The 57311-nt window shown below is 61.8% G+C and carries 52 protein-coding genes and 1 tRNA gene (2 of these 53 running past the window's edge); 32 read left to right on the plus strand and 21 right to left on the minus strand.

Translation table 11 applies throughout. The annotated features are described in order from the left end of the window. The 14 genes from leuS to GTP58_RS15540 all read left to right on the plus strand — a co-directional run. On the plus strand, positions 1 to 1937 hold the 3' portion of the coding sequence (gene leuS / locus GTP58_RS15475) for a leucine--tRNA ligase (protein WP_161078239.1). The gene continues 688 nt to the left of window position 1, outside the view; the window shows 1937 of its 2625 coding nt (coding positions 689-2625); the start codon falls outside the window, past its left edge; it ends in the stop codon at positions 1935 to 1937. A gap of 11 nt (positions 1938 to 1948) precedes the next feature. Beyond that, on the plus strand, positions 1949 to 2572 hold the full coding sequence (lptE, locus tag GTP58_RS15480) for an LPS assembly lipoprotein LptE (protein ID WP_161078240.1): 624 nt from the start codon (positions 1949 to 1951) through the stop codon (positions 2570 to 2572). A 9-nt stretch (positions 2573 to 2581) separates the two neighbouring features. Beyond that, positions 2582 to 3598, plus strand: coding sequence for a DNA polymerase III subunit delta (holA, locus tag GTP58_RS15485; protein ID WP_072785670.1), 1017 nt, complete (start codon positions 2582 to 2584; stop codon positions 3596 to 3598). Positions 3599 to 3618: 20 nt separating this feature from the next. Further along, the gene (locus tag GTP58_RS15490) at positions 3619 to 4890 is read left to right on the plus strand and encodes a glutamate-5-semialdehyde dehydrogenase (protein ID WP_161078241.1); all 1272 of its coding nucleotides are present in this window, start codon (positions 3619 to 3621) and stop codon (positions 4888 to 4890) included. An 8-nt stretch (positions 4891 to 4898) separates the two neighbouring features. Then, positions 4899 to 5321 carry a CopD family protein gene (locus GTP58_RS15495; RefSeq protein ID WP_161078242.1) on the plus strand — a complete coding sequence of 141 codons (423 nt, stop codon included), beginning with the start codon at positions 4899 to 4901 and terminating at the stop codon, positions 5319 to 5321. 10 nt (positions 5322 to 5331) lie between these two features. Beyond that, positions 5332 to 5946, plus strand: coding sequence for a 2-hydroxychromene-2-carboxylate isomerase (locus tag GTP58_RS15500; protein WP_161078243.1), 615 nt, complete (start codon positions 5332 to 5334; stop codon positions 5944 to 5946). 58 nt (positions 5947 to 6004) lie between these two features. After that, a complete protein-coding gene (locus GTP58_RS15505) occupies positions 6005 to 7207 on the plus strand; it encodes a class I SAM-dependent RNA methyltransferase (protein WP_373924752.1) in 1203 nt (400 codons plus the stop codon). 99 nt (positions 7208 to 7306) lie between these two features. Continuing rightward, positions 7307 to 8578 carry a multidrug effflux MFS transporter gene (locus GTP58_RS15510; protein WP_072785682.1) on the plus strand — a complete coding sequence of 424 codons (1272 nt, stop codon included), beginning with the start codon at positions 7307 to 7309 and terminating at the stop codon, positions 8576 to 8578. A gap of 219 nt (positions 8579 to 8797) precedes the next feature. Next, the gene (locus tag GTP58_RS15515) at positions 8798 to 10948 is read left to right on the plus strand and encodes an HDOD domain-containing protein (RefSeq protein WP_202413730.1); all 2151 of its coding nucleotides are present in this window, start codon (positions 8798 to 8800) and stop codon (positions 10946 to 10948) included. A 7-nt stretch (positions 10949 to 10955) separates the two neighbouring features. Further along, the gene (locus GTP58_RS15520; protein ID WP_072786175.1) at positions 10956 to 13208 is read left to right on the plus strand and encodes a bifunctional diguanylate cyclase/phosphodiesterase; all 2253 of its coding nucleotides are present in this window, start codon (positions 10956 to 10958) and stop codon (positions 13206 to 13208) included. Positions 13209 to 13217: 9 nt separating this feature from the next. Next, positions 13218 to 14813, plus strand: a complete 1596-nt coding sequence (locus GTP58_RS15525) for an SEL1-like repeat protein (RefSeq protein WP_161078244.1) — start codon at positions 13218 to 13220, stop codon at positions 14811 to 14813. A gap of 72 nt (positions 14814 to 14885) precedes the next feature. Continuing rightward, complete coding sequence (locus tag GTP58_RS15530) at positions 14886 to 16343, plus strand: flagellin (RefSeq protein ID WP_161078245.1); 1458 nt, start codon at positions 14886 to 14888, stop codon at positions 16341 to 16343. 248 nt (positions 16344 to 16591) lie between these two features. After that, positions 16592 to 17635 (plus strand): hypothetical protein, encoded by a 1044-nt coding sequence (locus tag GTP58_RS15535; RefSeq protein WP_161078246.1) that lies wholly within the window; start codon positions 16592 to 16594, stop codon positions 17633 to 17635. A gap of 38 nt (positions 17636 to 17673) precedes the next feature. Further along, positions 17674 to 18219: a hypothetical protein gene (locus tag GTP58_RS15540; protein ID WP_161078247.1), complete on the plus strand. Its 546-nt coding sequence runs from the start codon at positions 17674 to 17676 to the stop codon at positions 18217 to 18219. Positions 18220 to 18221: 2 nt separating this feature from the next. Here GTP58_RS15540 and GTP58_RS15545 read toward each other — a convergent pair whose 3' ends face one another. The 3 genes from GTP58_RS15545 to GTP58_RS15555 are packed head-to-tail and all read right to left on the minus strand — an operon-like array spanning position 18222 to position 19488. After that, a complete protein-coding gene (locus tag GTP58_RS15545; protein ID WP_161078248.1) occupies positions 18222 to 18791 on the minus strand; it encodes a DUF4865 family protein in 570 nt (189 codons plus the stop codon). Beyond that, positions 18788 to 19183 carry a tautomerase family protein gene (locus GTP58_RS15550; protein WP_308937367.1) on the minus strand — a complete coding sequence of 132 codons (396 nt, stop codon included), beginning with the start codon at positions 19181 to 19183 and terminating at the stop codon, positions 18788 to 18790. Before GTP58_RS15550 ends, GTP58_RS15545 begins: the two co-directional genes overlap by 4 nt. Next, complete coding sequence (locus GTP58_RS15555; protein ID WP_072785696.1) at positions 19180 to 19488, minus strand: carboxymuconolactone decarboxylase family protein; 309 nt, start codon at positions 19486 to 19488, stop codon at positions 19180 to 19182. The genes GTP58_RS15550 and GTP58_RS15555 overlap by 4 nt, the downstream gene beginning before the upstream one ends. A 99-nt stretch (positions 19489 to 19587) precedes the next feature. On the opposite strand from GTP58_RS15555, the gene GTP58_RS15560 reads away from it, so the two are divergent. From GTP58_RS15560 to GTP58_RS15575, 4 genes are all read left to right on the plus strand, one after another. After that, on the plus strand, positions 19588 to 20463 hold the full coding sequence (locus tag GTP58_RS15560; protein WP_161078250.1) for a LysR substrate-binding domain-containing protein: 876 nt from the start codon (positions 19588 to 19590) through the stop codon (positions 20461 to 20463). Positions 20464 to 20580: 117 nt separating this feature from the next. Further along, on the plus strand, positions 20581 to 21261 hold the full coding sequence (locus tag GTP58_RS15565; protein WP_072785698.1) for a CsgG/HfaB family protein: 681 nt from the start codon (positions 20581 to 20583) through the stop codon (positions 21259 to 21261). 23 nt (positions 21262 to 21284) lie between these two features. Further along, positions 21285 to 21638, plus strand: coding sequence for a DUF4810 domain-containing protein (locus tag GTP58_RS15570; protein ID WP_229215603.1), 354 nt, complete (start codon positions 21285 to 21287; stop codon positions 21636 to 21638). Continuing rightward, the gene (locus GTP58_RS15575; RefSeq protein WP_161078252.1) at positions 21635 to 22300 is read left to right on the plus strand and encodes a DUF799 domain-containing protein; all 666 of its coding nucleotides are present in this window, start codon (positions 21635 to 21637) and stop codon (positions 22298 to 22300) included. Before GTP58_RS15570 ends, GTP58_RS15575 begins: the two co-directional genes overlap by 4 nt. Before the next feature lie 3 nt (positions 22301 to 22303). Here GTP58_RS15575 and GTP58_RS15580 read toward each other — a convergent pair whose 3' ends face one another. Continuing rightward, positions 22304 to 23530 carry a M28 family peptidase gene (locus GTP58_RS15580; RefSeq protein WP_161078253.1) on the minus strand — a complete coding sequence of 409 codons (1227 nt, stop codon included), beginning with the start codon at positions 23528 to 23530 and terminating at the stop codon, positions 22304 to 22306. Between the two features lie 177 nt (positions 23531 to 23707). Here GTP58_RS15580 and GTP58_RS15585 point away from each other — a divergent pair, with 177 nt between their 5' ends. Next, positions 23708 to 24688: a choice-of-anchor A family protein gene (locus GTP58_RS15585; protein WP_161078254.1), complete on the plus strand. Its 981-nt coding sequence runs from the start codon at positions 23708 to 23710 to the stop codon at positions 24686 to 24688. Between the two features lie 136 nt (positions 24689 to 24824). Beyond that, the gene (locus GTP58_RS15590) at positions 24825 to 25973 is read left to right on the plus strand and encodes a diguanylate cyclase (RefSeq protein ID WP_229215604.1); all 1149 of its coding nucleotides are present in this window, start codon (positions 24825 to 24827) and stop codon (positions 25971 to 25973) included. A gap of 38 nt (positions 25974 to 26011) precedes the next feature. Here GTP58_RS15590 and infA read toward each other — a convergent pair whose 3' ends face one another. After that, positions 26012 to 26272, minus strand: a complete 261-nt coding sequence (infA, locus tag GTP58_RS15595; RefSeq protein WP_161078256.1) for a translation initiation factor IF-1 — start codon at positions 26270 to 26272, stop codon at positions 26012 to 26014. A 503-nt stretch (positions 26273 to 26775) separates the two neighbouring features. On the opposite strand from infA, the gene GTP58_RS15600 reads away from it, so the two are divergent. Both GTP58_RS15600 and GTP58_RS15605 read left to right on the plus strand, forming a co-directional pair. Then, complete coding sequence (locus GTP58_RS15600; protein WP_202413732.1) at positions 26776 to 27402, plus strand: hypothetical protein; 627 nt, start codon at positions 26776 to 26778, stop codon at positions 27400 to 27402. 405 nt (positions 27403 to 27807) lie between these two features. Beyond that, positions 27808 to 27881 (plus strand) — tRNA-Gly (locus GTP58_RS15605). 11 nt (positions 27882 to 27892) lie between these two features. On the opposite strand, the gene GTP58_RS15610 is transcribed toward GTP58_RS15605, so the two are convergent. Then, a complete protein-coding gene (locus GTP58_RS15610; protein WP_161078257.1) occupies positions 27893 to 29533 on the minus strand; it encodes a methyl-accepting chemotaxis protein in 1641 nt (546 codons plus the stop codon). 115 nt (positions 29534 to 29648) lie between these two features. Continuing rightward, positions 29649 to 30095 (minus strand): MarR family winged helix-turn-helix transcriptional regulator, encoded by a 447-nt coding sequence (locus tag GTP58_RS15615; protein WP_161078258.1) that lies wholly within the window; start codon positions 30093 to 30095, stop codon positions 29649 to 29651. A gap of 141 nt (positions 30096 to 30236) precedes the next feature. On the opposite strand from GTP58_RS15615, the gene GTP58_RS15620 reads away from it, so the two are divergent. Both GTP58_RS15620 and GTP58_RS15625 read left to right on the plus strand, forming a co-directional pair. Continuing rightward, positions 30237 to 30644 carry an organic hydroperoxide resistance protein gene (locus GTP58_RS15620; RefSeq protein ID WP_161078259.1) on the plus strand — a complete coding sequence of 136 codons (408 nt, stop codon included), beginning with the start codon at positions 30237 to 30239 and terminating at the stop codon, positions 30642 to 30644. A 16-nt stretch (positions 30645 to 30660) separates the two neighbouring features. Further along, positions 30661 to 31650, plus strand: coding sequence for an alpha/beta fold hydrolase (locus GTP58_RS15625; protein ID WP_161078260.1), 990 nt, complete (start codon positions 30661 to 30663; stop codon positions 31648 to 31650). An 86-nt stretch (positions 31651 to 31736) separates the two neighbouring features. Here the strand turns inward: GTP58_RS15625 and GTP58_RS15630 are convergent, their stop codons facing one another. Next, positions 31737 to 32636 carry a hypothetical protein gene (locus tag GTP58_RS15630; protein WP_161078261.1) on the minus strand — a complete coding sequence of 300 codons (900 nt, stop codon included), beginning with the start codon at positions 32634 to 32636 and terminating at the stop codon, positions 31737 to 31739. A gap of 171 nt (positions 32637 to 32807) precedes the next feature. After that, on the minus strand, positions 32808 to 34379 hold the full coding sequence (locus GTP58_RS15635; RefSeq protein ID WP_161078262.1) for a tryptophan halogenase family protein: 1572 nt from the start codon (positions 34377 to 34379) through the stop codon (positions 32808 to 32810). A 241-nt stretch (positions 34380 to 34620) separates the two neighbouring features. Between GTP58_RS15635 and GTP58_RS15640 the strand changes: the two genes are divergently transcribed. Then, positions 34621 to 37071 (plus strand): TonB-dependent receptor, encoded by a 2451-nt coding sequence (locus GTP58_RS15640; protein WP_161078263.1) that lies wholly within the window; start codon positions 34621 to 34623, stop codon positions 37069 to 37071. A 199-nt stretch (positions 37072 to 37270) separates the two neighbouring features. On the opposite strand, the gene GTP58_RS15645 is transcribed toward GTP58_RS15640, so the two are convergent. Next, positions 37271 to 37765, minus strand: coding sequence for a hypothetical protein (locus tag GTP58_RS15645; protein ID WP_161078264.1), 495 nt, complete (start codon positions 37763 to 37765; stop codon positions 37271 to 37273). Between the two features lie 279 nt (positions 37766 to 38044). Between GTP58_RS15645 and GTP58_RS15650 the strand changes: the two genes are divergently transcribed. From GTP58_RS15650 to GTP58_RS15665, 4 genes are all read left to right on the plus strand, one after another. Then, positions 38045 to 38962, plus strand: a complete 918-nt coding sequence (locus GTP58_RS15650; protein ID WP_229215605.1) for an alpha/beta hydrolase — start codon at positions 38045 to 38047, stop codon at positions 38960 to 38962. A 43-nt stretch (positions 38963 to 39005) separates the two neighbouring features. Continuing rightward, positions 39006 to 39791 (plus strand): transporter substrate-binding domain-containing protein, encoded by a 786-nt coding sequence (locus tag GTP58_RS15655; RefSeq protein WP_161078265.1) that lies wholly within the window; start codon positions 39006 to 39008, stop codon positions 39789 to 39791. Then, the gene (torT, locus tag GTP58_RS15660) at positions 39788 to 40927 is read left to right on the plus strand and encodes a TMAO reductase system periplasmic protein TorT (RefSeq protein WP_161078266.1); all 1140 of its coding nucleotides are present in this window, start codon (positions 39788 to 39790) and stop codon (positions 40925 to 40927) included. Before GTP58_RS15655 ends, torT begins: the two co-directional genes overlap by 4 nt. 68 nt (positions 40928 to 40995) lie before the next feature. After that, positions 40996 to 41232, plus strand: coding sequence for a hypothetical protein (locus tag GTP58_RS15665; protein ID WP_072785740.1), 237 nt, complete (start codon positions 40996 to 40998; stop codon positions 41230 to 41232). Here the strand turns inward: GTP58_RS15665 and GTP58_RS15670 are convergent. The 3 genes from GTP58_RS15670 to GTP58_RS15680 form a co-directional block, all read right to left on the minus strand. Beyond that, the gene (locus GTP58_RS15670; protein ID WP_161078267.1) at positions 41206 to 41988 is read right to left on the minus strand and encodes a LytTR family DNA-binding domain-containing protein; all 783 of its coding nucleotides are present in this window, start codon (positions 41986 to 41988) and stop codon (positions 41206 to 41208) included. The two genes, GTP58_RS15665 and GTP58_RS15670, sit on opposite strands and share 27 nt — an antisense overlap. A 73-nt stretch (positions 41989 to 42061) precedes the next feature. Continuing rightward, a complete protein-coding gene (locus GTP58_RS15675; protein WP_229215606.1) occupies positions 42062 to 43432 on the minus strand; it encodes an MFS transporter in 1371 nt (456 codons plus the stop codon). Between the two features lie 100 nt (positions 43433 to 43532). Beyond that, positions 43533 to 44879, minus strand: a complete 1347-nt coding sequence (locus GTP58_RS15680; RefSeq protein ID WP_161078268.1) for a GH1 family beta-glucosidase — start codon at positions 44877 to 44879, stop codon at positions 43533 to 43535. A gap of 216 nt (positions 44880 to 45095) precedes the next feature. On the opposite strand from GTP58_RS15680, the gene trmB reads away from it, so the two are divergent. Then, positions 45096 to 45776, plus strand: a complete 681-nt coding sequence (gene trmB / locus GTP58_RS15685) for a tRNA (guanosine(46)-N7)-methyltransferase TrmB (RefSeq protein ID WP_161078893.1) — start codon at positions 45096 to 45098, stop codon at positions 45774 to 45776. Between the two features lies 1 nt (position 45777). Here trmB and GTP58_RS15690 read toward each other — a convergent pair whose 3' ends face one another. The 4 genes from GTP58_RS15690 to GTP58_RS15705 are packed head-to-tail and all read right to left on the minus strand — an operon-like array spanning position 45778 to position 49482. After that, on the minus strand, positions 45778 to 46218 hold the full coding sequence (locus GTP58_RS15690) for a hypothetical protein (RefSeq protein ID WP_161078269.1): 441 nt from the start codon (positions 46216 to 46218) through the stop codon (positions 45778 to 45780). After that, a complete protein-coding gene (locus GTP58_RS15695; RefSeq protein ID WP_161078270.1) occupies positions 46215 to 46724 on the minus strand; it encodes a hypothetical protein in 510 nt (169 codons plus the stop codon). The genes GTP58_RS15690 and GTP58_RS15695 overlap by 4 nt, the downstream gene beginning before the upstream one ends. Positions 46725 to 46754: 30 nt before the next feature. After that, positions 46755 to 48536: an amidohydrolase gene (locus GTP58_RS15700; RefSeq protein WP_161078271.1), complete on the minus strand. Its 1782-nt coding sequence runs from the start codon at positions 48534 to 48536 to the stop codon at positions 46755 to 46757. 55 nt (positions 48537 to 48591) lie between these two features. Continuing rightward, positions 48592 to 49482: a DMT family transporter gene (locus GTP58_RS15705; RefSeq protein ID WP_161078272.1), complete on the minus strand. Its 891-nt coding sequence runs from the start codon at positions 49480 to 49482 to the stop codon at positions 48592 to 48594. A 103-nt stretch (positions 49483 to 49585) separates the two neighbouring features. Between GTP58_RS15705 and GTP58_RS15710 the strand changes: the two genes are divergently transcribed. Further along, entirely contained in the window at positions 49586 to 50512 is a 927-nt protein-coding gene (locus GTP58_RS15710; RefSeq protein ID WP_161078273.1) for a helix-turn-helix domain-containing protein, read from the plus strand. Between the two features lie 103 nt (positions 50513 to 50615). Further along, positions 50616 to 51062: an STY0301 family protein gene (locus GTP58_RS15715; RefSeq protein ID WP_161078274.1), complete on the plus strand. Its 447-nt coding sequence runs from the start codon at positions 50616 to 50618 to the stop codon at positions 51060 to 51062. On the opposite strand, the gene recQ is transcribed toward GTP58_RS15715, so the two are convergent. The 4 genes from recQ to GTP58_RS15735 form a co-directional block, all read right to left on the minus strand. After that, a complete protein-coding gene (gene recQ, locus GTP58_RS15720) occupies positions 51063 to 52886 on the minus strand; it encodes a DNA helicase RecQ (RefSeq protein ID WP_072785759.1) in 1824 nt (607 codons plus the stop codon). A 25-nt stretch (positions 52887 to 52911) separates the two neighbouring features. Then, the gene (locus GTP58_RS15725) at positions 52912 to 53748 is read right to left on the minus strand and encodes an undecaprenyl-diphosphate phosphatase (RefSeq protein WP_161078275.1); all 837 of its coding nucleotides are present in this window, start codon (positions 53746 to 53748) and stop codon (positions 52912 to 52914) included. A gap of 290 nt (positions 53749 to 54038) precedes the next feature. Next, positions 54039 to 56432 carry a TonB-dependent receptor gene (locus tag GTP58_RS15730; RefSeq protein ID WP_161078276.1) on the minus strand — a complete coding sequence of 798 codons (2394 nt, stop codon included), beginning with the start codon at positions 56430 to 56432 and terminating at the stop codon, positions 54039 to 54041. Between the two features lie 135 nt (positions 56433 to 56567). Next, positions 56568 to 57311 carry the 3' portion of a glycoside hydrolase family 88 protein gene (locus tag GTP58_RS15735; protein WP_161078277.1) on the minus strand. Its footprint extends 1452 nt past the window's final position, so only the last 744 of its 2196 coding nucleotides appear in the window; its start codon lies beyond the right edge, outside the window; it ends in the stop codon at positions 56568 to 56570.

Below are 57311 nucleotides of genomic sequence, written 5' to 3' on the forward strand. Positions count from 1 at the left end.
AATCGACCGGCGTGCGTTTCGCGTTCCCGCACGAGATCAAGGACGCCGACGGCGCGCTGATCGGCGACGGCAAGATGTACGTGTTCACCACCCGTCCGGACACCGTGATGGGCGTGACCTTCTGCGCCGTGGCGGCAGAACACCCGCTGGCCGTGCTGGCCGCGCAAACCAATCCGGCACTGGCCGCCTTCAACGCCGAGTGCAAACTGGGCTCGGTGATTGAAGCCGACATGGCGACCATGGAGAAAAAGGGCATGCCGACCGGCCTGTTCGTCACCCATCCGCTGACCGGCGCGCAAGTCGAAGTCTGGGTCGGCAACTACGTGCTGATGACCTACGGCGACGGCGCCGTGATGGGCGTGCCGGCGCACGACGAGCGCGATTTCGCCTTCGCCAAAAAATACAATCTGCCGATCAGGCAAGTCATCACCACGGCGGACGCGCCGGAATATTCGACCGACGCCTGGCAGGAATGGTACGGCGACAAGGAAGTCTCGATCGTCACCAATTCCGGCAAATACGACGGCCTGCGCTACGCCGAAGCGGTGGACGCTGTCGCCGCCGACATGGCTGCCAAGGGCCTGGGCGAGAAGAAGATCACCTTCCGTCTGCGCGACTGGGGCATCTCGCGCCAGCGCTACTGGGGCACGCCGATCCCGATGATCAACTGTGCCGATTGCGGCTCGGTGCCGGTGCCTGAAAAAGATCTGCCGGTGGTGCTGCCGGAAGACTGCGTACCGGACGGCAGCGGCAATCCGCTGAACAAGTACGAAGCGTTCCTGAAGTGCGATTGCCCGCAGTGCGGCAAGCCGGCCCGCCGCGAAACCGACACCATGGATACCTTCGTCGATTCGTCGTGGTACTACATGCGCTATACCTCGCCGAACTCGAACGATGCGATGGTCGACAGCCGCAACGACTACTGGATGCCGATGGACCAGTACATCGGCGGTATCGAACACGCCGTGCTGCACCTGCTGTACGCACGCTTCTGGACCAAGGTGATGCGCGACTTCGGCCTGGTCAAGTTTGACGAGCCATTCACCAACCTGCTGACCCAGGGCATGGTGCTGAACGAGACCTACTACCGCGAAGACGCCGCCGGCAAGAAGACCTGGTTCAATCCAGCCGACGTCGATCTGACGGTGGACGACAAGGGCCGTCCGCAAGGCGCGGTGCTGAAGGATGACGGCCAGGCCGTCAACATCGGCGGCACCGAGAAGATGTCGAAGTCGAAGAACAACGGGATCGACCCGCAAGCGCAGATCGAACAATACGGCGCCGACACCGCGCGCCTGTTCACCATGTTCGCCTCGCCGCCAGAGCAAACGCTGGAATGGTCGGGCAGCGGTGTGGAAGGCGCGAACCGCTTCCTGCGCCGCGTGTGGGCATTCGGCTACGCACAGCGTGAAGCGATTGCCGCCGCCGGCGCACCGCTGACGGCAGCTGCCACCACCGACGCGGGCAAGACCCTGCGCCGCGAAGTGCACAAGGTGCTGCAGCAGGCCGACTACGACGTCAAACGCATCCAGTACAACACCGTGGTGTCGGCCTGCATGAAGATGCTGAACACGCTGGAATCGGCCAAGGATGTGGAAGCGGCCGTGGTCTCGGAAGGCTACGCGATCTTCCTGCGCCTGCTGAACCCTGTCGCACCGCACATCACCCACGTGCTGTGGAAAGAGCTGGGCTATGCGGGCGACATCCTGGACGCCGCCTGGCCGCAGGTTGATCCGGCTGCGCTGGAGCAGTCCGAGATCGAGATGATGATTCAGGTGAACGGCAAGCTGCGTGGCAGCGTGGTGGTGCCGAAGAGCGCCGACAAGGCGGCCATCGAAGCAGCTGCACTGGCGAATGAAGCGGTGCAGAAGTTCATCGAGGGCACGCCGAAGAAGGTGATCGTCGTGCCGGGCAAGCTGGTCAACATCGTCGTTTAATCGGAATCCTCATGGCGACTACTTCGAAGTTCTTCCGTCGCGGCGCGCTGTACGCGGCAGTTCTGGCCGCGTCGCTGACGGTGTCGGCGTGCGGCTTCCATCTGCGCGGTGAGGGCGGCCACTACACGCTGCCATTCCCGACCATGTATGTGGGGCTGCCGGAGTCGTCGCCGCTGGCGATTGATTTGAAGCGCAACATCCGCGCCAACGGCGGCACCACCGTGGTCAGCTCCGCCAAGGATGCGGATGGCGTGATCGAGGTCTTGTCCAATCCGGAGAAGACCAAGAGCAAGACCATTCTGTCGCTGAACAGCAATGGCCGTGTGCGCCAGTATCTGCTGACGTACAACATTGTGTTCCGCGTGCTGGACAAGCAGGGCGCTGAGCTGCTGGGACCGACGCAGCTGATGCTGACGCGTCCTATCGACTTTAACGAAACCCAGCTGCTGGCAAAAGAGCAGGAAGAGGCGCTGCTCTACAAGGACATGCAGACCGACCTGGTACAGCAGATGATGCGCCGCATCGCTGCCGTCAAGACGGCAGGCGTGTCGCTGCCGCCGCCAGGCCCTGCGGCGGCCGGCCCGCAGCCATCGGGGCAGCCGTCGACACTGCCGCCGGCCGTGCCGATTCAGTAAAGGCGCGCGATGCAATTACGGTTGGAAGCGCTGGATGGCCATTTAACGAAATCGCTGTCGCAGCTGTACGTCATCACCAGCGACGAGCATTTGCTGGCGCTGGAAGCCGCGGACAAAATCCGCAAGACGGCGCGCGCGCAAGGCTATTCCGAGCGCGATGTGCTGACCGTGGAGCGCAGCTTCAAATGGGGCGAGCTGCTGGCGGCCAATCAGGCGCTGTCGCTGTTTGGTGACAAGAAGCTCATCGAGCTGCGCATCCCGACCGGCAAGCCGGGCAAGGATGGCGGCGCGGCGCTGCAAAATTATGTAAAGGATCTGAGTCCGGACAACCTGACTTTGATCACGCTGCCCAAGCTGGACTGGCAGACGCAGAAGGCGGCCTGGGTCGCCAGTCTGCAACAAGCGGCGGTGTATATCGACATCCCGCAGGTGGAACGGGCGCATTTGCCCAATTGGATAGGCCAGCGCCTTGCCGCACAAGGGCAGAGCGCGGACCGGCAGAGCATTGATTTCATCGCGGACCGCGTGGAAGGCAATCTGCTTGCGGCCCATCAGGAGATTCAAAAACTGGCTTTGCTGCACGAGCCGGGCAAGCTGACCTACGAGCAGGTGCACGACGCGGTGCTGAATGTGGCGCGCTACGATGTGTTCAAGCTCAGTGAAGCGATGCTGGCAGGTGATCCGGCGCGTCTGGTACGCATGCTGGAAGGCCTGAAAGGCGAGGGCGAAGCGCTGCCGCTGGTGCTGTGGGCGGTGTCGGACGAAATCCGCACGCTGCTCAAGCTCAAGTCGGGCATGGCGCAAGGCCGGCCTCTGGGTGCGCTGCTCAAGGAGCACCGCATCTGGGGACCCAAGGAACGCATGATGGACCCGGCGCTGCGCCGCATTTCGCTGCCAACGCTGGAAGCGGCAATGAAGGACGCCGCGCAAGTGGACAAGATGATCAAGGGTCTGCGCGCGAAAGCGCATGCAGGCGACGCATGGGACGCCATGCTGCAATTGGCGTTGAAAGTCGCCCGCGGCTGACCCGCTCGAACGGGACAACGATGGACATCAATCAGTATATGGAACAACTGGGCCGGCAGGCGCGCAAGGCTTCGCGCGCCATGGCCCGTGCCGATAGCGCACAGCGCAACCGCGCGCTGACGCTGATCGCCGACGCAATTGAACGCGACGCCGATGCACTGCGCACCGCGAACAAGCTGGATATGGATGCCGCTGCCGCCAACGGCCTGGCGCCGGCCATGCTGGACCGGCTGGCGCTGTCGGACAAGGCCATCGCCACCATGGTGGAAGGCCTGCGCCAGATCGTCGCATTGCCGGATCCGATCGGAGAAATCTCCGGCCTGAAATTCCGCCCGACCGGCATCCAGGTTGGCCAGATGCGCGTGCCGCTGGGCGTGATCGGTATTATTTACGAGTCGCGCCCCAACGTGACGGTGGACGCGGCGGGGCTGTGCATCAAGAGCGGCAACGCCACCATCCTGCGCGGCGGCTCGGAAGCGATCCATTGCAATCGCGCGCTGGCCAGGCTGGTCAAGGAAGGCCTGGCTGGCGCTGGCCTGCCGGAAGAGGGCGTGCAGGTCGTCGAGACCACCGACCGCGCTGCCGTCGGCGCACTGATTACGATGCCGCAGTATGTGGACGTGATCGTGCCGCGTGGCGGCAAGGGCCTGATTGCACGCCTGATGGAAGAGGCGACAGTACCGATGATTAAGCATCTGGACGGCATCTGCCACGTCTACATCGACAGCAAGGCCGATATAAAAAAGGCGCTGGACATTGCGTTCAACGCCAAGTGCCACCGCTATGGCACCTGCAACACGATGGAGACGCTGCTGGTGGCGCGCGCGATTGCGCCGGCCGTGCTGCCGCAACTGGCCACGCTGTACGCAAGCAAGCAGGTCGAACTGCGCGCCGACGCGGAAGCAAAAGCCATTCTCGCCGCCGCCGGCTACCCGCATCTGGCCGATGCGACGGAAGAAGACTGGTCGACGGAATACCTGGCGGCGATCCTGTCGGTCAAGCTGGTCGCCGACATGGACGAGGCGATGGAGCACATCAACACCTACTCGTCCAAGCACACGGAGTCCATCATCACCGAGGACCACTCGGCCGCGATGCGCTTTTTGCGCGAGGTGGATTCGGCATCGGTGATGGTCAACGCCTCGACGCGTTTTGCGGACGGTTTTGAATATGGCCTGGGTGCGGAAATCGGCATCTCCAACGACAAGCTGCACGCACGCGGCCCGGTTGGACTGGAAGGCCTGACGTCGTTGAAATACGTGGTATTCGGCCACGGGGAAGTACGAAACTAAGGAGCGTTATGCTGTATCTCTGGATCAAAGCACTGCACATCTTCTTCGTCATCGCCTGGATGGCCGGCGTGTTCTACCTGCCGCGCATCTTCGTCAACCTGGCGATGGAGACCGATAAAAACACCACCGCGCGCCTGCTGCTCATGGCGCGCAAGCTGTACCGGTTTTCGATGTGGCTGTCGGTGTTTGCCGTGGTGTTTGGCGCGATCCTGGTGTATCTGGCATACGGCGCGCACATGCCGGGCTGGCTGCACGCCAAGCTGACATTGGTGGTGCTGGTGATCGGTTACCACCATGCCTGCGGCGGCATCCTGAAAAAATTTGAGCGTGGTGAAAACCAGCGTAGCCACAAATGGTTCCGCGTGTTTAACGAGCTGCCGGTGTTTGCGATGCTGGCGATTGTGCTGCTGGTGGTGGTGAAACCTTTCTGATCGGATTGGCATGAGCAAAGTTTGCCAGTATTTTTTCGCGGCCCATTCGCCCTGGGCTTACCTGGGGCATCAACGTTTGCTGGCCATGGCAGGCAAGCATGGCGTGCAGCTTGACATCAAGCCCTGCGATCTGGGCAAGGTGTTTGGCGTGTCGGGCGGCGTGCCGCTCGCCAAACGCGCGCCGCAGCGCCAGGCGTACCGGCTGGTGGAGCTGGCGCGCTGGTCCGAGTATCTGGGCATTCCGCTGAAACCGCAGCCGCAGTTTTTCCCGGTGTCGCCGGAACTGGCCAACAAGCTGATTGTGGCGGCGCGCTTTGCGCATGGCACGGACGTGGCCATGGCGCTGGCCGGCGCGATCATGCGCGGCTTGTGGGCCGAGGATAAGAATATCGCCGACGAGGCAACGCTGCTGCAGATCGCCGGCGGCTGCGACCTGGATGGCCGTGCGCTGCTGCAGGCGGCGGAAACCGCCGGCGTGCAGGCAGAGTACGACAGCAACACGGAGGATGCGAATGCGCTCAGCGTATTCGGTTCGCCGTGGTATGTGCTGGATGGAGAAAGCTTCTGGGGCCAGGATCGTCTGGACTTCCTGGAGCGGGCAATGAGCAATGCAATAAGCAGGTAAGCAGCGCCGCGCTCGCGGGGGCGGCGCGCTATTTTTTTAACGGACAAAAGGTACACCTATGGCATCCTTCTTTTGCCCATGCCCACGCGGCATGGAGTCGGCGCTGGCCGAAGAACTGCGCGAAATCGCACAACAAAGCACCACCATGAAGGTGCACAACGAGGTACCGGGCGGCGTGCACGCTTCCGGCGACCTCACGGATTCCTACCGCATCAACCTGCACTCGCGCATTGCGTCGCGCGTGTTGATGCGTATGGCCGCTGGCGGCTACAAGAACGAGAACGATATCTACGACCTGACCCTGGCGCAGCCATGGGAAGAGTGGTTCGGCTATGACCACACCATCCGCGTCGATCTGACGGCGGTGAAGTCGCCACTGAAAAGCCTGGAGTTCACCACGCTGAAGATCAAGGACGCAATCTGCGACCGCTTCCTCGATCAATATAAAAAGCGTCCTTCGGTGGATACCAAGGAACCGGACATGCGTATCTTCGGCTTCGTCGACGCGCACCAGTTCATCGTGTATCTGGATACCTCGGGCGAGGCGCTGTTCAAGCGCGGCTGGCGTACCGAGACCGGCGATGCGCCGCTGCGCGAGAATCTGGCTGCGGGCCTGCTGCGCGTTGCGGGCTGGAAGCCGGGCATGCCGCTGTTCGACCCGATGTGCGGCTCCGGCACCATCCTGTGCGAAGCCGCGCAGATGGTGCAGGGCGTGCCGCCGGGTGCGCGCCGCAGTTTCGCGTTCGAAAAGTTCCATGACTTTGACCCGCAGCCATGGCAGGACATGAAAGCGGCCATCAAGCCGAATCCGCTGCCGTCCGAGCCGACCATTTTCGGTTCCGATATTTCGGGCGACATGGTGGCGATGGCGCGCCACAATCTGCGCAGCGCCGGCATTCTGTTCGATGTGCCGTTGAAGCAGATCGAGGCGCAGCAGATCCAGGCGCCGACCGAGCAGCCGGGCATTCTGCTGACAAATCCACCGTACGGCGAGCGTATCGGCGTGCGTGGCGACAGCACCATGCCGCAGGATGAACTGGCCAACAGCTTCTATGCCGAGTTGAGCTCGACGCTGAAGCAGCGCTTTGCCGGCTGGACGGTGTATCTGTTCACGGCGGACCTGGGCGTGCCCAAGCTGCTGCGTTTGAAAGAGTCGCGCAAGACCCCGTTCTTCAACGGTGCGCTGGAATGCCGTTTGTTCCGCTTCGACATGGTGGCCGGCTTCAACCGCCGTGAAGCCGCCAAACCAAAAGACGCTTAACCCCGCAGGGCCACAAAAGGGTCTGACCCCGTACGGGGTCAGACCCGGTGCTTGCATCGCGGTGTGGGGTGAAAGCATGCGCCGAAAGGAAAACGATTTATGCTGCCGACACCTCCCGCCAATCTGCCCGACCAGGACACCATCGAAGACGTTCCGCCTCCGGAACCGCCACACCGCAAACCCCTGACCGCCGCCGCGCTGGCCGTCATGCTGGCCGGCCTGTCGATGATCGGTCCATTCTCGATCGACGCCTATCTGCCGGCCTTCCCGAATATCCAGGCGACGCTCCACGCCACGCCGCTGGAAGTGCAGCAAAGCCTGACCTTTTACATGCTGGCCTTTGCCGGCATGGTGCTGTGGCACGGTGCGATATCGGACGCCTTCGGCCGCCGCAATGTGATCCTGGTCTCGCTGGCCATGTTCGCCATCGGCACGCTGGGCTGCGCTGCCGCGCACACGGTCCACTATCTGTGGGTGTTCCGCATCATGCAGGGCGTGTCGGCCGGCGCCGGCGTGGTGGTGGGCCGCGCCATCATCCGCGACCTGTATGCCGACGCCGAGGCCGCGCGCCTGCTGTCGCTGGTGACCATGATCTTCTCCATCGCGCCCGCCGTGGCGCCGATACTGGGCGGCTGGATCGTCACGCTGTTCGACTGGCGCGCGATTTTCCTGTCGCTGCTGGCCTACAGCACGCTGCTGTTCATCTTCTGCTACCGGCGCCTGCCGGAGACGCTGCCGCCGGAAAAACGCCATCCGTTCAACCCGCGCTTCCTGGCGCGTAACTACGGCGAGATCCTGCGCTCGCCGCTGTTCCACTTCAAGACGGGCGTGGTGGCGCTGAACTTCGCCGGCCTGTTCATCTACATCTCGGCGGCACCCGTGTTCCTGCCGCAGGAGCTGCATCTGGGGGCGTCGCAATTCGGCTGGCTGTTCATTCCATCGGTGGGCGGAATCTTCCTCGGCGCGCTGGCGGCCAACCGCATTGCCGGAAAAATGACATTTTCGCGACAGATTGGCATTGGCTTCTGCTTCCTGCTGACGGCGTCCGCCATCAACGTGATTTACCACCTGTTCCTGCCGCCTGCGCTGCCCTGGACGGTGGCGCCGATGTTGATTTACACCTTCGGCATGTCGGTGGTCGCACCCGGGGCGACCTTGCTGGCACTGGATTTGTTCCCGCACATCCGTGGCACGGTGGCGTCCTGCCAGTCGTTCGCGGTGACGCTGCTGGGGGCGATTGTGGCCGGGGTGATTGCACCGGTTCTATCACATTCGGCGCTGTGGTTAGCCGCAGCACAGATGGCCTTTAGTGCCTCTGCTCTCGCTTTATGGTTGACGTCGCGCCATTACCGGCGCATATTATCGCGCTAATTAGGTCGATAAACATTAACGGCAGGAAATGCACTTAGTTTAGAAAGAAATTTTTCCCGCTGTTAAGTTTGTATCAGACTTTATGATAATATAATTTTTTAAGGCAATGTTTCCTGGCCTCGAATCGGTCTGGAGACCGCATAAAACCTAACGTTGGTGGAATCTTGTCGTTGAATTCCGCCCCCTGATCGATGTCTACTGGCGGCAATGCTTGATACGATGCATCAACAATCTGACCATGATATTCGTAATCGGCTGCTGATTGCCCGTCTGCCGGCCATGCCGCAGATACTCATCAAGCTGATCGAGCACTTGCAAGCCGACGACGCCGGCATGCCGGAGCTGGCCGCCCTCATCGCCAAGGATGCGGCGATGACCAGCAAGATCCTCACCGTTGCCAATAGCTCGGCCTATCACCGCAACCAGCGGACGGTGGGCCTGGAGCAGTCGCTGGTGTCGCTGGGCACCGACATGATCAAGACGCTGGTCATCAGCGAATCGGTTTTTCAAACGTTTAACAGCTTCCCCCATTCCGGCAGCACCGACCTGCGCGGCTTCTGGAAAGGCTCGCTGACCACGGCCGTCATCGCGCGCGACATCGCCAAGCAGATGGAGTATCCGCACGTCGAGGAGGCCTACCTGGCCGGCCTGCTGCACAACGTCGGCCGGCTGGCCCTGCTGGCGACGGCGCCCAAGGAATATGCCTTCAACTTCACCGCGCGCGATGATGAAGACCTGTGCGCGGTCGAGCAGCGCACGCTGCAAATCACCCACTCGGAAGCGGGCGCCTGGCTCATCGAACGCTGGAACCTGGATTCCTTCCTGGCCGACAGCGTGCTGTATCACCATGAGCCGATCACCCGTCTGGAAGCGGCGCATCCGCTGATCCGCATGGTGCGCCTGGCGCATCTGCTGTGCTGCCACGAAGACCAGGAGCAGGCCATCGCCGAATCGGCGCGCCTGTGCAACCTGGATAGCGACAAGCTGGAACTGATCATTAAGAACGCCGCGCGCCAAGTGGAGAAGTCGGCCAATTACCTGGGCATCGACCTGGCTGGCGCCGACGACATCGTGCCGCCTGCGGCGTATGCGCCGCCGGTGGTCGATCCGGTGCAGCAGCGCCTGTCGGAAGAAGTGCGCAACATCATGCTGGTGTCCGAGATGGGCCAGACCTTCGCGCGTCAGCATGGCGAAGCAGGACTGCTGGAAGCCATCACGCGTTCGGCGCGCATCCTGTTTGATTTTGAAAACGCCGTGCTGCTGCTGGAGAATCCCACCGGCCACGCGCTGCACGGCATGGCCACGGGCGACAATCAGCAGCGCCTCTCGGAGTTCGTCATTCCGCTCAATAAGGGCGGCCCGGTGGCGCAGTCGGCGCTGGAACGCAAGCTGGCCTATGTGAGCCGCGAAGGCAACGCGCACAACGTCTCGGAAGAGCAGCTGTTCCGCATCCTCGGCAGCGACAGCATGGTGTGTCTGCCGCTGGTGGCCAACCAGCGCTGCCTCGGTGTGCTGATCGGCGGTGCGCCGGCCTGGCAGATGCCGCATCTGCAAAAGCGCGAACGCTTCCTGCTGTCGTTTGGCACCCAGGCCGCAGCGTCGCTGGAAACCGCGATCAGTGAACGCGGCCACGCCAAGCGCCAGATCGCGCATGTGGCGGAGGAATACCGCGAAGCCTCGCGCCGCGTGGTGCATGAGGTGAACAACCCGCTGTCCATCATCAAGAATTACCTGTCGGTCCTCGACAGCAAGCTGGCGCGGCGTGAGCCGGTGGTCGGTGAAATGTCGATCCTGAACGAAGAGATCGACCGCGTCGGCCAGTTGATTAACGGCCTGGCCGACCTGCAACCGACCGAAAGCGCGCGCACCACCGATGTCGGCAAGGTGGTCGATGATGTGCTGCGCCTGTTCCGCGCCACCGACTTTGTGCCGGCCTCGGTGCAGATCGTGGTCCGCATGCAGGAGGAACCGGCCGAAATCGACGGCGATGCCGACATGCTCAAGCAAATCCTGGTCAACCTGATCAAGAACGCCATCGAGGCATTGACCGACGGCGGCAAGATCGAGATTTCGAATCGCGGCCACGTCAACCGCGAGCGCAAGCTGTATCTGGAACTGGTGGTCAGCGACACCGGTCCGGGTCTGTCGGCCGACGTACTGGCCAACCTGTTCTCTCCTGTCCGCAGCAGTAAGGAAGGCGCCAATCACGGGCTGGGACTGTCCATCGTCCACAGCCTGGTCAAGAAAATGCAAGGCCTGATTACCTGCCGTTCCGGCAAAACGGGTACTACGTTTGAAATCCTGCTGCCCGCCAAGGGCAGTAACAGCCAAATCACCGGCGTGCAAACCCGGGTGATGGATTCCGTTTAAGGCCATGATGAACCTGAACCCTGTCGACCTCGCCCCCGTCGAACCTTTAAGCTCTGATAACCGCCCCCGCCTGCTGCTGGTAGACGATGAACCGCGACTGCTGTCATCGTTGTACGAACTGCTGCGCGACCGCGACTACCATCTGGTGACCGCCACCTGCGGCAGCGAAGCGCTGGCCCAGCTGACCAAACTGAAATTCGATCTGATCCTGCTGGACCTGCGGCTGCCGGACATGAGCGGCCACGAGATCATGGATTACATCAACGCCCGCGAGATCGATGGCGATGTGATCGTGATGAGCGGCGACGTCGGTATCGAAGCGGCAATCGGTGCGCTCAAGCGCGGCGCCTACGATTACCTGCGCAAGCCGTACAGCCGCGAGGAGCTGCTCAAGACCGTCGAGAATGCGCTGCAAAAGCGCCGCCTGGCGATCGACAACGAGCGCATCGCGTCCAAGCTGGAAAACTCGGAAAAGATGTACCGCTATCTGGTGGATTCGTCGCCGGACATCATCTACACGCTGAACCACGAAGGCAAGTTCACGTTCGTGAACGACCGTGTGCAGCAACTGCTGGGCTTTACCCGTGAAGAGCTGATCGGCCGCCACTACTCGCTGCTGGTGCATGACGAAGACCAGGAGCGCGCGCGCTACGCCTTCAACGAACGCCGCGTCGATGAACGCGCCTCGCGCAACGTCGAACTGCGCCTCAAGTGCAATACCGGCGGCGGCATCGAGCGCACCTTCAACAACACGCTGATGACGATTTCGCTCAACGCGATCGGCATGCACATCCCGGATCACGAAGTGAAGACGCGCGAGTTCTTCGGCACCTATGGTGTGGCGCGCGACATCACCGACCGCAAGCGCGCGGAAGAGGTGATCTCCTACCAGGCTTACCACGACATCCTGACCGACCTGCCGAACCGCATGCTGTTCAAGGACCGCCTGGGCCTGGCCGTGATCCAGGCCAAGCGCAAGCTGACCGAATTGGCGGTGATGTTTGTGGACCTGGACCGCTTCAAGCTGGTCAACGACACGCTGGGCCATGTCAAGGGCGACGAACTGCTGCAGCAGGCCGCGCAGCGTCTTAAGGATTGCCTGCGTCGCGGCGATACGCTGGCGCGCCAGGGCGGCGATGAATTCACCATCGTGCTGCCGGAGCTGCGCGACCGCCAGGATGCGAAAGCCATCGCCGACAAATTTCTCGAAAGCCTGCAACGTCCGTTCGATCTGGATGGCCATGAGGTGCATATCTCGGCCTCGATCGGCATTGCGATTTATCCGGGCGACGGCGAGACCATCGACGAGCTGCTGCGCCATGCGGACATCGCCATGTACCAGGTGAAGGCGCTGGGCAAGAATGGCCACAGCTTCTATCACAACTCGATGCTCGACGTGTCGCACCAGAAGATCGCGCTGGAGCAGGCACTGCGCAAGGCGCTGGAACTCAACGAACTGGAAATGTACTACCAGCCGCAACTTGATGTGGCCACGGGCCGCATCATCGGCGCTGAAGGCCTGATGCGCTGGAACCATCCGCAGCGCGGCCTGCTGTCGGCCGGCGAGTTCCTGCCGTTCGCCGAAGAGAATGGCCTGATGCTGCCGATCTCCGACTGGATGCTGGGCGCGTTGTGCCGCGACCTGCTGCAGTGGAATGCGGCGGGCGGCGAAGCGATCCGTCTGTCGCTGAACCTGTCGCCGCAATATCTGGACCGCGGCGACTTCTTCGAGAAGATGCGCGGCGCGCTGACGCGCTACGGTATTTCGCCGGCGCAGATTGAAGTGGAGATCACCGAGAACATCTGCATCCGTAATCCGCAGTATGCAATCGAACAGCTCAACAAGTTGTGCCAGCTGGGCGTGTCGGTGGCGATAGACGATTTCGGTACCGGCTATTCCTCGCTGGCCTATCTGCACCGCTTCCCGATCCACACCATCAAGATCGACCAGTCCTTCGTCAAGGAGATCCACGACGAGAACGGCCACTATCCAGTGATTCTGGCGATCATCTCCATCGCGCGCGGCCTGGGCCTGCACCTGGTGGCGGAAGGCGTGGAGACGGAGATACAGGAGCGCTACCTGGAAGCCAACGGCTGCACCACGATGCAGGGCTATTTTTACCATCGCCCGATTTCGCTGGCCAGCTTCATCGATGTGCTTCAAGAGCAGAACCGCCGGTCGTCGCCATCGGTCGCAGTGCTGCATGCGGTGCCAAGTGCCGCTGAACACCCACCGGCGATGATTGCGATTCAAGCCTGATGAGAAAGCATGACGAAATACAGTCCCAACGAAGCCGACGCCAACAACGGCAGCACTTATACCGCTGAATTCCTGCGCGTCAAGGGACTGGCAGAACGTGGCGTGGCCAATGCCCAGCATAGTCTGGGCTTTATGTATTTCAACGGGCAGGGTGTCGCGCAGAGCTATGAGCTGGCCGTGGTGTGGTATCGCCAAGCCGCGCAGTCGGGCCTGGAGCACGCACAGTACAACCTGGGCGTGATGTACCAGAAGGGCCAGGGCGTCGAGCAGAATTTCGAAGAGGCGGCCGCCTGGTATCGCCTCGCTGCGGAACAGGGCTATGCGGCCGCGCAGTACAACCTGGGCTGGCTGTACGCCAAAGGCCAGGGCGTGGCCAACGACACGCAGCAAGCCATGCACTGGTTCAGCAAGGCCGCCGAACAGGGCGACGCTGGCGCGCAAAACAACCTCGGCATGATGTACGACACCGGCAAGGGTGTGCCGCAGGACTTCAAGCAAGCCATCTTCTGGTACCGCAAGGCGGCGGAGCAGGGTTATGCGCGCGCCCAGTTCAACCTCGGCCTGCGCTACGACAATGGCCAGGGCGTGCCGCAGGATGTCGGCCAGGCCATGTCGTGGTACCGCAAGGCGGCCGACCAGGGCTACGCGCCGGCGCAGTTCAACCTGGCGCTGCGCTTCGACAAGGGCGACGGCATTGCGCAGGATGCGCAGAAGGCCATCCTGTGGTATCGCCGCGCGGCGGAGCAGGATCACGCGAGCTCGCAGTTCAACCTGGGCCTGATCTACGATAACGGCCAGGGCGTGCCTCGCGATGAGCAGAAGGCGCTGGACTGGTACCGCAAGGCGGCCGAGCAGGGACACGCAGCAGCGCAGAACAATCTGGGCCTGCGCTATGACCATGGCCAGGGAGTCGAGCAGGATTACGAGCAGGCGCAGTTCTGGTACCGCAAGGCGGCGGAGCAGGGCTTCCCGGGGGCGCAATACCATCTGGGTCTGCTGTATGACGCCGGCCACGGCGTGGTGGTCGATCATCAGGAAGCGATTTTCTGGTACCGCAAGGCGGCCGACCAGGGCCATCTGCGTGCGCAGTTCGACCTGGGCCTGCGCTATGAAACGGGACGCGGTGTGCCGCAGGATTATCGCAAGGCCATGGGCTGGTATCGCCGCGCGGCCGAGCAGGATTATGTGGCGGCCCAGTATGCGCTTGGCCTGCTGTTCGATAATGATGACGGTCCTCAGCCGGACTGCAACCAGGCCAACCACTGGTACCGCAAGGCGGCCGACCAGGGCCACACGCAGGCGCAGTTCGCGCTGGGGCTGCGCTACGACAATGGCCTGGGCGTGCAGCGTGATTACGCGCAGGCGCACCAGTGGTATCTGCAGGCGGCCAGCCAGGGGCATGTGCGCGCGCAGTTCAACCTGGGCCTGATGTACCTGAGTGGCCAGGGCGTGCCGGCCGACGCCAGCCAGGCCTGGCTGTGGCTGGCGATGTCGGAGCGCGCGGGCTATGCGGCCGCCGCGCGCTATCTGAAAAATGCCGCCGGCCGCATGGACCCGGCCCAGCTGGCGCAGGTGCGCGAGCGCATGGAAATGCTGCCGGGCTAGTTCAAGTTTCCGTCTGGAATTGCCGATATAAGGTCGACAAGCGTAATTCCGCGCTTGGGATGACGGCCGCCCATGCAAATCACCACCAATATCCTGTCTTTGAATGCTCAGCGCAGTCTGACGCGCTCGAGCGAGGATTTGGCCGTCCATCTGCAGCGCATATCGAGCGGCACGCGCATCAATTCGGCGCGCGATGACGCGGCGGGGCAGGCGGTAAGTTCGCGCATGACGGCGGAGATCAATGGCCTGCGGCGCGCGAATCAAAATATCAATGATGGCATTTCGCTTATCCAGGTGGCGGATGGCGCGGCGGGAGAGCTCAACGCCAATTACCAGCGCATGCGCGAACTGGCGGTGCAGGCGGCCAATGACACCAACAGCAAGATCGACCGCAAGTCCATCCAGCAGGAGGTGGACGCGCTGGTGGCGGCCAACGCGGACATCGTCGATGGCGCGCGCTTCAACCGCCAGAAGCTGCTGGATGGCGGCTTCTCGCAGCAGTTGCAGGTGGGCGCGGATGCGGGGCAGGTGCTGCAGGTGACGATACCGCAGGCGGTGATTCAGGCCCATTATTCCGACAGCCTGGTGGACATGGCGCCGCAGCAGTCCACTGCAGTCGGCACGGCGGTGCTGGGGGCGCTGAATTATGGCGACCTCGCGGTCAACAACACGGCAGTGGGCGCCACCACGGCGGGCGCGCAGGCGGGCCAGAATGCCGCCAGTGCCTATGCGGTGGCAGCAGCGGTCAATGCCGCCAATATTGCCGGCATCTCCGCCACGGCCACCACCACCATCAGCGGCGATGTAGGGGCGACGGGCGCGCTGCCGAATGCGGCGTTCTCGGTCAACGGTGTGACTGTGGGGCCAATCGGCGGTGCCACGGCGGCGGCGCGCGCGGCCAGTGCGGCGGCGGCCATCAGCGCGACCACGGGCAGCAGTGGCGTCAGCGCCAGCGCCAGTGGCGGCACGTTGACGCTGACGGCGGCGGATGGGCGCGACATCATGTTGTCCGAGGCGGCCGGCGGCAGCCTTGGCTCGCTGGGACTGCCGGCCGGCAGCATCAAGGGCAGCGTGACGGTGAGCGAGGCGCCGCGGCCGCTGCCCCATAGCATGCGTATCGCCGGCGCGAATCCGGCGCAGGCGGGCCTGGTGGCCGGCGCCAGTTCTTCCGTGTCGATTGGTCCGCCCGATATGCAGATCAGGCCGACCTACACTGCGGGCGAGCCAGCCATGGACCTGTCCACGCACAGCGGCGCCAGCGACGCGCTGGACTACCTCGATGGCAAGCTGGATCTCGTGAACAGCATCCGCGCGCAACTGGGCGCGATCAACAACCGCCTGACGGCGGCGGCCGGCAACGCCACCAGCGAGGCCGATAACCTGACCGCCGCGCGCTCACGTATCCTGGACGCGGACTATGCAACGGAGACCGCCCAGCTCACGCGCGCCAACATCCTGCGCCAGGCCGGCGTCTCCATCGTCGCGCAGGCCAACGCGCTGCCGCAACAGGCGCTGATGCTACTGCGTTAGCCGCCAGCGCGACCGTCACTGCTTTCGCAACCGCCACCTCAGCGTAGTGACCAGCAGTGTATTTCCATCAATGCTTGCGTGTTAATCTTGTCGCTTATATATTCCCCTCACGATTAAATGGTCGCGCACCCACAAGGGATGGACTCATGAATGCCAGTTTTCGCACAGCTTGTGCCGTGCTGTTGATGTCAGGCTGGCTGTCCATGGGATATGCGCAGACTGTGCCCGAGTCGACAGGCCAGGAGTCCTTGAGCAGGGTAGAGGTGTCGGCCAAGGCGGATGCTGATGAACGCCCCTATCAGCGTTTTGTGAAGGCCATGGAGTTGTTTGATGCCGAGCGCCCGGCGTTGGCGCCGCAGTCCAACTTGCGCTTTCACCTGGATGCCAAGCGTCGTTCAGCGCGGGTTGATGCACTCAAGCTGACGCTGACCGGCACCACGGTGCGCATCCCGGTTGCGCTGACGCCGGAGCATTTCTTCACCGTCGAGCGCAACGAACTGGCGCTGCGCGAGGACGCCACCGTACGCAGCAACCGTAAGGAAGACAGCTTTAACTGGAGCGTCGATGTGCGCACGCCGGGGCTGCCGGCCAATACCCGGCGGCTGGGCGACTTGCGCCTGCAATGCCGGGTGGAGCTGCTGGCGGCCAATTTGGGGCGGCGTATTTTCAGTCCTTTGTATTACGCGCAGACGGCAGCGGGCGCGGATCCCTGCACTTTCCGCAATCTCACCATACTGGCGATGGGCGATGAGCCCATCTTTACCGTGACGCTGGTGGACGGGGCGCGGCGCCAGGTACTGCCTGTCAGCAGCCTGTATGGCGGTTCGCTGCCCGCCTGGGTGAAAGCCCTGGTCGGCGATTGGCCTGGCCGTGACCGGGTCTATGAACTCCCGTTGTGGGATGCCAGCTGGCCGCACGACACCTTGGTCGAGCTGGAGCCGATGCGCGCGGCGCCTACGTCGGCGCCGGTCACGGAAGCCGAGCCGCCGCCCGCAGCTGAAGCGTTGCAGTCAGTGACGCGCGCGGATCTGGCGCGCTGGCTGATTGAAGGCCAGACCCACGCCACCGTCTTGCAGGGCGTGTTTGGCAGTCCCGAGGTCGTCCAGTTTGCCAACGGCGATGCGTCCTGGGTGTTTCGCAGTGAGACCGGCAGCGGCAAGCTTTTATCTCTGATTCCGATTGTAGGTACGTTGCTCAAGCCCGAGCGCACACTCAAGGAGCTGCACGTCCTGGTGGGGGCGGATGGCACGGTCAGGCAATACCGTTTGGAGGAGATGGTGCTGCGGTTGTAGTGCGGCGTATTACGTCAGTCAGACCATAGGAAGAGAAGATGAAATTAGCCCTGTCCGAACAGCAGCAACAGGAGATGCGCCATGCGTACTATGACGGCGCCCCTGGCATCCTGGTCTCCGGCCTCGTTTGGAGTAGCGCAGCCTTGGTGTGCCATCTGCTTGGGATACGCCAGGCGGTATGGACGCTGCTGATCGGCGGTGTACTGATTTATCCATTGAGCGTTGTCGTGAGCAAGGTGTTGCGGCGCCCCGCCAAGACAGACCAAGGCAATGCGCTGAACCAGCTGGTGATGGCGTCGACGGTATGGCTCATCCTGTGCTGCGCCATGGCGTATGGATTGGTCGTCTTCATGCCGAAACTGTTTTTCCCCGCGATGCTGGCCGCGATTGGCGGCCGCTACCTGGTCTTTGCGAGCATTTACGGCAGACCGGTTTACTGGGTGATGGGGGCGACGCTGATTGTCGCCGCCAATGGCGTGCTATTCCTGGCGATTCCGCCCGTGGTTGCCGCCGCACTCGGTGGACTGATTGAGATTGTATTTGCGGTCCTGGTGTTTTCAAACGCCGCCAGGCCCGCAAACTGAACTCACATTGCAGTAACGCCAGGGGCAGATACATGACCCACCTGATAGCGCCGCACTGTGACTGTCTGGCCGGCGTGCGCAGCTTCCGCTGCCGCTGCTGAGCGCCACAGGTTCAAGCGTGTAACTGTCCAGGTCACCGGCTCAAATGCCACCACCACCGCCAGTGCGCCATGCGCCAATGCCTGCTGCGCCGCCGCCTGTTCTTGTTCGCGCAGTTGTGCCAGCGCGCTGTAAGGCGCAATCGCTGCGCTGCTGATCGTGGCGTGCTGCGCCTGCCGTACATCGGCGGTGACGCTGGCGTGCCACGGCGTCCAGGTGTTGACGGACGGCCAGCCGAAGGCTTGCGACACGCCGGCAAACGCAGGGCCGTTGAGGAAGCCGTGCATGGCTTCCTCGTCGCGCCACAGGTAGAACGGGGCGTAGGCATGCTCGGGATCTTCTGCGTGCAGATAGGCCTTGAAGACCAGGCCGGGCAGGTTGTCCAGCAGCGGACCTTTGGTGGCGATGCGCTCGCGGATCGCCGCCATGTCGTAATCGGCCGGCAGTACAAAGCGGTACTGCATCGCGATCATGATGTCCTCATCAGCGAAGCCGCCGGATGGCCGCCGCCAAACGACCATTCATCGCCCTGCGAAGTGGAGATCACCACCATCACATCGCGCGGGTTCAGGCCGGGCGATTCGGCCAGGATCGCCACCAGGTGACGGTAGAAGGCCTGCTTCACCTCCGTCGTGCGCGGCTTGCCGGCGGTGATGGTGATGAGCACAAAGTCGTCCGAGCGCGGGCCGTCGGGGCTTTCGTAGTTGCGGTCGAAAATCAGCTCGTGCGGTTCGTGCTGGTGGATCAGCTGGAAGCGGTCGTTCTTCGGCACGTTGAACGCTTCTTCCATGGCGCGCTGCAGACCATCGGCCAGCGCACGCAGATATTCGGGCGACTTACCTTTCAATACAGAGATGCGGCTCATAGGCATGATGACTCCTCCAATTGTTTAAGTATGTTGATCGCGGAGGCCGCAGTCGGCCAGCCGGAATAAAACGCCAGATGCGTGATGAGCTCAACCAGCTCATCGCGCGTGACACCATTATCACGCGCCCGCTGCAAATGAAAGGGCAATTGCTCCAGCCGGTACAACGCCACCAGCGCCGACACGGTGGCCAGACTGCGCTCGCGCGGCGACAGGCCGGGCCGTTGCCAGATATCGCCAAACAACACCTCATCGGTGAGCTGCGCCAGCTTGGGGGCGACCCCGTCCATTCCATGTGCTGCCATTTCACGCTCCTGTTGGATTGACAGCGTCAGAATACCGGCCTATCTTATTCCTGAAAATCAGGAATATTTTGATAAACAGTTCGAAAAAACGGGATGGTCATGCGGCGCATTACTTTTGATCTGGATGTCCTGCGCACCTTTGTCACTGGCGTGGACATGGGCAGCTTTGCCAAGGCTTCGGACCGGCTGGGGCGCTCCACCTCGGCCGTCAGCGCACAGCTGAAAAAACTCGAGGACCAGCTGGGCATGCCGGTGCTGCGCAAAGAAGGGCGCGGCATGGTGACCACGCCAGCCGGTGAATCGCTGCTAGGCTACGCGCGCCGCCTGCTGGAGCTGAACGATGAAGCCGCCAACGCCGTGCGCGGCGCCGAGCTGGCGGGCAGCGTGCGGCTTGGGATCCAGCAGGATTTCGGCGAGCAGATGCTGACCGAGGTACTGGGCCGCTTTACGCGCGTGCATCCGCAGGTGCGCATTGAGGCGCGCGTGGCGCGCAATTCGGAATTGATGGATCAGCTGGGCGGCGGCCGCCTGGACCTGGCGCTGACCTGGGATAACGGCATGCCGGCCGCGCATGCGGTGGATGTCGGCCGCCAGGCGATGCGCTGGATCGGTCCGGTGGATGCGTCGCGGCTGGCGCTGGAGGGCGGCACGCACCAACCGTTGCCGCTGGTGATGATGGATGCGCCCTGCATCATGCGCAGCGCCGCCACGCGCGCGCTGGACCAGGCCGGCATCCCGTGGCGGATTGCATTCACCAGCCCCGGCTTGTCGGGCGTGTGGGCGGCGGCGGCGGCCGGACTTGGCGTCACGGTACGCACCGCCATCGGTCTGCCGCCGTCATTGTGCGTACTCGATATGCCGGGTCTGCCGCCGCTGCCGGACGTAGGCCTGCGCCTGCTGCGCGCCGAGGCGGAGCTGAACCCGCCGGCCCAGCGCCTGCATGACATCGTGCTGCAGGCCTTGAAGTCGCTCTAACCGCCGCTGGTTTGCTTGAGGGTGATTATTGGAGAGATTGTCGGCCGCACAAATCTATAGAATTCGCCCTTAGATTTTTGCCTTGAGGCAATTTTTGCATTTCACTAGGGGGAAAAAATGAAAATCATCCACACCACGCAGTTGCTGGCAGCAGCACTGGCCATTTCGGCATTGGCTGGTTGCGCGACCGAGAGCTCGCAGGCGGTCGCGGTGGCCACCACGGCAAGCGCAGCGAAACCGTATGTCGGTCCACGTTCGCTGATCGCCGTCGGCAAGTTCGACAACCGTTCCAGCTTCATGCGTGGCATTTTCTCCGATGGCGTCGACCGTCTGGGCAGCCAGGCCAAAACCATTCTGATCTCGCATCTGCAGCAGACCAACCGCTTCAACGTGCTGGACCGCGACAACCTGAGCGAGATGAAGCAGGAAGCCGGCTTCAAGCAGCAAAGCCAGCAGATCAAGGGCGCCGATTTCATCGTGACCGGCGACGTGACGGAATTCGGCCGCAAGGAAGTGGGCGACCATCAGCTGTTCGGCTTGGCCGGCCGCGGCAAGACGCAGGTAGCGTATGCCAAAGTCACGCTGAACGTGGTCAATATCGCCACCTCGGAAGTGGTGTATTCGGCTGCAGGCGCGGGTGAGTACAGCCTGTCCAACCGCGAAGTGCTGGGCTTTGGCGGCACCGCCAGCTATGACGCGACGCTCAATGGCAAAGTGCTGGACCTGGCCATGCGCGAAGCCGTGGACAAACTGGTGGCCGGCGTCGAAGCCGGTGCACTGAACGTCCGTGCACAGTGAGGGCGGCGATGCAGATCAATCTCATGAAACGCGTTTGCCTGCCGCTGGCGCTGGCTGGCGCAGCACTGCTGACCGGCTGTGCCGGACCGAAGACCATGTATGGCTGGGATGGCTACCAGCCGCAGGTGTACCAGCATTTCAAGGGCGAGAGCCCGGACCAGCAGATCGCTGAAATGGAAGTCTCGCTGCAAAAGATCAGCGCCAAGGGCGTTCCGGTGCCGCCTGGCTTCCATGCCCACCTGGGCATGCTGTATTCCATCGTTGGCAAACAGGACCAGATGGCCGCGCAGTTCGAGGACGAGAAAAAACTGTTCCCGGAATCGACCGCCTATATGGATTTCCTGCTGGCGAAAGTAAAGAACGGGGAAAAATTATGATCAAGCGTATGCTGAAACTGGCCGCCTGCGTGGCGCCGATGGTGTTGGTGGTTGGCTGTGCTTCCAACAAGGCTGCCCAATATGACTACACGGCGTTCAAGGCTGCCAAGCCACGTTCCATTCTGGTGCTGCCGCCGCTGAACAACTCGCCGGAAGTCAACGCCACCAATAGCGTGTATGCACAAGTGACCTATCCGCTGGCGGAAGCAGGCTACTACGTGCTGCCGGTGGCGCTGGTCAACGAAACCTTCAAGCAGAACGGCATGACCACCGCCGCGGATATCCACGCGCTGCCGCCAGCCAAGCTGCAGCAGATCTTCGGCGCCGATGCCGGGATGTACATCACCATCAACAAGTACGGCGCCACCTACACGGTGCTGAACAGCGTGATCGTGGTGGAAGCCGCAGCCAAGCTGGTGGACCTGAAAACCGGCACGGTGCTGTGGAGCGGCACGGCCAGCGCCAGCAACAACGAAGGCGGCAACAACGGCGGTGGCGGCCTGGTCGGCGCACTGGTGGCGGCGGCGGTCAAGCAGATCATCAACAGCACCACCGACCAGTCGCACCCGGTTGCTGGCGCGGCCAGCAACCGCCTGCTGTCGGCAGGCCTGAACAACGGCTTGCTGTATGGCCCACGTTCGGAAAACTACCAGAAGCAGTAAGCCTTACTTTTTGAGGCGGACCCCGGCTAGCTGCGCCACACCGGCCAGCGTGGTCTGGGCCGCGTTCAGACCGAGCAGGAAGTCCTTGTCGGAATAGTTGGCATAGACGTCGGTCGGCTGGTGCCAGTTGGGGTTCCAGCCGGCGCCGATTTGCTGGCCGCGCTCATTCTCGCGCAGGGAAATCGACGGCACCAGGTCCATGAACGGTGTCGAGTCGGTATTGGTCATGTGGAAGCCCACGGCGGCCGGGTAGTGGGTCGCGTACTTGTCGTTGGCGGCGCGGAAGGCCCAGGCCAGTCTGGCCGAACCGTCGGCCTGCTTCGATACCGACTGGTATTCGATATTGACGTCCGCTTCCAGCCGCTGTTCCGGCGGCGACACGTAGATGGTCTTGCCATCAGCATCGACCTTGGGGACCGGCATGCCATGGTCGTACATCATCATGTCGTGCTGGATCATGCCCAGCCACTTGGGTTCGGGATACTTGCCGGAGCCCTTGGGCGATTCGATGCCCTGTAAATCCTTGCGCTGCTCGACATACGCAGCGGCGCCATTGAGGCCGGTTTCCTCGTTATTCCACAGAACGAAGCGGATCGAACGGTCCGTCTCCACGCCCGGCATGCTGAAGATGCGCGCCAGCTCCATCACCAGCGCGGTGCCGGAACCGTCGTCGTTGGCAGCTTCGCCAAAGCCGATGCCATCCATGTGGGCGCTGACCAGATACATTTCTTCCGGATGGGTGCTGCCGACCTTGGTGCAGTAGACGTTTTCACGCAGCGACGTGCCAACCGGCGTCTGTTCGGCGTTGAGCGCGCGCAGGCGTTCATCGGGCTGGCGCAGCGGGTCGGTATTCACGCCGGTGGGGATGCGGTTGCCAAACAGCGTGCTGCCGCCCTGGCCTGGCGGGCCGCCGGCGCCGCCGCTGGCAATCCCTGGCGCACGCTTGGGCGCGGGCTCGCCAGGGGCCGGTTGCGTGAACTGGTATTGAAGTCGTTCTGTATTCGAACAGCCGTACGATTTTAACTGCGCTTCAATCCAGTCGAGCGCCTGACGGTTGCGCGCCGTGCCTTGGCGGCGGTCGCCAAACTGCGTCAATCCCTTGATCGTGGCCTTGTACTTGTCCAGCTCCAGCTGCTTGACCAGCGCCGCGATGGGGTCTGCTGGCGCCTGTGCGCAGGCGGTTTGCGCGGTCAATGCCAGGGCCAAGCTCAACCCTAAAACTGCTTTCATGGTGGAGGTCCTTTCGTCTGAAGTGGTCTGCTTATTCTGCAGCAGCCATGGCGTTTTGAATAGCAACTAGTGGAAACGTTTGCATTGTTAAATCGAAAAATAAATTGTAAGAATGAGCACAACTGTTGTCTTTCATATATAATCCTCCTGTCTTTACAACCAGACCACTTTAATACCATGAAAAAAGCTACTCTGATCGGCCGCCTGATCGCGGCAAGCCTGGCTGTTGGCGCAATGAGCGCTGCCCAGGCCGCTGTACCTAGTTTCGACCTGGGCCTGGCGTCCGGCTATAGCGCCTTCTTTTATGGCAATGTCAGCCAGGTGCGCGACGTTGAGGGCCGTCTGGCCGTCGGCGGCAACCTGACGACCTCGGGTTTCTCGTTCGCTTACCGCACCCAGGTGCCGACCAGCCTGCCATCGGTGGTGGTCGGTAAAAACGTCGCGCTGACGGGCGGCACCATCTACGCCAACCCGGGCGCCGGCATCGACACCAACGTCACCATCGGCCCTATCACTGACTACACCAAGAACTGGAACGGTTTTGGCGTCTACGGCGGCACCAACAGCTCGTCGAACTACCTGAGCCTGACCAAGAGCAGCGATATCAACAGCGTGGTCAACTTCGGCGCCGCCAAGACCAGCTTCACCGCCCTGTCCAGCACCTTGGGCAGCGCAGCGGCCAACGGCTCCGTGCAGATCGACGGTAGCGGCACCCACCTGACCGGCAACAACACGTCCGGCCTGCAAGTGTTCAACCTGAGCAGCGGCAATCTGAAAAACCTGGTGCTGAGCAACGTCAAAGCTGGCTCCACCGTGGTGATCAACGTCAGCGGCAGCATCGTGGACTTCACCGGCGGCCAGGACGGCCAGCTGCAGGCACTGCGCGCCAACGTCATCTACAACCTGCTGGATGCGGACGTGGTTAACGTCAACACCTTCGTGTACGGCTCGGTGCTGGCCAACAAGGCCGAACTGCGCGGCGCCGGCCACCTGGAAGGCAACATCATCGCCAACTCGATGAACGGCACGGTGGAAATCGGCTACGAGCCATTCCACGGCTACGTCACCACCCCGGTACCGGAGCCGACCACTTACGCCATGTTGCTGGGCGGTCTGGGTCTGATGGGCGTGGTAGCACGCCGCCGCAAGTCGGCTTAATCAACCCCTCGTTCCACAAAAAAAGCTCCTTCGGGAGCTTTTTTGTTTTACAGGTTCAGAGTGAGGTAAGATTTCCTTGGAGTTGCGCCAAAACAAGAGCGAATAATAAGAACTAGAAATCCGGGGGAGGCACTTGATGTCGTATGAAGTTATTCATGCCTTTGGTGGTACGGCGTATTTTTTGTTCGCGGTACTTTTTTTATGGATCAGCCGTGTGCCGCGGACCAATGCGGGTCCAGGCTGGTGGGCTGCTTCCATTGCGACGGCGCTGGTAGCCCGGATCATCTTATTTTTCTTTTTGCCGTCAGAGCAGCCGGCGCTGGTCATCGCGGTCTATGTCGCGTTCAATGTGCTGGAAAAGCCCTTGCTGCTGACAGGTCTGGTACGGTTTCTGGAGCTCGATACCCGCGTGGTTTATTTCTGGCTGGCGGCCGTGATGGCGGAAGCCTGGATCGCCATTGGCCTGTTAGCTGGCTGGCACGACTTGATACGCGCATCAGTCTATTCCATGGTGAACTCGGGCTTGCTGGCCTGCGCCGCCTGGTTCGCCATCTATCGCATCAGAGACTACCCCAGAGTGCCCATGCGGATTCTGGCAGTTTCCAGCGTGCTCTTGTCCCTGCATTGGCTGACAGGCCCAACGCTCAGCCATTTTTCCGTGGCCTATTTTAAAAACGTGTTTTTAATCGGCACGGTGCTCGTCACGACGCAATACTTTGCCTTGGTGGCCGCAGTGCTGTTGTTGTTCCAGCGCCGCCTGATGGCATCGGAAGCTACAGCACTCGACCTGGCCTTTCATGATCCGCTCACCGGCCTCAATAACAAACGCTACATGAGCACGCTGTTCGAGCAGGCGCTGCTGCTGGCAACCCGGCCGCATCACGTCGTCGCGCTGCTGTATATCGACCTCGACAACTTCAAGCCCATCAACGATACCGCAGGCCATGCGATCGGAGACGAGGTGTTGAAAACGGTTGCCGCCAGACTCAGAGAAAACACGCGCAGCACGGATATCTGCGTACGCATCGGCGGGGATGAGTTTGTCGTCATCTGTACCCAGCTGGACAATGAAGAGCAGGCGCTCGAGATCGGCAACAAGATACTGAAAAAAATCATGGCGGAGATAGAGATCGATGGGCAGCGCTACGCTCTAGGCGCAAGCATCGGGATCGGACTCTATCCTCGCCATGGCGACAACTTGAACGAGCTCATGAAATGCGCCGACAGCGCGATGTACATCGTCAAACGCAATGGCAAAAACAGATGTGGCATTTATCAGGCGTAGGCCGTGCGAAGGTGCAAGACATGCACCCGGCGGCAGGCTTAGCGTCGGCGATAGGACGGAGCGCCATGCGGTCTCGGCGAGTCCAGATGGCGGAACGTGATACGGCCCTTGCTGAGGTCATAGGGCGACAGCTCAAGCGTGACACGATCACCCGCTAAAATGCGGATCGAGTGACGGCGCATCTTACCGGCGGTGTAAGCCACGATAACGTGGCCGTTTTCCAGGCTCACACGGAAGCGGGTATCAGGCAGGATCTCGTTGACGACGCCATTCATTTCAATCAATTCTTCTTTGGCCAATGTGGCTCCTTTGTAGGGGGGATGGGACGACTGCGCTGTATGCGCGTAAAGCACTGGCGCTGGCTCTCGTTCAACAGGAGCGATGACAGGAAAGAATCTGACGGAAATGGCCGATGGCCGAGACAGGAGAGAAACCAGCGTAGCAGCTTAATGAAATACAGCGTCACTATACCGGTGATTTGCCTGATCGCCTAAGCATTTCGCCCAATCTGGGGCGCCGCCTGGCAACGACGCTGCCGGGAATTGATGGGTCAATGGCGATCACCCTACAAGTCCACCGCCATCAACAAGGTATCAGCCATCATATTTTTGGACCCTACCGCTAGTCGAAGCTGCGCCGATGGTGTGATGACTGGTCAAGAATTTGACCCGGTTAAGAGCGTGCCGCGCCGGGTTATCTTTCGTAAATCTAGAGCTAGATCAAAGCGAATCTTCATTGCTATACGTACTCTCGAACTTCCCCAGCTTTTGTTCCAATGCCGCAATCCTGGAGGCATATATAAATGACGACAGCGACTGAGAAACTACGGACAGCTAGACCTGCGACGATACGCACCGCTGATCGGAGTAACAAAGAGTTAAGTGGTGCTCAATGGGCGCAGCGGTTTAAAGGCAGCAAGGATACAAAAGATCTCGCGCCCACATTCCGCAAAGCCGTTGATGCTTTTATCGAGGCAATGACGGCGGCCGGTATCAACGTTCGAATCTCGGCGACCTATCGGCCAGCTCCGCGCTCTTATTTGATGCACTGGTGTTGGCAAATCAAGTACAAGTACGTTGCGCCAGAAGACGTGCCTGCTGCGGCTGGCGTTGATATCAGTTGGGTCCATCCTACTTCCACTGCTTCCATAGAGGCTGCCAAGCAAATGGTACGCGCCTTTGACATGGGTGATTTGAACACGGCGCCAGCCTTGTATTCATTGCACAATGAAGGACGGGCAATTGACATGTCTATTTCGTGGAAAGATACCGTCACCGTCAAGGATGCCGATGGCAAGCTCGTCGAAGTGAAGACGACGCCTCGCTCCGGCATGAATCGTCAGCTAAAAGCCATTGGTGCCAGCTACGGCGTGAAGAAATTTATCGGCGGTGCCAAGGACAAACCGCACTGGTCAGCTACCGGCCGCTAGACGAGGAGGTTACATGATAATGCGAACTATTTTTCTGCTGGCTTTCATCCCCGTGCAGTGTGTTTCGGCGGCCGGACCCTTGCCAAAAGACGTGCAGACTTTTGTGAGAAATGCCGTGGCATGTGAGCACATGGCAGGCGAGTGGGACAGCGAGCTACCTCTAAGTCAGCGCAGGGAAATCACGAGGTCGGTAAAAAAATACTGCGCCCCCGCCAAGCGGCAGCTTCCCGTGTTGACGGAAAAGTATAAGGAAAACTCACACATTCTCAGGACGATTTCCCAACATGCGTACGAATCAGTCAAGAGCTATACCGAAGTCGATGCTTCTCATTGAAATGCATCAGCGCACTTGCCACCCGTCAGCATTGTCAAGCTTGCACAAAGCCGCGTAGAATGCACGGCAACGCGGGTGTAGTTCAATGGTAGAACGGCAGCTTCCCAAGCTTCATACGAGGGTTCGATTCCCTTCACCCGCTCCAGATCCCTGTTCTTATGCGCGCCGTGCCGCTGGTGCCGCTTGCGGTGCGCGCGGCGTCAGATGCACCAGGCTGGCCGACTTGGCTGCGCCCGATTGCGGCGGCAGCTTGAACACTTCCAGTGCCTTTGCCACGGCTTGCGCCTGCAGGTCCAACACGCCGGTGGCGGCTGAGGCTTCTTCCACCATCAAGGCGTTCTGGCGCGTGACTTCGTCCAGCTGGACGATGGCGTCCTTGACCTGATTCACTCCATTGCTCTGCTCGCGCGTGGCGCCGCTGATGTCGCCCATGATGGCGGCCACGCGGCCAATTGCAGCAATCACCGCATCCATGTCCTGGCCGGCTGCGCTGGCCACTTCTGCGCCGCTGGCGATCTTGCCGGCCGAGGTGTCGATCAGGGCTTTGATGTCTTTGGCGGCGGCCGCGCTGCGCTGCGCCAGGTTGCGCACTTCGCTTGCGACCACGGCGAAACCGCGGCCGCTTTCGCCAGCGCGCGCCGCTTCCACTGCGGCGTTCAGCGACAGGATGTTGGTCTGGAAGGCGATGCCGTCGATCAGGCCGATGATGTCGACGATCTGGCGCGACGAGGCGCTGATGTCGTTCATCGCCGCCACCACCTGCGTCACGGCCACACCGGTGCGTTCGGCCAGCGCGGTTGCTTCGCTGGCGACGCCGCTGGCGGCGTTCACATTGTCGGCGGTCTGGCTGACGTTGCCGGTGATCTGGCCCATGTTGGCGGTGGTCTGTTCGAGGTTGGTGGCCTGCGCTTCGGTGCGGGCCGACAGGTCGGCATTGGCTGCGCGCACTTGCGTGGTGGTGCTGCGGCTCAGCGCGAAGTTGGCGCGGATGTCGACCAGGATGGAGGCCAGGTTCAGATTCAGCTGGCGCACAAACGCTTGCAGCTGGCCGATTTCATCGTGGCGGTCGACCGCCATGCGCGTGGTCAGGTCGCCGCCGGCCAGGATGCGCGTGGCAGTAATGCTGGCCTGGATCGGCGCGACGATGGCGTTGTGCAGGTTGAACCAGCTGTACAGGGCCAGCGCCGCCATCAGCAAGGCTTGCAGGTGCAGCCAGCCTTCGGCATACGGCAGTACCGAGTGCAGGCCCATCATCGCCGCCAGCAGCGTCATGCTGCCGAAGCACAGCGCCAGGCGCTGCGACAGGGTGATATTGCGCAGTGCGGTGGTGAATTTGCGGCGGCCACGTGGCGCGGCCGCGCCGCGCAGGATGGTGACGCCGTCCGGGTTCGGGCCTTTGACGGTGCGGTAGAGCTGCTCGGCTTCCTGGATCTGTTCGCGCTTGGGCTTGGTGCAGACCGACATGAAGCCGGTGGTGCGGCCTTTTTCAATCACGGGCGTGGCGTTGGCGATGGCCCAGAAGAAGCCGCCATCCTTGCCGTCGTATTTGACCAGGCCGCGCCATGGCTGGCCGGACAGCACGGTGCGCCACATGTCGGCATCCACCTGCGGCGGCATGTCGGCGTGGTACAGCGTGTTTTGCATGCGCCCGCGCAGTTCCTCGTCCGCGTAGCCGCTGGCCTCGAGGAAGGTGGAGTTGGCGTAGGTGAGACGGCCCTTCAGGTCAGTGGTGGTGACGATGGGCTTGCCGTCTTCCAGTACGGTCTCGCGGCTAACTGCATGGGGTGTGCTGCGCATGTGCAAATCCTGTCCATATTGTTACATAAGGTGGTCTGCATACTAACAGATTCAAGTCTCAAATAATTTCTCAATAGTATGCTTTTTGCACGAACGCAACGAACTGGCGCTATTGTCAGCTTTTACCCGGCATGGACTTGATTAAATTGTCGCGGACCTTGACCACGGCTTTTTGCACCTGTGGAAATTCTTCCTTGGTCAGGCCGGTGGCTTCGCGCAGATTCATTTGCAGCGCGCTTTCACGCAGCGCCCGGCCAGCCGGGGTCAGGCCGACCCGCACCTGGCGCTCGTCGGCCACATCGCGCGCGCGGTGGACGTAGCCCATTGCTTCGAGCTTTTTCAGGATTGGCGTCAGCGTGTTCGATTCCAGGAACAGCTTTTCGCCCAGGCCGCTCACGGTCTGGTTGTCTTCCTCCCACAAGGCAATGATGGCGATGTACTGGGTGTACGTCAGGCCCAGCTTGTCGAGGATGGGTTTATACGCTTTGCCAAAGGCCAGGTTGGCCGAGTAGACGGCAAAGCACAGGAAATCCGCCAGTTGCGGGGTAGTGGGTTGGCTCATGATGCACCTCCTAAGTCGATGGAAGGATTATATATCGGATGCGATTTAATCGAAAGTGCTTGACATGCTTTAAAACGCTGGTAAGATTAAACGCATCCGCTTCAATCGAATACGATTTAAAAACCACCAAGGAGTCTTACCATGAGCAACGTTCTGTACACCGGCAAAACCCACACCACCGGCGGCCGCGAAGGCGCAGCCCGCAGCAATGATGGCCGTCTGGATATCCAGTTGTCGTCGCCCGGCGGCAGCGGCAATGGCACCAATCCCGAGCAGCTGTTTGCGGCTGGCTGGTCGGCCTGCTTTATTGGCGCCATGGGCCTGGTGGCCGGCAAGATGAAACTGGCGCTGCCGGCCGACCTGTATGTCGATGCGGAAGTCGATCTGAAAAACGATGACAGCGGCTACTTCCTGGCCGCGCGCCTGCATGTCAGCCTGCCTGGTCTGGATAGCGGCATGGCGCGCGCCATCGTTGACGGCGCGCACCAGGCTTGCCCGTACTCCAAGCTGACGCGCAATAACATCGACGTCGAGATCCATCTCATCTGAACGGAGGCGCATCATCATGAACACTACCCAACGCAACGTCTTCGCCGCAACCGCATTGACGCTTGCTGCCTTGTTCGGCGCCAGCCCGTCGCAGGCCGCAGCGCCAGCTACCTTCAACACCATCAAGCAGATTAATGCGGGCGACCTCAATGTCGGCTATGTCGATGAAGGCCCGGCGAATGGCCCGGTGGTGATCCTGCTGCATGGCTGGCCCTACGACATCAACAGCTTTGTCGATGTGGTGCCCAAGCTGACCAGGCAGGGCTACCGCGTGATCGTGCCGCATCTGCGCGGTTATGGCACGACGCGCTTCCTTGATGCGCAAGCGCCGCGCAACGGCGAGCCCGCAGCATTGGCGGCCGACGTCATCGCGCTCATGGATGCGCTGAAGATCGACCAGGCCACGCTGGCCGGCTATGACTGGGGCGCACGCACGGCCGATATCGTGGCCGCGCTGTGGCCGCAGCGTGTGAAGGGACTGGTGTCGGTGAGCGGTTATTTGATCGGCAGCCAGGAAGCGGGCAAGCAGCCCTTGGCGCCGGAGGCGGAATTGCAGTGGTGGTACCAGTTCTACTTTGCGACCGAGCGTGGCCGCATCGGCTATGAAAAGAACCACCGCGATTTCGCCAAATTGATCTGGAAGCTGGCATCGCCGCAGTGGAACTTTGACGATGCCACTTATGCGCGCAGTGCGGTGTCGCTGGACAATCCGGACCACGCTGCAGTCGCGGTGTCCAACTACCGCTGGCGCCTGGGCCTGGAGAAGAGCGAGGCGAAGTATGAGGCGCTGGAAGCGGCGCTGGCCAAATTCCCGAGTATCAGCGTGCCGACCATCACGATGGAAGGCGATGCCAATGGTGCGCCGCACCCGGAGCCAGCAGCCTACGCCAAGCGCTTCACCGGCAAATACAAGCACCAGCTGATTGCCGGTGGCGTTGGCCACAACCTGCCGCAAGAAGCACCGGAGGCTTTTGCGCAGGCTGTGATCGACGTCGGCCAGCTTTAACGCACGAACAGGGCGATCAGGATGACGATGGGCAGCGGAATGCCAAGCAGCAGCAGTAAGATCGAGCGCATATTGTTCTCCTTGTGTTAAATGGTGCGGTGGGTAATCAGCACACGGGCGTGGTCGCGGTTGCGGCCACCTGCAATCGCGGCGACGGCGGCGATGAAGGCGCCGAGCAGCAGGGCGACAAACATCCACAGTGCCGAATGGGCGGCTGCTTTACGGGCTTCTTCCGCTGCGGCTTGTGCCTTGGCTTTGGCTTCGTTGGCAGCTTGCGTGGCCTGGGCGTAGATCAGGTCAATACGCTGTTCGGCTTCCGCTTGCGACAGGCCGGTGCGCTTGGCGATGAGCTGCGCCAGGTAGGTACGGTCCTCGCCGCTGATTTTGCCTGTCGCCAGATCGGTCAGCAGGATGCGGTTGACTTCCGTACGCTGCGATTCCGTGGCGATCTCGCCGTTCGGCGAGCGCAGTACCATGTCGGCAAAGTAGGTGTTGGAACGGCCCGCTGCAGAGGCGCCTGCGGCGGCAGCGGCAGGTGCAGCGGCGGTGGCCACGGCCGCGCCGCTGTCAATCGCTCCGCTCAGCACCGCGCGGGCGCCGCCGGCCAGCACGGCCACCGTCACCAGCGTTGCTACTGCCCATGCCAGCAGGCCGTGGGCGGTATCGCGGAAATACACTTCGTCCGTATGCACGCTGGCCCACTTGACGCGCAGGCGGCCAGCCATGTAGCCGCCGATGCCGGCAGCAGCCAGCTGCGTGAAGGCGATCCACGCGATGCTGGCGGGACCCAGCGGTGTTGCGTTGTACTGATACGGCGAGATCGACGACAGCCCAAGGCCGACGCCCAGTATCAGCAGGATGAAGGACAGTGCAGCAGCAGCGGCAGCGCCAGCGAGAATGGCGCCCCACGAGACGCCGGAGGCGAAACCGTCGCCGTCAGCCGTGTTAGCGACTGTTGCGCTCGCGTGTAAAGGTTGTGTTTGCATGATGGCTCCTTTTTGTTTGTGTCCTCATCATGCGCTGTCGCTGGCACGCAGTATGTTCGTGCCCGAACATATCCGACTATACTGTGGCCCTCTTTTACGCAAGGCAAACGCATGCATTCAATCGGCCCGCAACAACGCTTGTCCACGCGTCTGGCTTTCCTGGCCGCCGGCCTAGGCGATCTTGCGTTCGCCCTGGCGCAGCAGGTGCTCCACCATCGCGCGGTGGTCAGGCAGGTCAGCCAGCGCGCGCTGCGATACCTGTTCGATCATGGCGAATTCCTTGCGGGCTTCGTCCATGCGCGGCAGCGTCTTGGCGTTGGCGTACAGCGTGGTCGGATACTCCATCCCGTACAGCACATACTGCCAGCTTGATGGCGGGTACATCTCATAATCCACCACGAAGTCCATACGGTGCGGCGCGCGCTGGCGCCACATGGCCAGCTTGTCTTGCAGCGAGTCCGGCACGCTGGCCATGTCGGCGTTGTCGGTCCAGAAGGCGTGGTCCTTGCGCTGCGTGAGGCAGTAGTGCAGCTTGACGAAATCAACGATGCGCTCATAGCGCGCCTTCATCATCTCATTGAACGTTTTGGCGACAGGCGCGAAGTCGCCGTCGTGCGGGAACAGATAGCTGACCAGATAAGCCGCCGTTTCAATCAGCCCGATGCCGGACGATTCCAGCGGCTCCAGGAAGCCACCCGACAGGCCGACCGCCACGCAGTTTTTAACCCAGTGCTGTTCGCGGTAGCCCACATTGAGCTTGAGCTGGCGCGGATTGAGGCCGTCGGCTGCCTTGCCGATGTAGTTGCGCAGCACCTGCTCGGCGCGCGTGTCGTCCGTATGGCGGCTGGAATAGACGTAGCCGATGCCACGCCGGTGGTGCAGGCCGATGTCCCAGGTCCATCCCGCTTCGTGCGCGGTGGCGATGGTGTAGGACGGGATGGGCGCATCCGGGCGCTCATACGGCACTTGCATGGCCAGCGCGCGGTCGACAAACAGCACGTCGTTGATGTTGCGGAATTTGCTGCCCAGCGCCTCGCCGATCAGCGCCGCGCGGAAGCCGGTGCAGTCGATGTACAGGTCGGCCGTCAGCATGCCGGCTTCTTTGGTGTGGACGGCGCCGATGGCGCCATCCGCATCCAGCGCCACACGTTCCACCGTCGCCTGCACATGCCGCACGCCCAGCGATTGTGCGTGCGTGGAGAGCAGGGCGGCGAATTTGCCGGCGTCGAAGTGATAGGCGTAGTTGAGCGGCCCCATGAAGTCGGCGTCGCCGGGACGCTTGGGCGCGCGCGCTGCATCGGCCACGCGCTTTTGCATGGTGGCTGCGGCGGCAAAGCCCACGTCCGGTCCCGCCGCGCCTTGCAGCCAGTAGGGCAGCAGCTCAATACCACCCGCACGCTGGCTGGGCAGGCTGAATGGATGGAAGTAGTGGTCGGCGCCCGCTGCACCCGGCTCACGCACCCAGTGGTTGAAGCGTATGCCTTGCTTGAAGGTGCCGTTGCATTCGCGGACGAAGCGCGCTTCATCAATGCCGATGGTGGCCAGCGTGCCGCGGATCGATGGGAAAGTGCCTTCGCCAACGCCGATGATGCCGATTTCCTTCGATTCCACCAGTGTGATCTGCACGGCGCCCTCAGCACCGGCGCCTAGCTGTTTGGCAAGAAAGGCGGCGGTCAGCCAGCCGGCGGTGCCGCCGCCAACGATCAGAACATTTTTTACGCCTTGATTTGGTAACGTTTTCATATCGATTTGTCTCCGTAGAACAGCCGGTGCAGCGCATGGAAAATGCCGAAGATACAACGCGACTACAATTTTTAATTTGACATCGGCGAATTGAATTATGTACTATGAAATCGATTTCACAAATACAGAAAACGATTTCAGTTAAATTGAAAACGTTTTCAAGCAACATGAAATCGCTTTCTAAGATAAATGGTAGCACCGCCCCCTTCCCCCTCGGCGATCGCTACGCAAAAGGAGACTTATGAACGTCCACGTACCGCAGTCCGGGAAGCGCTTGCTGCTGTCCCCAATTTCGATGGCCATCCTCGCCCTGGTGGCCGGCACCAATGTCGCCCATGCAGCAGAACCAGCGGATGCCCAGGCCGCAGCGGTGGCTGAACAGGCGACGCCTGCAGATGCAAGCAAGATCACCGAGGTGTACGTCACCGCCACCAAGCGTTCCACCTCGCTGCAGAAAACCCCTGTCGCCGTGACTGCGCTGAACTCGGCGGCACTGGACGACAACCATGTGCAGACGATTCAGGACGTGGTCAATCTGGTGCCGGGCTTCTCGGCGACCGGCCAGGGCGATCATGGCGTCATCACCATGACCATGCGCGGCATCGGCAACGACTCTGCCAAGACCGAATACGCCGACCCGGAAGTGGCGACCTTCGTGGACGGTATCTATTCGCCGCGCCCGGAAGGCGCCACCGCGCTGCTGTTCGACCTGGAAGCGATTGAAGTGCTGCGTGGCCCGCAAGGCACGCTGTGGGGCCGTAACTCGACCGTCGGTGCGGTCAACATGCAGACCGTGAAACCGGAAATCGGCAGCAATGCCGGCAGCTTCGAGCTGGGTTACGGCAACTACACGCGCCTGGGTGCACGCGGCGCGTTCAATATCCCGATCAACGACACCATGGCTTTGCGCGTGGCGGTGGTGCACGAGCAGCATGATGGCTACGTGGCCTATCAGCAGCCGTCCTTGCCGACGCTGGCGCAGCAGCACGCGGCTGCCGATCCAGTCATCGCCGCATGGAACACTGCGCATCCGGGCAACCCGATCGGCTTCCAGCCGCTGAACCAGAACCTGTATGTGCAGGGCGGTCCAAAGTACAACGCACAGGACCAGAGCGCGGCGCGTCTGAGCTTCCTGTGGCAGCCATCGGCCAACCTGAAGTGGAATATCTCGTACGAGCACTATGCTGACCGCGGCACGCCGAACATGAACCTGCTGCAGCAGCAGCGTCCAGGCCAGGACTTCTGGTCGGCGCTGATCGATACCGCGCCGAGCGTCAAACGTGATTCACATTCGGTGCGCAGCCGCGTTGACTACCAGATCAATAACGATGTGGCGCTGGCCTATATCGCTGGCTACTCGCGCTTCAATGGTTCCTCGACCTTCGACCAGGATGGCGGCGCCAATCCGGCGACCAGCTTCACCACGGCCGGCGCGGGCAGCTCCGGCTATCAGGCCAACAACACCGTCTGGTCCAAGTACAAGAACTACAGCCATGAGCTGGAGATCATGTCGACCGGTAAGCGCGATGTTGACTGGCTGCTTGGCCTGTACTACGCCAATGAAGACAACGGCATCCGCTTCGACATTCCGATCATGAACGGCACCGAGCAGGGCACGGTGAGCTGGCAGGGTTCCTTCATCCAGCCTAAGGAAACCGTCGATTCGACGGCCGCCTTCGGCCAGGCGACCTGGAACGCCAACGATCAATTGCACCTGACTGGCGGCTTCCGTTACACCTCTGACGAGCGTAAGAACATCGGCGGCACCAACAACGGCTGGAGCAATCTGGATGCACCGCAGATTCCGGTGAACCCGTCGATGAATCCACTCGGCGGCGGCACCGGCTTCTCCACCTACCAGCACAACGACGGCGTCTACAAGGACCACAAGCTGACTGGCCTGGCGCGTGTCAGCTACGACATCGACAAGAACAATATGGTGTTCGCGTCGGTATCGACCGGCTATAAATCGGGCGGCCTGCAGGACGGCGGCGTGCCTTACGGTTCCGAGAGCCTGACCAACTACGAGATCGGTTCGAAATCCACCTTCCTCGGCGGCGCGGTCCGCATGAACAACTCGGCGTACTACGAGAAGTTCAAGGACTTCCAGTTCAGCGCTCCGGTGACGTATGCCGACGGCACGCGCGGTCTGGCGACCAGCAATGCGGAAGGCGCCAGGATCTGGGGTCTGGAGACCGAGATCGCTGCCAAGATCACGCGCGAGGACCGCGTGCAGTTCACCGCCGCGTACACCAACGCCAAGCTGAAACACCTGGTCGGTGGCTCCAACGACTACGTGCTGCCTGCCTGCACGGCGCCGGGCATCACCAACCCTTGCCTGGACGTGAGCGGCAACACCATGCCGCACTCGCCGAAGTTCAGCGCGCAGCTGATGTACCAGCATAGCTTCGCGCTGGTCGACGGTACGCTGATCCCGCGCATCAGCGCCCACTACGAAACCGCCAGCTGGCTGAGCGTGTTCAATCTGGGCGAACCGGATCGTCAGAAGTCTTACACCCGTACCGATCTGGGTCTGCGTTACGACGCCAACGCCAAATGGTACTTCGACGCCTTCATCCGCAATGCGGAAGACGCGAAGATCAAGACCAGCGCCATGAACGCCAACGGTCCATGGCAGGCGCAGTATCTGCCACCGCGCACCTTCGGCATCAACGTGGGCCGCAGCTTCTAAGGTTCTTCATGTATTGTTGTGGTCTTGTAGCCCCCTGCGCCCTCCAAGGCCGGGGGGCTTTTTTTGGGGACGCGATCTAAACGGCTCTAATTGGCACTATTCGGGTCTGATTCAATCTAAAAAATGGTGTTGGCCATCTAAAAAAGTCTAAAAAAAACAAGCGAAAGTCTAATCAAATCGATTTTTATGAGACTGAAATCTAAAACCCTCTGTGATTCTGTTCTTTTAATAAATCTTTAGACTGATTTAGGCAAGGTGCGAGCTGTTTATTAAGGCGCTTCCTGTAGTCATCAGCTCGTACCCAGTTGTCTTCTCCCGGAAAACGTAGCCAGACAAAGCGCCATGCATTGCGTCCTTTTGCATGTCGGTTTGCGAACTGTGATGGCGTCAGCTGTTCTCCGTCGTCGGAGCGAATATGATCGCCTGCTACCTTGGAGAATTCGATGGTGTGCTGATAGCAGGTTCGTAAGTTGGTTCCATCCGGTAGGAAAATATTTTTCCATTGGAAGCCGCGTATTGCGGGTCCATTTTTTTGCAGCGCAAGCCGTTCTGTTTCAATCGATAGCCATCGATGAACAAGCTCCGCCACAAAGGCATCTGGTTTGACGCCAGGCCTGGTATTCATCAAATGATATTCAAGCTCCATGAAATCACCGAGCGGCAGATTTATGGGCAACTGCGGTTCGTATGCCATGATGTCGTCCTCTCTAAAAAAGCTTATAAGTTGGACCACAGAACTGGAATGTAGTTCGCTTTAGACTTTCATCCCAAAAAAATCGAGAGGTTTAGACTTTGGAGTGAGCTTTATCGATGGTTTTAGACTCACGTGCATCGTTTTTAGAGCGTATTAGATCGGTCTAGTGTCAATTAGTCTGAATCAGATTGACCGACGATTTTAGTCCTCCCGCTCCCTGCTCTCTAATAGAAGTCGTTTATGTCATACTCGGCGGATTCGCCTTTCGCTGAGGTCTTGATGCCAGTCCTGAGTACCGTCCTTGCTGCTGCCCTTGTCGCCGTGCCGCCCTGCGCGGAACCGCCTGCCGATCCTGCCAACACCTACGATGCTGCGCACACTTACGGGAAGCTGGTGCGCGACTATCCGTCGATACGCATTGCGGGCGATGCCTTGCCGGAGGGCGTGAGCAAGCTGGCGGACCAGGTCTATGCGCAATATGGTGCGCGCTGCATGAAGCTGGATGTCTATGCGCCCGCTGGCGAGCGCTTGCCGGTGGTAGTGCTGGTGCATGGCGGCGGCTGGAAGGCGGGTTACCGTTCGGAGTTCGTGCCGATGGCGCTGCGGCTGGCGCAGCAGGGTTATGCGGCAGTGACTGTCAGCTATCGCCTGTCTGGCGAGGCGCGCTATCCGGCTGCCGTGCAGGACGTGCAGGCCGCCGTGCGCTGGGTGCGCGCGCATGCGGCGCAACTGCATATCGATCCGCAGCGGATTGCGCTCGCAGGCGGCTCGGCGGGCGGGCAACTGGCGACGCTGGCCGGCGTGACGGGCGAGGGCGTAAAAGCCATCGTCAACATCGACGGCCTGTCCGACTTCACCAGCGAACTGGCACGCCAATACGAAGACGACCCAAACAAAAATCCCTCCTCGGCCGGCGCCTGGTTCGGAGGCCGCTATGCGGAGAAGGCCGCGCTGTGGCGCGAGGCCTCGCCGATCCAGTACGTACGTGCCGGCATGCCGCCCATCCTGTTCATCGTCAGCGGCCAGCCGCGCTTCTCGGCCGGGCGCGAGGAGATGATGGCGAAGATGACGCAGGCAGGCGTGGCCAGCGACAAGGTCATCCTGCCGGACACGCCGCATTCCTTCTGGTTGTTCGATCCGTGGCTGCAGCCGACAGTTGATGCGAGTGTGGCTTTCCTGCGGCAGCATATGCCTTAGCCCATGCTAGTATTTATCCATGCGGATGACGATCTCATTCTTGGTGGCTTTGGCCCTCGGCGCATCCGCGCCGCAGCAGGGCTATGCAGCAGAACTGGTAGCGGTCGGCGCGACCTTCAGCCATATCTTTGAGCGCGACGCGAACGGCCAGTGGCAAGGCCTGGGTGTCGATGCGCTGCGTGCACTGGCCGCACGCGCCGGCGACACCGTGAGTTTCAAACTTTATCCATGGCCGCGCGCGCAGGCCATGGTGGAACGGGGACAGGCCGATATCCTGATCGGCCCTTACAAATCGCCGGAGCGCGCCGCGCGCTTTTCATTCCTGGACCATGCGTTTTACCGCGACCGCATGGTGTTCTACATGCGCCGCGAAGACGACCAGCCCTGGCATGGCGACTTCGCCCCGCTCAAGGCCCGGCGCATCGCCACTGTACGCGGCTGGCATTACGGCACCCAGTTCGACCAGGCCCGCGCGCAGCTGGAGATCAGCGAGGTATCACAATTGGAAAACGGCTTGCAGATGCTGGCGCGTGGCCGCGTTGACCTGCTGGCCACCAATGAACGCAACAGCACAAGCCTGATTGACAGCCTGCGCCTGGCCGACGCGCTGGTGCCGCTGTGCCCCGATATCACGCAGCTGGATGGCTATTTCGCCTTCCCGCGCGACGCTAAATACGCAACGTTGCGAGATCGTTACAACGTTTTGTTCACCGAAATGGTACGCTCTGGGGAGCTGGCGCGTTTGGGCGCCCGTAACGGCGTGCTGGTGCCGTCGGGCGATGGCGCTGCCAGGACGTCCGCCTGCGCGGATAAACACAAGTCACCATGATGAAGATATCCTCGTTACGCTTATCCCTGTTGGCAGTCTGCGGTTGGTGCGCGCTACCGGCATGGGCGCAGCAGCCGGCCAGGTTTGCGCCGATCCCGGTCACCTCCATCTTCCGTCCCGTGCAGCCGAATGGCACGGCGGATGATGCGCTGGCCAGCGGCCGTGTGGTGGCCGGCAGCTATGCGCCGGCCGCGCATGCCAGCAAGCGTTGGCGCATCGCCTTTCTGTTCCCGCACATGAAAGACCCGTACTGGAGCGGCTGCGCCTATGGCGTCATCAGCGAAGCGCGCCGCCTTGGCATCGTGGCCGATATCCTGCCCGCCAGCGGCTACGACGACCTGCAGGGCCAGTTGCACAAGATGGATGAGGCCATCGCCGGCAAGTACGACGCCATTGTGATTTCGCCGATCAGCATGACGGCCAATAACCCTTCCATCGTGCGCGCCAAGGCGGCCGGCATCCCGGTGCTGGAACTGGCCAACGACAGCCGCAGCGACGATCTGCAGCTGAAAGTGACCACCTCGCTGCGCGGCATGGGCCAGGAGGCGACGCGCTGGGTGGTGCGCGATGCGCAGCAGCGCGGCCTCAAATCCATCAACATTGCCTTGCTGCCCGGCCCCATGGGCGCCGGCTGGGTGAAGGGCGAGGTGGATGGCACGCGTATCGCCGCGCAAGAAGCCGCGATCGAAGTCAATATCCTGGACATCCGCTATGGCGACAGCGAACGCGGTTTGCAGTCGCAACTGACGGGCCGCATCCTGGCCAAGCATGGCAAGCGCCTGGACTACATTATCGGCTGCACGGGCTGCGCGCCGGCGGCGCTGGGGCCGATCAAGGCGGCAGGGCTGGGCGACAAGATCCGGGTCGTCGCCTATGACCTGACCGATGAAATCGCGCATCTCATCCGCAGCAAGGAAATCTACGCGGCGGCCGATACCAAGGGCGTGAGCCAGGCGCGCGTGGCGATCAATGCGGCCGTCAACCTGCTGGAAGGGCGCGGCAAGGAACAGCCGCACACCATCCTGGTCAAGCTGGGCATGCTGGACCAGCAGAACTACAGCAGCTATCCGTTTGATACCTCGGTGGCGCCGGAAAACTACAAGGTGGTGCTGTCCTACGAACCCGGCAAGGATTGAGCGTACCGTACGCCTGTACAATCCCATCTTGCGTTACCCTATGCGCAGGCAGAGATGAGGAGGTGGTCATGACACCGGAACACGACAGGCGCCAGACGCGGCCGCGAACGTCGGATACTGCGGGCTGGCATTCCTACGATTTTATTGTGCGGCAGGCGTTGCAGGTGCAGCGCGATGTCGGCACGCCTGGCGCGGTCGAGCTGCTGCAGAATATGGGGCTCAATCCGCAGGTCATTGCGCGCGTGCTGGCGCCCGAGCGCCGCGTCCGCGAAGAGGATTTACGCTCGCTCACTGGCGAAGCCTGATTGCATGCAGGCTTTCAGCTCAGGCACATGGCGCTCGCTCACGGTGAGCTGCGCACCGCAGCTGAGTGACAGCAGATAGCGGCCGGCGCCCAACGAGGACAGGCGCTGGAGCTGGTCGCGTCTGACGATGGTGGTGCGGTGCACGCGCAGGAAGATGTCCGGCTGCAGCCGCTGTTCCAGGCGGCTTAGCGGTACACGATGCAGCACGGTGCGTTCCGCCAGATGCAGCTCCACATAATTTCCCGCTGACTGCAGCCACAAAATATCGTCCATCCGGATCTTCTCGATCTGCCCCACTGAACGTACGCTGAGCGTGTCCGCATAGTGCGTGTGCGTGGCGGCGGCATAGTCGCGCAAGGCATCGCGGTAGCCATCGCTGCTGCGGTAGGCCAGCATGGCGGCCGCGCGCACCAGGGTGTGCGCCAGGCGCTGGTCGTCGATGGGTTTGAGCAGGTAGTCGAGCGCGTGGACTTCAAACGCGTCCACCGCGTGCACGTTGTAGGCGGTGACGAAGACGATCAGCGGCGGCGCGGCCAGCCTGCCCAGCTCCTGTGCCAGCGTCAGCCCGCTTTCCTTGGGCATCTGGATATCGAGGAACACCACATCCACCGGCTGCTGCGCCAGCGCATGGCGCGCGGCGGCAGCGCTGTCGCATTCGGCCGCCAGCTGCCAGCCCGGATGGGCGGCCAACGCGTAACGCAGGTTGACGCGGCCTGGCGCTTCATCGTCAACGATGATGTAGCTGATGGGTTCCATGGGCAGCGAGTATAGCAGGCGCCCTGATGGCGCCTGCATCGCCGCGTCACACGGATGCCGGCTTTCGTCCCACTTATTCCTGGTGGTGGAAGGGCGCGAACCAGGTCACCAGGAAGGATGGAATGGTGGCCGCCATCACCAGCCAGAAGTAGTGCACATAACCCAGCAGCTGCTGCAGGTGTCCGCTGACCACGCCCGTCACCATCATGCACAGGCCCATGAGGCCCGTGCCGAAGGCGTAGTGGGTGGTGGTGTATTTGCCGGGCGCCAGCTGCTGCATCAGATAGATCATGAAGCCCACCGAGCCAAAGCCGAAGAAGAACTTTTCAATCGCCACGCCGGCGCAGATAACCACCAGGTTGTCCGGCTGGTAGATGCTCATGAGCAGAAAGGTGACGTTGGGGATGTTGACCGCGCAGCACAGCGTGAACAGGGTTTTCTGCAAGCCGCGGCGCGCGACAAAGATGCCGCCCAGCAGAGAGCCCAGCAGCACGGCGATCAGGCCGTAGGTGCCATAGATCAGGCCCAGCATCTCGTTGGACAGGCCGAGGCCACCCTTGGCCACCGGATCGACCATGAAGAAGGGACCGATCTTCTCCAGCAGGCCGATACTGAGGCGGAACACAAACGCAAAGCCCACCATGAGCCACACATCGCGCTTCTGGAAGAAGGTGATGAAGGAATCCCGCAGGATGAAGGCGGCTTCCGCCACCGACTTCGGCGCATTTTCCGCCTTGGCGCCTTCCGGCATCACGCGCAGATGCCACAGCGCGGTGACGATGGTGATGCCGGCCACGATGAAGAAGATGATGCGCCACGAATCGATCCACTCTGGTCCGAACACGCCTGCCTGATGATGGAAGTAGTGCGTATGCAGCCAGCCGCTCAGGTACACCATGCCGCCCGAGGCCACAATCGGACCGATGTTCCAGCTCAGGCTCTGGATGCCGCAGAACAGCGACTGCGTTTTGCTGTCCAGCGCCGTGACGTAGACGCCGTCGGAGGCGATGTCCTGTGTGGCGCCGACCAGCGACAGCACGCCAAACAGGAACACCATGATGACCATGTAGTCCGGCAGTGACATCGCCAGCGCCACGGCGGCAAACCCCACGCCGACGATGAGCTGCGCGCACAGCACGAAGAATTTCTTGGTGCGGTACATTTCGACAAACGGCGCGAACAGCGGCTTGATGGTGTAGGCCAGGATCAGGTAACTGGCGTACTGCGCGGCCTGGCCGTTGTCCATGCCGAGGTTCTTGAACATGATGGAGGTGACGCTGGTCAGCATCATGTAGGTGAGCGCCATGGCGAAGTAGCCGCTCGGCACCCACAGCATGGGCGTGCCACGCTGGAACATGGCGCGCAACAGCGATGGCGCGGGTGCCGGATGGGTCGTCGGCGCGGGCTGCTGCACGGACTGCGCAGCGGATGGTGCGGTGGTCATGTTTGTCGTCCTCGTTATTCTCGGTTGGTCACCGGCTCTGCGGCCAGTTTAAACGGGAACCGCCGGCACAGGGCCGGCGGCGGTACTGCGGTTGCGTTGCTCAGGCAGCGTGCGCCGTGTTCAGCGCCTGCGGACGCTGTTGGATCAGATAGTCGCGATACCACAGGGCGCTGTGTTTCAGCGTGCGCTGTTGCGTGGCGTAATCCACGTGCACAATGCCGAAGCGCTTGGCATAGCCAGAGTTCCATTCAAAATTATCCAGCAGGCTCCAGAGGAAATAACCCTGCACGTTCACGCCTTGCAGGCGGGCGTCGTTGAGTGCCTTGAGGTGGCGCTTGACGAAATCGATGCGCGCTGCGTCCGGCACTTCGCCCTGAACCACGCTGTCCGGATTGGCCATGCCGTTTTCGGTGATGTAGATGGGCGGCAGTTCATAGGCGGCGTTCAGCTTGAGCAGCAGTTCGGTCAGGCCGTCCGGGAAGATCTCCCAGCCCATGTCGGTCTTGCCCAGTTTGCACTCGGGCTGACGCGGCGGCGTGTCGGTCGAGCAGAAGGCGCGGAAGTAGTAGTTCACGCCGAGGAAGTCGATCTTCTGATGGGCGATGGCCAGGTCGCCGTCCTGCACCACGGGCGCGTTGTCGCCGTGGACCTTGAGCGCCAGTGCCGGGTAGCTGCCTTTGAAGATCGGGTCCATGAACCATTCGACCGAGCGCGCATATTCAAATTCGGCGGCGGCTCGGTCGGCCGCGCTGTCGGTGGCGGCATCGGCGGTCCACTGGTTCAGCACAATGCCCAGCTGCGCCGTGCTGCCAACCTTGCGCATGGCGCTCATGGCCAGGCCGTGCGACAGCACCAGGTGGTGCGATACCTGGATCGACTGTTTCAGGTCCGCCACGCCCGGCGCAAATTGCGCGTTACCATAGCCCAGATTGGCGGTGCACCACGGCTCGTTGTGTGTTGCAATCGTTTTCACGCGATGGCCAAAACGGCGTGCGACTTCGGCGGCATATTCGGCGAAGTGATAGGCGGTGGCGCGGTTCAACCAGCCGCCTTCGTCCTGCAGGCCTTGGGGCAGGTCCCAGTGGTACAGCGTGATGTGGGCGGCGATGTTTTTGCCTGCCAGTTCCGTCAGCAGGCGGTCGTAAAAATCCCAGCCGGCTTCGTTCCACGCGCCTTTACCCTGCGGCTGCACACGCGACCACGCCATCGAGAAGCGGTAGGCGTCCACGCCCAGGCTGGCCATGATGGCGACGTCTTCCGGGTAGCGGTGATAGTGGTCGCAGGCGATGTCGCCGTTGCTGCCGTCAATCACGTTGCCGGGCGTGTGGCTGAAGGTATCCCAGATCGATGGACCCTTGCCGTCGGCGGTGGCGCCGCCTTCAATCTGAAATGCACTGGTGGCGACGCCCCAGGTAAACGAAGGTGGGAATTGCGTGAAATCGGTCATTGTTGTCGTTTTGGTAGGATTAACGGGTGCTGGCAGGGCCATTGCTGCGCTTGAAAACGATTTCAAGCTGGTGTGATGATTAGACCTCAACTGCATCGGGGTGTCAATCGATTTGAAAAAGTGGCCGCCCAAGCCTGATATAATGCCGCCTCAATAAATTTCTCCTGATTTCCCACCATGTCTTCCGATACGCCTAAAGACGGCCCAGCGCGGGCCATGCTGTACGACCCGACCGAACACCGCATCCGTAGTTTCGTCACCCGTGCCGGCCGCCTGTCGACCGCGCAGGCGCGTTCGCTGGAGGAACTGGGACCGAAGTTCCTGATTGAGTACACCAAGGCGCCGCTGGATTACCAGCAGGCGTTTGGGCGCAAGGCGCCAGTGGTGCTGGAGATCGGCTTTGGCATGGGCGGCACCACCGCGCACATCGCGGGGGTGATGCCGGAGAAGGACTTCATCGGCGTGGAAGTGCATACGCCGGGCGTGGGCAGTCTGCTCAAGCTGATCGGCGAGCAGAATCTGAGCAACCTCAAAGCGATCCAGCACGATGCGGTGGAAGTGCTGAACCACATGATCCCGGATGGCTCGCTGCATGGCGTGCATATCTACTTCCCTGACCCGTGGCACAAGGCACGCCACAACAAGCGCCGTCTGATTCAGGCGCCGTTCGTGAAGCATCTGGTGCAGAAGCTGGCGCCGGGCGGCTACATCCATCTGGCGACCGACTGGGAAGACTACGCGGTGCAGATGCTGGAAGTGATGAGTGCAGAAGAGGGCCTGCAGAATACGGCCGATGGCTATGCACCGCAGCCGGCTTATCGTCCGCTGACCAAGTTTGAAAACCGCGGCCTCAAGCTGGGCCACGGCGTGTGGGATCTGGTGTTCACCAAGAAGTAAGTCATTCCTGCTGGTGCAGCGCCGCGTTCAGGCGCTGCATCGTCTCATCCGGCGTCGCGTTGGTACACCACAGGCGGCGTTCGGAGCCTCGCGGTTCATCCTTGTAAATCACGTCCGAGAATTTTCCCACGCGGTCGCGGCCGGGAATGTCGACCCACGCCAGCATGCAGGCGGGTTTGTCATTGGCCTGCAGTAGCACCAGCTGCTGCTTGGCGGGCGTGTTGCGGAAGGCGTAGGGAATGTTGGCGGTGCTGAGTGCGGCGCTGATCCGGGCGATGGCCGGGCCTTGCGGCACGCCGCGCTGCATGTAGTGCTGTGGCGGACGGTCGTTGTAGTGGATCAGCAATGGCTCGGCGGCCGTTGCCGCCCCGGCCAGCGAGATCAGCGCGCTCAGCGCGGTGACGGCGCGCACGGTGGCACGGCGGGGCAGGCGCGCGTTCATTTCTGCAGCGGTTCCACGTCCAGCACCACCGCGTATTGCAGGCGCTTGTCCTGCCACAGCGCGCCGCCGCGCACTTGCGCATCGGTGGTGCTGAGCTGGCCCGCAACTTCCTTCTTGCGCAGCAGCTCGCGGAACTTGATGGCCGCCTTCTGCGGCAGATAGCCCACCATGCGGCTGTCGATAAATACGGCAACCGCCTCGTTTTCGTAGGCGTTGTGGTCATCCGGCATCAGCGTCGCCACGTAGGGCGCTGCAGCGGCACCGTCGCCATGATCGCCGGCCAGCGCCTTCAGCGTCGGCTGGTAGCGCGACTCCGTCATCACCTCGACCATGAAGCGGCCGCCGTCGGACCAGTGCAGCGCGGGGGCGCTGTCCGGCAGCTTGGGCTCATACGGCACGCCGGTCGGCAGTGGCAAAGGCTTGGGCTGGTTAGGATTGGTCTTGATGATGGCATACACCACCGCCGCCGTGGCGAAGATGATGAGCAGGGAAATAAGCAGCTGCATGGCGTCTGGTGTTATACAAAGGCCGACATCTTAACGCATGTCCCTGGACTGATAGACGATTTTGCCGCCCACCATGGTCTGCAGCACCTTGATGTTGGCGATGTCCTCGGCCGGGATGGTGAAGAAATTGCGGTCCAGGACAATCAGGTCGGCCAGCTTGCCCACTTCCAGCGAACCGGTTTGGGTTTCCTGGCGCAGCGTGTAGGCGGCATTGAGCGTGATCGCGCGCAGCGCGGCGGCGCGCGGCAGGCCTGGCTGCCCGGTCAACGTGCCCCCGTACTCCTTGCCCGCATCCGGCGCGGCAGTGCGGGTGACGCCGACTTTGAGCGCGAACCATTCGTCGAGTGGATCGACCGGCCAGTCACTGCCATAGGCGATGCGCGCGCCGGCGTTGAGCAGCAGCGCCTGCGGCTCCACCAGCGCGTAGCGGCGCGGTCCCATAAAGTCCTTGAGCGCGCCGAGCGTGTCCGGCGCCGGCTTGCCCCACTGGAAGGACAGTACCGGCGTGACGTCCAGCTGGGCAAAGCGTTTGTAGTCGGCCGGGTCAACGATTTCGTCGTGCGCCAGCGCAGGGCGTACGTGCTTGCCCTCCGGCGTGGCGCGCAGGTCGGCGATGGCGTCCAGCGATTCGCGCACGGCGCGGTCGCCGTCAACGTGGATGTGCGGATCGATGTGCGCGCGGGCCAGTTCCTTGAGCGTGGTGCGCAGCGCTTCCGGCGCGAAGTAGCTTGCCGGGCCGTTGCTGCTGCCGGGCTGCCAGTCCGGCTTCTCGGGTGTGCCCTTGTTGACGAGGTAAGGTTCAATCATGGCGCCCGTGAAGGCGGGCGCGGAGATCACGCCATCCATGAACAGCTTGGCGTGGCGTACCTGCATCGATGGCGCCACCTTGATCGGTCCCTGGTCGAACTGCTTTTGCTGCTTGAGCAGTTCGGCCACCGCACTTTGCGGCGTCGCGCCTTTGTCCAGATCGATCAGCACGGCGAAGTGCGCGCGTGCCGTCAGCTTGCCCTGCTGGTGCAGGTTGGCGAAGGCGGTCATGGTTTCCGGATCGGTGTAGGCGTCGAGGAAGCTGGTGATGCCTTGCTGACGCATGGCCGCCAGTGCGGCTTTGGATGCGGCCAGGTTTTCCGCCACCGTCAGCGGCGGCAGCAGGTTCATCGCCATATCCTGCGCGGCGTCTTCCAGCAGCCCGGTGGCGTTGCCCTTGTCGTCGCGTGTAATCTTGCCGCCTGGCGGGTCTTGCGTATCGCGCTCTATTTTGGCCAGCTTGATGCCTTTGCTGTTCAGCAGCGCCGAGTGGCCGAAGGACGAACGCACGATGATGGGGCGTCCGGTCTTGAGCGCATCCAGCGTGGCGGCGGTGGTTTCCACGCCGTCCGGCTGCATGCCTTGCTGGAACCAGTTCACCACGATCAGCCAGCGATCCGGCCCTGACTTTTTATCGTTGTCGAGGCAAGCCTGGATGCGCGACTGGAATTGCGTCATTGTCAGCGACTCGTAATTCAGGCTGCAATTGAGCAGGCGGCTGCCGCCGGATTGCGGATGCATATGGCCGTCGATCAGGCCAGGCATCAGCATGCGGCCTTGCAGGTCGATGACTTCCGTCTTTTTGCCAGTGAGGGCTTTAACGCCATCGTTATCGCCCACATAGACAATGCGGCCAGCGCGCACAGCCAGCGCCTGCTGCACGCTGTCCTTGGCGTCTACCGTGTAGACATAGCCGTTGCGGTAGATGGTGTCGGCCGGCTTGCTGGCGGCGTGGGCCACGGTGGCTGCTGCGATCAGGGCTGCTGCTATGGCGATGCGTTTCATGCGGTCGGCCTCACTGAATGGGAAGGTAGATATTACCTCGCTTGTATCAGATCGATCAACGCGCGCTGCGCGGCCAGGCAGGCAGGAAGGCCAGCAGATTCCCGGCCAGCACCAGCGCCAGTCCGCCCAGCGCAAGCGGCGTCCATTGATAGCCCTCGTAGACCGTGGAGATAGTCAGCGCGACAATAGGGAACAGCACCGTCGAATACGCCGCGCGGTCCGGGCCAATGCGCCCCACCAGCATCAGGTAGGCGGTGAAGCCGATCACCGAGCCGGGAATCGCCAGGTACAGCAAGGCGCCGAGGTAACGTGGCGCGGGATCGATAGTGAACGGCATGCCCAACGCCAGCGCCGCGACGCCCAGCGTGGTGGAGCCGATCAACATGGCCCAGGTGTTGGTCAGCCATGGCGTCAGGCCCAGGTTCAGCGACTGCATGCGGCTGGACAGCAGGTTCCCGCACGAGAAGCACAGCGTGCCGCCCAAGGTCAGCGCGAGGCCGAACAAGGTCAGGCTGTCATGCCAGTGGCCGGCCATCTGCGGCGCGAACAGCAGCACGATGCCGCACAGGCCGAGCAGGGCGCCCATCATCACCTGCGGCTTGATCGGACGCTTCATGAAAATGCGGCCATTGATGGCGTTCCACAGCGGCGCGGTGGAGAAGATCACCGCCTCCAGGCCGCTGGTGACCCATTTGCTGGCGTAGTAGAAGCACAGGAAATTCAGGCAAAACAGGGCGATGCCCTGGGCGAAAAGATAAGGCCAGGCCTGGCGTGGCGGCCACCATTTTCTGCGCGTGATGAGCAGGCCGGCCAGCAGCACGGCGGCAGCGATCCAGAAGCGGTAGGCGATGGACACCGGTGCAGGTACCACGCCCATCTGGAATGAAATGGCGATCCAGGTGGTACCCCAGATCAGGACAGTGAGAGAGTAGAGGAAGATATTCATGTCGCCAGCATGCCGGGACGGCGGCGGGGCGACTTGTCTGAAATTGCGCATTTCGCGGCGGCGGCCAGCAGCCTCGCTAGCAGCGTGCTAGACTTTCCTCATCATGAATGCACGCCCAGCCATCGCCAACGCGCTTGAACCATCCGCCATGCCGGAAGGGGCGCTGTCGCATTCCGTCTTCAAGACCATGTCGGAAACGGATGCGACGCTGGAGCGCTTTGCGTGGCTCGGGGACGAGCTGGCGGTGGCCATCTGGCGGCGCGATACGGTGATTGCTGAAACCTCCTACGACAAGCCGGGCCATCACACGCTGTCCTACTACATGGATGGCGGCCACCGCACCGAGCGCTGGGAGCTGCCTGGCATCTATGGCGCCCCCAAGCGCTTATGTACGCTGCCGGACTGGCACGAATCCAGCTGGACGGTGCGCGGGCAGATGCACTTCATGCACCTGTATTTTTTGCCCCAACACTTCACGCGCCGCGCAGTGGTGGAACTGGACCGCGAGCCACGCGAACTGACGCTGGCCGACCGCACCTATTTTGAACATGAACGCATCGGCCAGCTGTGTACCGCGCTGACGTCGATGTCGTGGGACGGCCCGGACGCGCAGCTGCGCGCCAACGAAGTGGCGCATGAAGCCCTGAGCCACCTTCTTTTGGCACAATCAGTGCCGCAGTATCAGGCACGCGTGCGCGGCGGACTGGCGCCCGTGGTGCGCCGCCGTCTTGCCGATTACATCGAGGCGCACCTGTCGAAGAACATCACGCTGGGCATGCTGGCGCAGCTGGCATGCATGTCCGAATACCATCTGGCGCGGATGTTCAAACTGTCGTTCGGCATGCCGCCATCCGCGTGGATTGCCGCGCGCCGCATCGAGTATGCGCGCCGTCTGCTCAAGACCAGCGGCCAGCCCTTGCAGCAAATCGCCGACGCCTGCGGCTATGCGGACCTGAGCCACTTCAGCCACCGCTTCCGCGACGCTACTGGCGCCTCGCCCAGCCGCTACCGCAGCATCATCGCTGCCTAATCCATAGCGGCTCTGCGGCCGATCAAATCTTCCTTGTCTCCAATCGCGGATAGTGTGCGTTCGTGCTAACCGCAGGGAGATTCTCATGGCAAGATGGATGCCCATGCATCTGAGCAGTGCTTTGTTAAAGGCGATAACTGCTACGATACTCATGCCCATTGGCGCTTTTGCCTCGCAGACGCAGGCCTTAATTTGCCCGGACGTCGTTCCAGCGGTGACAATAAAAGTTGACTATGTTTCCGACAAATGGCGCCCCAGTGTATTAACGGACTTTCGATTGAGCTCGGCCGGCTTTAATAATGGACCTCCCGAAAAGCATGCTGTCCTTAAACCGTATTCTGTTACCGACACTGGGCGGCGGTCAGTCGCGGTTTGGCGGTTTGACGAAGACGAATTTGCAGATGGCTTATGGCTGGCCTGCACTTATGGAGGCGCTGCCGGAGAGATCAGTTTGGCGCAACGTCTACCGGCAGGATATCGAAGCTGTTCGGTGAGCTATAGCCCCAGCACCAAAGCCGGGGCGCAGAAAATTGAGATCATCTGCCGTTGACTAATCCAGTTCCTGGATCAGCGCGACGATCTCGTCGCCGTAGGACGCCAGCTTTTTCTCGCCGACGCCGGAGATGCCGCGCAGGTCGTCCAGCGCCATCGGCCGGGCCTTGGCGATTTCGCGCAGCGTGGCATCGTTGAAGATGATGTAGGCGGCGACGTTGTGTTCGCGCGCGGTGCCCATGCGCCACGAGCGCAGGCGGTCGAAAATCTTCTGTTCTTGCGCCGACAGGTCGGTCTCCGCATAGCCTTTGGCAGCGCGGCTCGGTTTCTGTGGCTTGACCGGCTTCTGGTACTGGCGCAGCTGCACTTTCTGGCCGCCTTTGAGCACAGGGCGGGCGGCGTCGGTCAGTTTCAGCGAGCTGAATTGTTCATGGTCGACCGTCAGCAGGCCCAGTGCAATCACCTGGCGCAGGATGGCGCGCCATTCCTGCTCGCTGCGGTCGGCGCCGATGCCGAACACCGACAGCGAATCGTGATGCCAGGTCTTGATACGGTCGGTTTCCTGCCCGCGCAGCACGTCGATCACATGGCCTGCCGCAAAGCGCTGGTCGACGCGGTACACGGTGGACAGCAGCTTCTGCACCGGCACCGTACCGTCGAAGGAGACGGGCGGAATCAGGCAGGTATCGCAATTGCCGCAAGGGCCGGCCTTCTCGCCGAAGTAGTCGAGCAGGCGCACGCGCCGGCAGCTCAGCGTTTCGCACAGGCCCAGCATCGCATCGAGCTTGTTGCCCAGCACGCGCTTGAAGGTTTCATCGGCTTCCGATTCATCGATCATGCGGCGCTGGAGCACCACGTCCTGCAAGCCGTAGGCCATCCACGCGCTGGCCGGCTCGCCATCACGGCCGGCGCGGCCCGTCTCCTGGTAGTAGCCTTCGATACTTTTCGGCAGATCCAGGTGGCAGACGAAGCGCACGTCCGGCTTGTCGATGCCCATGCCGAAGGCGATGGTGGCGCACATGACGATGTTCTCTTCGCGCAGGAAGCGCGCCTGGTTGGCGGCGCGCACCGCGTGGTCCATGCCCGCGTGATACGCCATCGCGCGCACGCCGTTTTCGTTCAGGAACTCGGCCGTCTCTTCGACCTTTTTGCGCGACAGGCAATAGACAATGCCGCAGTCGCCGCCATGCTCGGTGGTGATGAAGTCCAGCAGCTGCTTGCGGCCATTGGCCTTCTCAACGATCGCATAGCGGATGTTGGGACGGTCGAAGGAGGAGACGAATTGCGCCGCATCTTCCAGCTGCAGGCGGTGCACGATCTCGGCGCGCGTCTGCGGATCGGCGGTCGCCGTCAGCGCAATGCGCGGCACATTCGGAAACTGCTCGTGCAGGATGGAGAGCTTGATGTACTCGGGGCGGAAGTCGTGACCCCATTGCGACACGCAGTGCGCCTCGTCGATGGCAAACAGCGCGATCTTCGAATCCTGGAACAGATTCAGGCAGCGCTCCGTCATCAGGCGTTCAGGCGCCACGTAGACCAGGTCGATCTCGCCGGTGCGCACCAGGCGTTCGATGCGGCTGGCTTCCTCGTAGGTTTGCGTGGAATTCAGGAACGCCGCGCGCACGCCGACTTCGGCCAGCGCGTCCACCTGGTCCTGCATCAGCGCGATCAGCGGCGACACGACCACGCCGACGCCATCGCGCAGCAGCGCGGGAATCTGATAGCACAGCGACTTGCCGCCGCCGGTGGGCATCAGGACCAGCGCGTCGCCGCCATTGGCCACCTGGCTGACAATCTCCGCCTGCTGTCCACGGAAGGCCGGATAGCCGAATACCGTTTGCAGCAAGTGGAGGGCGCGTTCGTTGATTTCCTGATGACTCATGATGCTACTACTGCTATTCAAAAGTTTAGTCGGCCCAGACAACGATGCCCAGATAGCCGGTGATCAGCACCACCAGGCCAAAGGCGATACGGTACCAGGCGAATACGGTGAAGGTGTGCGAGCTGATATAGCGCAGCAGCCAGCGCACGCACAGGAAGGCCGAGATAAATGCCGCCACCGTACCGACGGTGAACAGCGGCAGGTCGGCGGCCGACAGCAGCGCGCGCTCCTTGTACAGCGAATACACGGTGGCGCCCAGCAGGGTTGGAATCGCCAGGAAGAACGAGAACTCGGTCGCGACCTGGCGCGAGAAGCCGAAAATCATGCTGCCCATGATGGTGGCGCCGGAGCGGCTGGTGCCGGGAATCAGCGCAAACGCCTGGGCGATGCCGATTTTGAGCGCATCGACCGGGGTAATGTCATCGACCGAATTGATGCGGGCCGAGGCCGGATTGTTCTTGGCGCGTTTTTCCACCGACAGAATAATCAGGCCGCCGATAATGAAGGCCAGCGCCACCGGCACTGGTGCAAACAGCACCGCCTTGATGGTTTTGTTGAACAGCACGCCCAGTATGGCGGCTGGCAGGAAGGCGATCAGCACATTGAGGGCGAAGCGCTGCTGCTTCGGGTCGCCCAGGCCGGTCAGCACGGCGGCGATACGGGCGCGGTATTCCCAGCACACGGCAAAGATGGCGCCGGCCTGGATCACGATCTCAAACACCTTCATTTTCTCTTCCATGCCCTGGAACCCCAGCAGGTGCTCGGCAAGGATCAGGTGGCCGGTCGAAGAAATTGGCAGAAATTCCGTAAAACCTTCAACCAGGCCCATGATGAGGGCTTTCAATGCGAGAACGATATCCATGAATTAAGTATTTATACGTGGAAGTTGGGGAAAAGTGAGCGGCGAAGAAGGCGCCGGGGTCGAAGCTTACCATGTTCAGCCCGGTGTTTTCTGAATCTGACGCAAGCGTAATCAGCCCAAACCAAAAAAAAGCCCCCGCGAAAGGCCGCAGGGGCAAGAACTGCGACCGAAAGCAGCGTCGCAAGGGAGATGCTCGGCAAATCCGGGGTCAGGTCCGTCTTTTCTACACCAACTCAGCTTTGATATGGCAGAGCTCGTGTAGAAATGGCGGACCTGACCCCGAAGTGGGGTTAGAACGTGACGTCGAGGCGGGCGCCGAAGTAACGCTGGAAGTCGCGTGGCGGCATCCATTCGGTGGTGTTGACGGCGATCGGCGTGTTGGGCGCTTTCGGGCTCCAGGTGCCGTTGGCGATGGCATTGTTGAGGCCGGTCGCGTAGCGCTTGTCAAACAGGTTGTTGACCAGGAAGGTCACTTTGTAGCGGTCCTGCTTGTCTTTGACGCCAAAGCTCAGGTTGGTGATGCTGTAGGCGCCCTGGATGGTGGTCGGGTCCTGGCTCAGCGAGAATTGCGTGCGGCTCTGGTAGCGCGTGTTGCCGGCGATGAAGCCGTTGAAGCTTTGCGATGGCAGCATCAGGTCGTACTGGCCACCCAGGTTGACTTTGATCTTGGGCGCGTTGGGCAGGGTTTTGCCGGCCAGGTTCTGCACGAAGGTGTTGTTGTACTTGGGATTCTGCGCGCAGCCCGGGCCGGGCGTGCTGCCGGTGCCGGCCGCGTTGACGACGTTGTAGCACGGGCCGTTTTCAAATTCCTGGATCGTGGCTTCGGTGTAGGCGAAGCTGCCGTTCAGCTGCAGTTCGCGGGTGACGCGGACGCTGCCTTCGACTTCCAGGCCTTGGGTGCGCAGGCCGCCGATGCTGTTCAGACCGGTGCGGAAGGTGCCGTCGTCGTCAAAGAAGCTCGACGATTGCTGGAAGTGCTTGAAGTTGGTGCGGAACAGGGCCACGCTGAACATGGCGCGGTTGTCCAGCAGGCTTTGCTTCCAGCCCAGCTCGTAGCTGGTGGCGGTCTCGGGCGCGACGGCCGGCAGCTTGGCGGTGGCGGCGGTGAAGCCGGAGGTCAGGTCGTAGGCCTTGCCTTTGTGGCCGGTGGAGGCCATGGCGTAGAACATGGTGTCCTTGTTCAGGCGGTGCTCCAGGCCCAGCTTGTAGGTGCTGCTCTTGTCGGTGTCCGATTTGGTGTAGAACTCGGTCAGCGCGTGCGCTTGCGGCGGCACGGTGTAGCGGCGGAAGTTGTAGCCGGTGTCTTCATCGTTGTAGCGGGCGCCCGCGATCAGGCTGGTGTCGGCACGGAAGTCCCAGGTGCCCTGGCCGTAGATGGCTTTGCTGGTGTTCCAGGCGTCGGCGCCATAGGCGGTGCCGTAGGCCTGGATCAGCGGCGCCTTGGTCAGTTCGCGGGTCAGGTTGTTTTTGCCGTACCACAGGCCGGCCACGTAGCGCAGCGCGCCTTTGTCCGGCGAGGTCAGGCGGAATTCCTGGGTAGTGGATTTGACGTCAAAGTAGCCATACTGGTACAGGCCGCCGTGCATGCCGGTCGGCTGGCCGTTGGGCAGCAGCAGGAAGGGCAGGATGTCGACGTCGGTGTTGTCGTTGTCCTGGTAGTCGTCCATATGGTATTTGCTGTAGGACGAGATGGAGGTCAGCGTGTGGCCTTTGAGCGGGCTGTTGTCGTCAAACGCCCAGTCCAGTTTGACGCCGGTGCCGGCATCGTGGAATTTGCCGCCGGTGGGGTAGTCGTTGCGCACGTCGCGGTTGTCCGGGCCGATGGTGATGCCGGACAGGACCACCGACGGCGGCAGCTGCGGCGCATTGCGGTACAGCGCGCCCGGCGACATGGCGGTGAACGCGGTCGAGCAGCAGAATTTTTCGGTGCGGTTGTAGTGCGGCGTCAGCGTCAGGGTCAGCTGGTCGAGCGGTTGCCATTCCAGTTTGCCGCTGAGGTTGTCGCCCTTGCTGCCGTTGAGCTTTTTGCCGGTGGTGAGGTTGTTCAGCGTGCCGTCGAAGCTGGTCTTGCTGGCGGCCAGGCGCACGCGCAGCGTGTCGGACACCGAACCGCCGGTGCTGAAGCCGGCGCGCCATTCGTGGTCGTTGGTGACGTAGGTGGTGGCGTTGGTTTTCCATGGGCCGCCCAGCGGCTTGGTGGTGATGTTGATGGCGCCCGCGATCGAGCTCTTGCCGAACAGCGTGCTTTGCGGGCCTTTCAGCACTTCGATGCGGCCGACGTCGGCCAGGTCCTTGAAGGCGCCGGCCTGCATGCCGAGCGGGACGTCGTCGACGATCACGGCGACGTCGGCCTCGACGCCGATGCCCAGCGAGAAGGTGCCGATGCCGCGCATATTGATGCTGAAGTTGCCCGGCTGGGTGCCGTAGGACAGCGTCAGCGCTGGCGACAGCGCCGGTACATCTTCGAGGTCGCGCACGTTGGCGCGCTGCAGGACGGCGTCGTTGAGGACGGTGATGGAGGCCGGTACGTCCTGCAGGTTCTGCGCGCGCTTGTTGGCGGTAACGATCACGGATTCCAGTTTGCCGTTATCGGCCTGCTGGGCCATGACAGCGCTACCATATCCAAGTAAAGCAAGGGATACTGAAGCGGTGATGCGCCGGACTTTCGGTTGATTCGAATGCATATCGTGTCTCCTGTGTTGTCGATGTTATAGCTGTTATGGTGTGCTGCGTGGTGCTGAAACTAGGTTATGGTAGCGCTTCCATTTCTGGTTTAAAAAAATCCGCCGGCCGTCGCGCAGACGGCCAGCGGTCCGGTTTTATTGACTCTTGACCTGCAGCGGCGCCTTCAGTTTCTGGGCGTAGCCGCGCACGTAGGCGTCCCATGCGGCGGCATCGGCAAAGTCGCCGCTCTTGCTCCAGCCGGCGCCCATGTAGTAGACGAAGGGCTGGCCTGGTTGTGCGCTGCCGAGCGTCAGCATCTGCTTGTCGACGAGCTCAAAGCCGCTGACGCCTGCAGGCAGGATGACGGCGCAGCCGATGCTGCCATCGTCGCCGTGCGGCGGCTGCCAGTAGCTGTTGAAATGGTTGGCGCCATCTTCGGTGTTGTGGCTACCTTCGCCGTCACGGTGGACGATGCCCACGCCAACCGTCAGCGGCACCTTGCTGCTGCTGGCGAAGCGGCTTTCTACGCGGGTCATGTTGGAACCGGCGTCGATCGAGTAGCGCTTCACTTCCGAGACGCTGCGGCCGTTGCCGGCGTCCCAGCTGCCGTAGGTCAGTTCGAAGATGGCGCGCAGCGGGCCGTCGGCCAGCACTTTGTATTGGGTGAAGTTGGACGAGTTGTGCAGCTTGCCGTCAGCGTAGACGGTGGTGCCGCCGCAGCCGCGGCTCTGGCCGACGTCGTAGAAGTCCAGGCCTTCGCCGATATCGTGGTGGTACTCGCCGCGCTTGTACCATTTATCGACCACCGGTGTGCGTACCTTCTTGACCCAGACGTCAACGCCGCTGCTGATCAAGTGTTCTTTGGGATCCTTGATGATGGCGGGGCCGTAGACGCGGTG

The sequence above is a fragment of the Duganella sp. CY15W genome, from assembly GCF_009857555.1.
GTDB classification, from domain to species: Bacteria; Pseudomonadota; Gammaproteobacteria; order Burkholderiales; family Burkholderiaceae_D; genus Rugamonas; species Rugamonas sacchari.

Coding starts and splice junctions, on each gene's coding strand:
- GTP58_RS15645 (WP_161078264.1), bottom strand. CDS start 37,765: ATGGCATACGAACCGCAGTTGCCCATAAATCTGCCGCTCGGTGATTTC.
- GTP58_RS15510 (WP_072785682.1), top strand. CDS start 7,307: ATGCTGCCGACACCTCCCGCCAATCTGCCCGACCAGGACACCATCGAA.
- GTP58_RS15730 (WP_161078276.1), bottom strand. CDS start 56,432: ATGCATTCGAATCAACCGAAAGTCCGGCGCATCACCGCTTCAGTATCC.
- GTP58_RS15530 (WP_161078245.1), top strand. CDS start 14,886: ATGCAAATCACCACCAATATCCTGTCTTTGAATGCTCAGCGCAGTCTG.
- GTP58_RS15650 (WP_229215605.1), top strand. CDS start 38,045: ATGCCAGTCCTGAGTACCGTCCTTGCTGCTGCCCTTGTCGCCGTGCCG.
- GTP58_RS15545 (WP_161078248.1), bottom strand. CDS start 18,791: ATGATCGCGATGCAGTACCGCTTTGTACTGCCGGCCGATTACGACATG.
- recQ (WP_072785759.1), bottom strand. CDS start 52,886: ATGAGTCATCAGGAAATCAACGAACGCGCCCTCCACTTGCTGCAAACG.
- GTP58_RS15620 (WP_161078259.1), top strand. CDS start 30,237: ATGAGCAACGTTCTGTACACCGGCAAAACCCACACCACCGGCGGCCGC.
- GTP58_RS15500 (WP_161078243.1), top strand. CDS start 5,332: ATGAGCAAAGTTTGCCAGTATTTTTTCGCGGCCCATTCGCCCTGGGCT.
- GTP58_RS15495 (WP_161078242.1), top strand. CDS start 4,899: ATGCTGTATCTCTGGATCAAAGCACTGCACATCTTCTTCGTCATCGCC.
- GTP58_RS15515 (WP_202413730.1), top strand. CDS start 8,798: ATGCATCAACAATCTGACCATGATATTCGTAATCGGCTGCTGATTGCC.
- GTP58_RS15560 (WP_161078250.1), top strand. CDS start 19,588: ATGCGGCGCATTACTTTTGATCTGGATGTCCTGCGCACCTTTGTCACT.
- GTP58_RS15710 (WP_161078273.1), top strand. CDS start 49,586: ATGAATGCACGCCCAGCCATCGCCAACGCGCTTGAACCATCCGCCATG.
- GTP58_RS15520 (WP_072786175.1), top strand. CDS start 10,956: ATGAACCTGAACCCTGTCGACCTCGCCCCCGTCGAACCTTTAAGCTCT.
- GTP58_RS15590 (WP_229215604.1), top strand. CDS start 24,825: ATGTCGTATGAAGTTATTCATGCCTTTGGTGGTACGGCGTATTTTTTG.
- GTP58_RS15555 (WP_072785696.1), bottom strand. CDS start 19,488: ATGGCAGCACATGGAATGGACGGGGTCGCCCCCAAGCTGGCGCAGCTC.
- GTP58_RS15690 (WP_161078269.1), bottom strand. CDS start 46,218: ATGAACGCGCGCCTGCCCCGCCGTGCCACCGTGCGCGCCGTCACCGCG.
- GTP58_RS15670 (WP_161078267.1), bottom strand. CDS start 41,988: ATGGAACCCATCAGCTACATCATCGTTGACGATGAAGCGCCAGGCCGC.
- GTP58_RS15505 (WP_373924752.1), top strand. CDS start 6,005: ATGGCATCCTTCTTTTGCCCATGCCCACGCGGCATGGAGTCGGCGCTG.
- GTP58_RS15635 (WP_161078262.1), bottom strand. CDS start 34,379: ATGAAAACGTTACCAAATCAAGGCGTAAAAAATGTTCTGATCGTTGGC.
- GTP58_RS15550 (WP_308937367.1), bottom strand. CDS start 19,183: ATGAGCCGCATCTCTGTATTGAAAGGTAAGTCGCCCGAATATCTGCGT.
- GTP58_RS15665 (WP_072785740.1), top strand. CDS start 40,996: ATGACACCGGAACACGACAGGCGCCAGACGCGGCCGCGAACGTCGGAT.
- GTP58_RS15570 (WP_229215603.1), top strand. CDS start 21,285: ATGAAACGCGTTTGCCTGCCGCTGGCGCTGGCTGGCGCAGCACTGCTG.
- GTP58_RS15640 (WP_161078263.1), top strand. CDS start 34,621: ATGAACGTCCACGTACCGCAGTCCGGGAAGCGCTTGCTGCTGTCCCCA.
- GTP58_RS15680 (WP_161078268.1), bottom strand. CDS start 44,879: ATGACCGATTTCACGCAATTCCCACCTTCGTTTACCTGGGGCGTCGCC.
- GTP58_RS15700 (WP_161078271.1), bottom strand. CDS start 48,536: ATGAAACGCATCGCCATAGCAGCAGCCCTGATCGCAGCAGCCACCGTG.
- trmB (WP_161078893.1), top strand. CDS start 45,096: ATGCTGTACGACCCGACCGAACACCGCATCCGTAGTTTCGTCACCCGT.
- GTP58_RS15715 (WP_161078274.1), top strand. CDS start 50,616: ATGCATCTGAGCAGTGCTTTGTTAAAGGCGATAACTGCTACGATACTC.
- GTP58_RS15525 (WP_161078244.1), top strand. CDS start 13,218: ATGACGAAATACAGTCCCAACGAAGCCGACGCCAACAACGGCAGCACT.
- GTP58_RS15585 (WP_161078254.1), top strand. CDS start 23,708: ATGAAAAAAGCTACTCTGATCGGCCGCCTGATCGCGGCAAGCCTGGCT.
- GTP58_RS15610 (WP_161078257.1), bottom strand. CDS start 29,533: ATGCGCAGCACACCCCATGCAGTTAGCCGCGAGACCGTACTGGAAGAC.
- GTP58_RS15630 (WP_161078261.1), bottom strand. CDS start 32,636: ATGCAAACACAACCTTTACACGCGAGCGCAACAGTCGCTAACACGGCT.
- GTP58_RS15575 (WP_161078252.1), top strand. CDS start 21,635: ATGATCAAGCGTATGCTGAAACTGGCCGCCTGCGTGGCGCCGATGGTG.
- GTP58_RS15625 (WP_161078260.1), top strand. CDS start 30,661: ATGAACACTACCCAACGCAACGTCTTCGCCGCAACCGCATTGACGCTT.
- torT (WP_161078266.1), top strand. CDS start 39,788: ATGATGAAGATATCCTCGTTACGCTTATCCCTGTTGGCAGTCTGCGGT.
- GTP58_RS15600 (WP_202413732.1), top strand. CDS start 26,776: ATGACGACAGCGACTGAGAAACTACGGACAGCTAGACCTGCGACGATA.
- GTP58_RS15705 (WP_161078272.1), bottom strand. CDS start 49,482: ATGAATATCTTCCTCTACTCTCTCACTGTCCTGATCTGGGGTACCACC.
- GTP58_RS15725 (WP_161078275.1), bottom strand. CDS start 53,748: ATGGATATCGTTCTCGCATTGAAAGCCCTCATCATGGGCCTGGTTGAA.
- GTP58_RS15615 (WP_161078258.1), bottom strand. CDS start 30,095: ATGAGCCAACCCACTACCCCGCAACTGGCGGATTTCCTGTGCTTTGCC.
- GTP58_RS15675 (WP_229215606.1), bottom strand. CDS start 43,432: ATGACCACCGCACCATCCGCTGCGCAGTCCGTGCAGCAGCCCGCGCCG.
- GTP58_RS15565 (WP_072785698.1), top strand. CDS start 20,581: ATGAAAATCATCCACACCACGCAGTTGCTGGCAGCAGCACTGGCCATT.
- GTP58_RS15490 (WP_161078241.1), top strand. CDS start 3,619: ATGGACATCAATCAGTATATGGAACAACTGGGCCGGCAGGCGCGCAAG.
- lptE (WP_161078240.1), top strand. CDS start 1,949: ATGGCGACTACTTCGAAGTTCTTCCGTCGCGGCGCGCTGTACGCGGCA.
- GTP58_RS15540 (WP_161078247.1), top strand. CDS start 17,674: ATGAAATTAGCCCTGTCCGAACAGCAGCAACAGGAGATGCGCCATGCG.
- GTP58_RS15695 (WP_161078270.1), bottom strand. CDS start 46,724: ATGCAGCTGCTTATTTCCCTGCTCATCATCTTCGCCACGGCGGCGGTG.
- holA (WP_072785670.1), top strand. CDS start 2,582: ATGCAATTACGGTTGGAAGCGCTGGATGGCCATTTAACGAAATCGCTG.
- GTP58_RS15580 (WP_161078253.1), bottom strand. CDS start 23,530: ATGAAAGCAGTTTTAGGGTTGAGCTTGGCCCTGGCATTGACCGCGCAA.